The sequence below is a fragment of the Streptomyces racemochromogenes genome, from assembly GCF_044129415.1.
Classification (GTDB): Bacteria; Actinomycetota; Actinomycetes; order Streptomycetales; family Streptomycetaceae; genus Streptomyces; species Streptomyces racemochromogenes_A.
Genome location: NZ_JBBDHD010000045.1, coordinates 1 through 52,680 on the forward strand (window position 1 = coordinate 1; position 52,680 = coordinate 52,680).

General features: G+C 73.0%; 44 protein-coding genes, 1 tRNA gene and 1 pseudogene. 30 read left to right on the top strand and 16 right to left on the bottom strand.

From position 1 onward, the window contains the following. The 5 genes from metK to WDV06_RS18605 form a co-directional block, all read right to left on the bottom strand. On the bottom strand, positions 1-788 hold a 788-nt coding region (metK, locus tag WDV06_RS18585), incomplete at its 3' end, for a methionine adenosyltransferase (protein WP_395510878.1). 74 nt (positions 789-862) lie between these two features. Continuing rightward, positions 863-2,083, bottom strand: coding sequence for an ATP-grasp domain-containing protein (locus WDV06_RS18590; RefSeq protein WP_395510879.1), 1,221 nt, complete (start codon positions 2,081-2,083; stop codon positions 863-865). Between the two features lie 45 nt (positions 2,084-2,128). Then, positions 2,129-3,481, bottom strand: a complete 1,353-nt coding sequence (locus WDV06_RS18595; RefSeq protein ID WP_395510880.1) for an ATP-grasp domain-containing protein — start codon at positions 3,479-3,481, stop codon at positions 2,129-2,131. Beyond that, entirely contained in the window at positions 3,468-5,384 is a 1,917-nt protein-coding gene (locus WDV06_RS18600) for a hypothetical protein (RefSeq protein ID WP_395510881.1), read from the bottom strand. Before WDV06_RS18600 ends, WDV06_RS18595 begins: the two co-directional genes overlap by 14 nt. After that, positions 5,381-9,103: a phosphopantetheine-binding protein gene (locus WDV06_RS18605; RefSeq protein WP_395510882.1), complete on the bottom strand. Its 3,723-nt coding sequence runs from the start codon at positions 9,101-9,103 to the stop codon at positions 5,381-5,383. The genes WDV06_RS18600 and WDV06_RS18605 overlap by 4 nt, the downstream gene beginning before the upstream one ends. Before the next feature lie 338 nt (positions 9,104-9,441). Here WDV06_RS18605 and WDV06_RS18610 point away from each other — a divergent pair, with 338 nt between their 5' ends. From WDV06_RS18610 to WDV06_RS18655, 10 genes are all read left to right on the top strand, one after another. Then, complete coding sequence (locus WDV06_RS18610) at positions 9,442-9,660, top strand: MbtH family protein (RefSeq protein ID WP_395510883.1); 219 nt, start codon at positions 9,442-9,444, stop codon at positions 9,658-9,660. Continuing rightward, a complete protein-coding gene (locus tag WDV06_RS18615) occupies positions 9,657-14,126 on the top strand; it encodes an amino acid adenylation domain-containing protein (protein WP_395510884.1) in 4,470 nt (1,489 codons plus the stop codon). The genes WDV06_RS18610 and WDV06_RS18615 overlap by 4 nt, the downstream gene beginning before the upstream one ends. Further along, complete coding sequence (locus WDV06_RS18620; protein ID WP_395510885.1) at positions 14,123-14,467, top strand: hypothetical protein; 345 nt, start codon at positions 14,123-14,125, stop codon at positions 14,465-14,467. Before WDV06_RS18615 ends, WDV06_RS18620 begins: the two co-directional genes overlap by 4 nt. Positions 14,468-14,573: 106 nt before the next feature. Beyond that, complete coding sequence (locus WDV06_RS18625) at positions 14,574-15,743, top strand: M20/M25/M40 family metallo-hydrolase (RefSeq protein ID WP_395510886.1); 1,170 nt, start codon at positions 14,574-14,576, stop codon at positions 15,741-15,743. A 119-nt stretch (positions 15,744-15,862) separates the two neighbouring features. After that, complete coding sequence (gene yczE, locus WDV06_RS18630) at positions 15,863-16,447, top strand: membrane protein YczE (protein ID WP_463668222.1); 585 nt, start codon at positions 15,863-15,865, stop codon at positions 16,445-16,447. Between the two features lie 120 nt (positions 16,448-16,567). Further along, entirely contained in the window at positions 16,568-16,750 is a 183-nt protein-coding gene (locus WDV06_RS18635; protein WP_395510888.1) for a hypothetical protein, read from the top strand. A 173-nt stretch (positions 16,751-16,923) separates the two neighbouring features. Then, positions 16,924-17,919: a hypothetical protein gene (locus WDV06_RS18640; RefSeq protein ID WP_395510889.1), complete on the top strand. Its 996-nt coding sequence runs from the start codon at positions 16,924-16,926 to the stop codon at positions 17,917-17,919. Positions 17,920-18,087: 168 nt separating this feature from the next. Further along, positions 18,088-19,155, top strand: a complete 1,068-nt coding sequence (locus tag WDV06_RS18645) for an ABC transporter ATP-binding protein (RefSeq protein WP_395510890.1) — start codon at positions 18,088-18,090, stop codon at positions 19,153-19,155. Continuing rightward, positions 19,152-19,988, top strand: a complete 837-nt coding sequence (locus tag WDV06_RS18650) for an ABC transporter permease (RefSeq protein ID WP_395510891.1) — start codon at positions 19,152-19,154, stop codon at positions 19,986-19,988. The genes WDV06_RS18645 and WDV06_RS18650 overlap by 4 nt, the downstream gene beginning before the upstream one ends. Before the next feature lie 28 nt (positions 19,989-20,016). Next, a complete protein-coding gene (locus tag WDV06_RS18655) occupies positions 20,017-20,808 on the top strand; it encodes an ABC transporter permease (protein WP_395510892.1) in 792 nt (263 codons plus the stop codon). A gap of 55 nt (positions 20,809-20,863) precedes the next feature. Here WDV06_RS18655 and WDV06_RS18660 read toward each other — a convergent pair. Beyond that, positions 20,864-20,946 (bottom strand) — tRNA-Leu (locus tag WDV06_RS18660). Positions 20,947-21,238: 292 nt separating this feature from the next. Between WDV06_RS18660 and WDV06_RS18665 the strand changes: the two genes are divergently transcribed. The 6 genes from WDV06_RS18665 (at position 21,239) to pknB (ending at position 29,264) form a co-directional block, all read left to right on the top strand. Further along, the gene (locus WDV06_RS18665) at positions 21,239-22,033 is read left to right on the top strand and encodes an FhaA domain-containing protein (RefSeq protein WP_395510893.1); all 795 of its coding nucleotides are present in this window, start codon (positions 21,239-21,241) and stop codon (positions 22,031-22,033) included. A 10-nt stretch (positions 22,034-22,043) separates the two neighbouring features. Continuing rightward, entirely contained in the window at positions 22,044-22,544 is a 501-nt protein-coding gene (locus tag WDV06_RS18670) for an FHA domain-containing protein FhaB/FipA (protein ID WP_344160193.1), read from the top strand. 144 nt (positions 22,545-22,688) lie between these two features. Then, a complete protein-coding gene (locus tag WDV06_RS18675; protein WP_395510894.1) occupies positions 22,689-24,149 on the top strand; it encodes a PP2C family protein-serine/threonine phosphatase in 1,461 nt (486 codons plus the stop codon). 31 nt (positions 24,150-24,180) lie between these two features. Continuing rightward, a complete protein-coding gene (locus tag WDV06_RS18680; RefSeq protein ID WP_395510895.1) occupies positions 24,181-25,605 on the top strand; it encodes an FtsW/RodA/SpoVE family cell cycle protein in 1,425 nt (474 codons plus the stop codon). Beyond that, positions 25,602-27,065 (top strand): peptidoglycan D,D-transpeptidase FtsI family protein, encoded by a 1,464-nt coding sequence (locus WDV06_RS18685; RefSeq protein ID WP_395510896.1) that lies wholly within the window; start codon positions 25,602-25,604, stop codon positions 27,063-27,065. Before WDV06_RS18680 ends, WDV06_RS18685 begins: the two co-directional genes overlap by 4 nt. 156 nt (positions 27,066-27,221) lie before the next feature. Further along, positions 27,222-29,264: a Stk1 family PASTA domain-containing Ser/Thr kinase gene (pknB, locus tag WDV06_RS18690; RefSeq protein WP_395510897.1), complete on the top strand. Its 2,043-nt coding sequence runs from the start codon at positions 27,222-27,224 to the stop codon at positions 29,262-29,264. Between the two features lie 65 nt (positions 29,265-29,329). Here pknB and WDV06_RS18695 read toward each other — a convergent pair whose 3' ends face one another. The 6 genes and pseudogenes from WDV06_RS18695 to WDV06_RS18720 form a co-directional block, all read right to left on the bottom strand. Further along, positions 29,330-30,061: a class E sortase gene (locus WDV06_RS18695; protein ID WP_395510898.1), complete on the bottom strand. Its 732-nt coding sequence runs from the start codon at positions 30,059-30,061 to the stop codon at positions 29,330-29,332. A 25-nt stretch (positions 30,062-30,086) separates the two neighbouring features. Further along, positions 30,087-30,767 (bottom strand): annotated as a pseudogene (locus tag WDV06_RS18700) (class E sortase); the annotation flags it as partial. 143 nt (positions 30,768-30,910) lie between these two features. Then, positions 30,911-31,549 (bottom strand): aminodeoxychorismate/anthranilate synthase component II, encoded by a 639-nt coding sequence (locus tag WDV06_RS18705; RefSeq protein WP_362060050.1) that lies wholly within the window; start codon positions 31,547-31,549, stop codon positions 30,911-30,913. Further along, complete coding sequence (locus WDV06_RS18710) at positions 31,546-31,722, bottom strand: hypothetical protein (RefSeq protein WP_030011120.1); 177 nt, start codon at positions 31,720-31,722, stop codon at positions 31,546-31,548. The genes WDV06_RS18705 and WDV06_RS18710 overlap by 4 nt, the downstream gene beginning before the upstream one ends. Positions 31,723-31,813: 91 nt before the next feature. Next, positions 31,814-32,545 carry a class E sortase gene (locus tag WDV06_RS18715; RefSeq protein ID WP_395510899.1) on the bottom strand — a complete coding sequence of 244 codons (732 nt, stop codon included), beginning with the start codon at positions 32,543-32,545 and terminating at the stop codon, positions 31,814-31,816. Further along, positions 32,514-33,290, bottom strand: a complete 777-nt coding sequence (locus WDV06_RS18720) for a DUF881 domain-containing protein (RefSeq protein WP_395510900.1) — start codon at positions 33,288-33,290, stop codon at positions 32,514-32,516. The genes WDV06_RS18715 and WDV06_RS18720 overlap by 32 nt, the downstream gene beginning before the upstream one ends. A gap of 92 nt (positions 33,291-33,382) precedes the next feature. On the opposite strand from WDV06_RS18720, the gene crgA reads away from it, so the two are divergent. Then, positions 33,383-33,637: a cell division protein CrgA gene (crgA, locus tag WDV06_RS18725; protein ID WP_045945361.1), complete on the top strand. Its 255-nt coding sequence runs from the start codon at positions 33,383-33,385 to the stop codon at positions 33,635-33,637. 116 nt (positions 33,638-33,753) lie between these two features. Here crgA and WDV06_RS18730 read toward each other — a convergent pair whose 3' ends face one another. Together WDV06_RS18730 and WDV06_RS18735 are read right to left on the bottom strand one after the other, a co-directional pair. Next, positions 33,754-34,629 carry a rhomboid family intramembrane serine protease gene (locus WDV06_RS18730; RefSeq protein WP_395510901.1) on the bottom strand — a complete coding sequence of 292 codons (876 nt, stop codon included), beginning with the start codon at positions 34,627-34,629 and terminating at the stop codon, positions 33,754-33,756. Positions 34,630-34,733: 104 nt separating this feature from the next. Next, positions 34,734-35,270: a peptidylprolyl isomerase gene (locus tag WDV06_RS18735; protein ID WP_395510917.1), complete on the bottom strand. Its 537-nt coding sequence runs from the start codon at positions 35,268-35,270 to the stop codon at positions 34,734-34,736. Between the two features lie 149 nt (positions 35,271-35,419). On the opposite strand from WDV06_RS18735, the gene WDV06_RS18740 reads away from it, so the two are divergent. Next, positions 35,420-36,127, top strand: coding sequence for a DUF5324 family protein (locus WDV06_RS18740; protein ID WP_395510902.1), 708 nt, complete (start codon positions 35,420-35,422; stop codon positions 36,125-36,127). A gap of 10 nt (positions 36,128-36,137) precedes the next feature. Here WDV06_RS18740 and WDV06_RS18745 read toward each other — a convergent pair whose 3' ends face one another. Next, a complete protein-coding gene (locus WDV06_RS18745; protein WP_395510903.1) occupies positions 36,138-36,635 on the bottom strand; it encodes a LysM peptidoglycan-binding domain-containing protein in 498 nt (165 codons plus the stop codon). A 158-nt stretch (positions 36,636-36,793) separates the two neighbouring features. After that, positions 36,794-37,660, bottom strand: coding sequence for a dimethylargininase (gene ddaH, locus WDV06_RS18750; RefSeq protein ID WP_395510904.1), 867 nt, complete (start codon positions 37,658-37,660; stop codon positions 36,794-36,796). Positions 37,661-37,922: 262 nt separating this feature from the next. Between ddaH (WDV06_RS18750) and WDV06_RS18755 the strand changes: the two genes are divergently transcribed. From WDV06_RS18755 to pepN, 12 genes are all read left to right on the top strand, one after another. Then, the gene (locus WDV06_RS18755) at positions 37,923-39,239 is read left to right on the top strand and encodes a SidA/IucD/PvdA family monooxygenase (RefSeq protein WP_395510905.1); all 1,317 of its coding nucleotides are present in this window, start codon (positions 37,923-37,925) and stop codon (positions 39,237-39,239) included. 52 nt (positions 39,240-39,291) lie between these two features. Continuing rightward, positions 39,292-39,660 (top strand): cupin domain-containing protein, encoded by a 369-nt coding sequence (locus WDV06_RS18760; RefSeq protein ID WP_395510906.1) that lies wholly within the window; start codon positions 39,292-39,294, stop codon positions 39,658-39,660. Beyond that, on the top strand, positions 39,657-41,276 hold the full coding sequence (locus WDV06_RS18765; protein ID WP_395510907.1) for a class I tRNA ligase family protein: 1,620 nt from the start codon (positions 39,657-39,659) through the stop codon (positions 41,274-41,276). Before WDV06_RS18760 ends, WDV06_RS18765 begins: the two co-directional genes overlap by 4 nt. A gap of 19 nt (positions 41,277-41,295) precedes the next feature. Beyond that, on the top strand, positions 41,296-42,609 hold the full coding sequence (locus WDV06_RS18770) for an MFS transporter (RefSeq protein ID WP_395510908.1): 1,314 nt from the start codon (positions 41,296-41,298) through the stop codon (positions 42,607-42,609). 13 nt (positions 42,610-42,622) lie between these two features. Then, positions 42,623-43,876 (top strand): ATP-grasp domain-containing protein, encoded by a 1,254-nt coding sequence (locus WDV06_RS18775; RefSeq protein ID WP_395510909.1) that lies wholly within the window; start codon positions 42,623-42,625, stop codon positions 43,874-43,876. Next, complete coding sequence (gene ddaH, locus WDV06_RS18780) at positions 43,869-44,675, top strand: dimethylargininase (protein WP_395510910.1); 807 nt, start codon at positions 43,869-43,871, stop codon at positions 44,673-44,675. Before WDV06_RS18775 ends, ddaH (WDV06_RS18780) begins: the two co-directional genes overlap by 8 nt. Continuing rightward, positions 44,672-45,010, top strand: coding sequence for a hypothetical protein (locus WDV06_RS18785; protein ID WP_395510911.1), 339 nt, complete (start codon positions 44,672-44,674; stop codon positions 45,008-45,010). Before ddaH (WDV06_RS18780) ends, WDV06_RS18785 begins: the two co-directional genes overlap by 4 nt. Next, entirely contained in the window at positions 45,007-46,788 is a 1,782-nt protein-coding gene (locus tag WDV06_RS18790; RefSeq protein ID WP_395510912.1) for an ABC transporter substrate-binding protein, read from the top strand. Before WDV06_RS18785 ends, WDV06_RS18790 begins: the two co-directional genes overlap by 4 nt. Next, the gene (locus WDV06_RS18795; RefSeq protein WP_395510913.1) at positions 46,788-47,294 is read left to right on the top strand and encodes a YbaK/EbsC family protein; all 507 of its coding nucleotides are present in this window, start codon (positions 46,788-46,790) and stop codon (positions 47,292-47,294) included. The genes WDV06_RS18790 and WDV06_RS18795 overlap by 1 nt, the downstream gene beginning before the upstream one ends. Before the next feature lie 71 nt (positions 47,295-47,365). Further along, positions 47,366-48,610, top strand: a complete 1,245-nt coding sequence (locus tag WDV06_RS18800) for an ATP-grasp domain-containing protein (RefSeq protein WP_395510914.1) — start codon at positions 47,366-47,368, stop codon at positions 48,608-48,610. Positions 48,611-48,672: 62 nt separating this feature from the next. Beyond that, complete coding sequence (locus WDV06_RS18805; RefSeq protein WP_395510915.1) at positions 48,673-49,806, top strand: NAD(P)/FAD-dependent oxidoreductase; 1,134 nt, start codon at positions 48,673-48,675, stop codon at positions 49,804-49,806. 41 nt (positions 49,807-49,847) lie between these two features. Further along, positions 49,848-52,436, top strand: coding sequence for an aminopeptidase N (gene pepN / locus WDV06_RS18810; protein WP_395510916.1), 2,589 nt, complete (start codon positions 49,848-49,850; stop codon positions 52,434-52,436). Positions 52,437-52,680 lie beyond the last annotated feature (244 nt).

The window sequence follows — 52,680 nt, forward strand, 5'->3', positions numbered from 1 at the left end:
TTGCGGCCGGTCAGACCGGCGTCACCCATCGGGCCGCCGATCTCGAAACGCCCCGTCGGGTTGACCAGCAGCCGGTAGCCCTCGGTGTCCAGCTTGATGCCGTCCTCCGCCAGCCGGGCGAGCACGTACTCCACCACGTGCCGCCGCACGTCGGGGATCAGCAGCCCGTCCAGGCTGACGTCGGCCGCGTGCTGCGAGGACACCACCACAGTGTCGAGGCGGACCGCGTTGCCTCCGTCGTACTCGATGGTGACCTGGGTCTTGCCGTCCGGGCGCAGGTAGGGGACGGTCCCGTCCTTGCGGACCTGGGTCAGGCGGCGGGAGAGCCGGTGCGCGAGGTGGATCGGCAGCGGCATCAGCTCCGGCGTCTCGTCGCACGCGTAGCCGAACATCAGACCCTGGTCGCCCGCACCCTGCTTGTCGAGCTCGTCCTCGTCGCCCTCGACCCGGGACTCATAGGCCGTGTCGACGCCCTGCGCGATGTCCGGGGACTGCGCGCCGATGGACACCGAGACCCCGCAGGAGGCGCCGTCGAAGCCCTTCTTCGAGGAGTCGTAGCCGATCTCCAGGATCTTGTCGCGGACGAGCTGGGCGATCGGGGCGTACGCCTTCGTCGTCACCTCGCCCGCGATGTGCACCAGACCGGTGGTGATGAGCGTCTCCACGGCCACGCGCGAGGCCGGGTCCTCGGCCAGGAGGGCGTCGAGGATCGTGTCGCTGATCTGGTCAGCGATCTTGTCGGGGTGACCCTCGGTCACGGACTCCGAGGTGAACAGACGACGGGACATGCCGAGGGCTCCTTGGGTGGGGTGCGGTGAAGCGGCGGGGAGGAAGGACGGCGGCGATGTTTCACGTGAAACGCTCACGCGTCGGCGCCGGACGGGGTGAGGACGGCGGGTTCGAGCTCGCACCGGTACTGGTCGATGGCGGATCGGATGGCGGCTTCGACGGCCTGGGGTGAGGCGGCGCGGAAACGGAACCGGCCGAGGATCTCGTCGTATCCCCCGTCTCCGGTGAACACCCGGCCGGGCTCGGGCAGGATCTCCGCGTAGAGGCCGGCCACCGTGCCGCGCAGCTCGGGCCGCGCCAGCAGCCGCATGCCGACCGGCTCCGGAACCATCAGGAATCCCCCGCATTCGCTCCCGGCGGCGGGCACGGTGAGCGGCGCCTCGCCGAGCTCCAGCCGGATCCAGTCCCCGACCAGATCCACGCCGTAGACGTCACGGCAGACGAACGGGATCTCGCCGCCGCCGACACGGGCACCGACTTCGAGGAAGACGGGGCCGTCGCGGTGCTCGATGACCTCCAGGTGGAAGGCGCCCGTGCGCAGGCCGAGCGCGCGCAGGCTGTCCAGGGCGAAGTCGCTGATCCGGTCGGCCAGGGGGCCCTGCTGGACGGCGGAGCCCAGCGGGGAGCCGTTGCCGAACTCGAAGCAGGTGTTCAGGTAGCGGGAGGCGAGGGCGAACAGCGGCTCGCCCTCCCGGAGCAGGCCGTCCACGTGCCAGATCGGTCCCTGGACGAACTCCTCCGCCTCGTAGCCGCTCAGGTCCAGGCCCTCCAGCCGGGCGAGGACGGCGCGCTCGCCGAGGCCCTCCTCCAGCAGGACGCAGCCCGCGGAGGCGGCGCCGGTACGGGGCTTGAGCATGACGGGGCCGGGGTGCGCGGCGGCGAAGGCGGCGGCCTCGGCCGGAGTGGTGACGGTCCGGAACCGGGGGATGCGCAGGCCCGCTTCGGCGATGGCCGCCTTCATGACGGTCTTGTCCCGGAAGCGCAGGGCGGTGTCGGTGCCGGGGCCGGGGACCCCGAGCTCCTCCCGGACGCGGGCGGCCGTCAGCAGGTCGAACTCGGAGAGCGCCAGCACCACGTCGGTGCCGCCGAGGGCGAGGTGGCAGCGCAGGGCGGCGGCGGTGACCGCGTCGGCGTCCGACGGGTCGGCGACGACCTCGGCGTGGGCGGTGCCGCCGGGGAGCAACGGCCGGTGACCCGCGACGGTGACGTACGCGACCTGGTGGGCGGTGTGGTCGACGTAGCTGCCGTAGTCGGCGAAGTCGTCGCTCCACCGGTTGATGATGAGCACCCGCATGGGTTCAGTCCTTTCGATCCGGGGTTGTCTGCTCGGTACTCACGGTCAGGCCGCGACGGCCGCTGCCGCCGGGACGCGGTCCAGCGCCCGGTACAAGGCGGCGTTCACCTCGTCGAGGACGGCGGTGAGGGCCGACCGGTCGGCGGCCACGAGCACGGCGTGCCCGAACCGCTGCCGGAAGTCGGTGGCGGGGGTGACGAGGTCGCCGGGTGCGCAGTCGACGGTCAGCTCCCAGCACTGGGCGCCGGCGTCGATCACCCGGGCCAGGTCCGCGTACAGGGCCTCGGGGTCGTGGATCCGGCCGGGGGCGGGCGCGGTGAAGTAGACGGAAGCGGCGGCCCGTCCGGAGGGGGCGTCGGCGACCGCGGCGTGCGGCAGGCCGGCCAGGACGCGGATGGCGGCCTCCGGCAGGCTCCGGCCGTGTACGGCGGAGACGAGGCGGTGGATGCGGTCGCCACCGAGCCGGGCGGCGATCTCCAGGACCACGGGGCCGCGCGGGGAGAGCCGGGCCTCCAGGTGGAAGACGCCCGCCGTCAGACCGAGCGCGCGGACCGCCCGTTCGGCGGTCCGGGCCAGCGCCTCCCGGTCCGCCTGCGGGAGGTCGGCGTCGACGATGTGTCCGACCTCGACGAAGTGCGGTTCGGGTCCCAGGAGCTTCTGGGTCACCGCGGCGACGGTCACCTCGCCGGTGGCGGTGACCCAGCCCTCGACGCTGAACTCGGGCCCGGTCACGTACGACTCCAGCAGCAGGCGTCCGCCGACCGGCTGGCCCATGTCGTCGAGGACCCCCTCCTCGGCGGCCCGCTCCAGGTGCCCGCGCAGCTCGGCCATGCTGTCGATCCGCCGCACGCCCAGGCTGCCCGAGCCGTCCACCGGCTTGACGACGGCGGGGAAGCCGACGACCGCGGCGGCCTGGAGCAGCGTGTCCTCGGGGACGTCCCCGACGGTGAGCGGCACGCCCCGGGCGACGGCGACCCCGCCCCGGGCCAGCTGGTCCTTCATCAGCCCCTTGTCCCGCAGCCGGGCGGCGACGGCCGGCCGCGGGCCGGGCAGCCCGAGCCGCTCCGCGGCGGCAGCAGCCACGGGGACCGCGTACTCGAAGCCGGGGACGACGGCGACGACCGTCGTGCGGGAGGCCAGCTGCTCGGCGGCCGCGGCGACCAGCTCGGTGCAGCGGGTCTCGACGACGGTGTAGCCGGCCCTGCCCCGGCCCACGAGCTCGCGGACGGCGGCGGGGGCCAGTTCCAGCGGGCGGCGGTCGAGGACGTGGACCCGCAGTCCCAGCCGCGTGGCGGCGGGCAGGAGGTCGACGCCCGAGGACTCCGGTTCCACGACGAGGAGGGTGTCGCGCGGATCGGCGGGGGCTGCTGCGGCGCTGAACGGGTCAACCTGCGACAAGGTGCACCTCTTCGTCACGGACGGGCTGGGTCTCGGGGGAGGACGGCGGCGCCGGGAACTCGTCCCCGGGGACGGCGCCGAAGTGGAAGCGCAGGACCGTCAGGCCCAGGGCCTGCACGGCGTACGCCTGGTGGTAGTAGGCCTGCGGCTCCGCGTCGGGGGCGATGTGGAGGTCGAACGTGGTCCGCTTCGGCTCGCCCGCGGTGACCTTGAGGCGCCGGACCGGCGGCCGGATCTCCGACTTGACGTAGGTGGGCACGATCAGGCCGACGTTGACGATGCCGCTCTGCGGGGCGGTGACCTCGACCGTGACCGGCAGCCGGCCGCCGAGCGCGACCAGGTCCGGGGACTCCACGCTCAGCACCGGTGCCCCGTCGAAGCTGTTCTCGACGTCGCCGCAGCGCAGGCAGGTGGACTGGTGGGTGACGGGGACGACCGGCAGGCGGCCGGTCCGGCGGTAGCGCCACACGGGCCGTCCGCAGCCGCAGGGCCGGGCTCCGGGCTGGGGAGCGGCGGCCTCGCTGCGTTCCCCGAAGTGGATCGGGAAGTCCATCAGGGCGTCGTCGGGGTGCTTGGCGATCTGCTGGGCGAGGGCCAGGTCGAGGGCGCCGACCTGGGCGGCCAGGCCCTGCCGGGCCGCGAGCCGGTCCGCCTCGTCGCGGGCGGCGGTGCGCCGGGTGCCGCGCAGCAGCACCGTGTGCAGCTGCGCCAGCCGGCCGCCCAGGGGGTGGTCCTCGGGCAGCAGCCCGCTGTGGAGCAGTGCGGCGACCCGGTCGCCGAGGTGCCGCCAGGGCTCGGGGGCCGACTCCGCCGCCGGTGCGGCTGCCGGCTCGGGGCCGGTGTCCGCCGCGGTGGCGCCGGAGCCCACCCCGACCTGGAGGAACACCGGGTAGGGGTTGATGTCGGACGCGCTCCGGTCGAGGGTGCGCGCCACACCGGTGTCCGGCTCGGCGCGTCTCAGCCAGGCCAGGTTCTCGGGGCGGTCGCCGTTGTTGGTGGTGAGGGCGGCGACCACGGTCTGGGCGGGCCCGTCGAGGGCGTTGAGGAGGATCTGGAACGCCGGGTCGTACAGGGCGAGGTCCGAGAGCGGCCCGCTCAGGCAGGTGTTGAGGACGATCTCCGCGGCCGGGATCCGGTGCGCGGGGATCAGCTTGTCCTCCGGCTTGTAGCAGCCGAGTCCGTACGCGCACTGCGGGCCGAGGGCGCCCGGCCGGCGCTCGGCGGCGGGGCTGCGGCCGCACAGGGTGAACTGGCCCAGGTTCAGGTTGTCGTCGCGTCCGTGGCCGTTGAACAGCAGCCGTCCCCAGCGGCCCGTCAGGACCAGGTCCCGGATGTCGAGCTGGGCGATGTCGCCGGGGCCGAACCAGCGGCCGCCGGGGATGCCCGGACGGCCGTCGTTGTCGGTGAAGACCCCGGCCGGCGCGTCGGAGGGGGCCTGGGCGTACTGCTTGGCGACCGTCCAGGCCAGCGAGTGGACGTCACGGCCGGTCAGCACGCTCACGTCCCGGCCGTCGCGGTGCGCTGCGGCGAGCACGCCGGAGATCGCCTCGGAGGTCAGGGCCTCATAGGTGCCGACGAGCAGGACAGAGCCGGGAGCCCCCGCCGGGGGCCAGGCGGCCGCGGCGCCCCGGGCGGGCCAGTGGCCGGCCAGCGGCGCGGCCAGCAGCCGTACGGCTTCGGGGACTTCGCCGAGCAGGTGGCCGGTGGTGCTGCGCGGCGGGGTGCGCAGGCCCTCGTAGACCTCCTCGGCCAGGTCGAGGGCGCCGTTCAGGTCGGTGCGGGGGCCCGTCCACACCGGGACGGGGCCGCGGCCGGGCGCCCGCAGGAAGGCGGTGACGGCGGCGGCGAACTCCGCCTCGCCGTCGACCGGGGTGAAGGTGCGGGGCGGCGAACCGTTGCTCATCGGGAACTCCTCGTCGCGGGAACCGGCTCGGTGGCGGACGGCTCCACCGGTGCCGTCAGGGGCATGGTCAGGGACCGTGCGAGTTCTTCGAGGGCGCCGTCCCGCACGTCCTCGGGTCCGGCCGCGGCCCATCCGGCGGGGACGGGGACCTCGGCGGGCCACAGGCTGCGCCGGCCGTCCGGGCCGTCCAGGACCAGGTAGAGCGCGCCCGTGTCCTCGAACGGGTCGTGCACGGCGGCGGCTTCGACCGCGTCGGGTGTCTGCGGCCCGGCGGCCCGCACGGCGATGCCGGTACGCAGCATCAGCGCGCCCGGAGCGCCGTACGGGTCGGCGACCCACCGCGCGGCGTCCCCGGCCCGCTCCGGGCGCGTCCCGCCCAGCGCGGACCCGGCCAGGTACAGCGTTCCCACCAGGCCCGGGGGCACCGGGCGCAGGGCGGGGTCGAGGACTCGTACGGCCTGGTTCCACAGCGGGGCGGCCCCGGCGGCGGTACGGACGGTGGTCAGCCGGACCCCGTGCGTCCAGCGGTGCTCCAGGACGACCGGCGGGCCGGCGGGGCCGGACCCCTCCCGGTCCGGGTCGTGGGCCCACGGGCTCTCCCCGGTGCCGGAGGTGTCGTGCCCGGGGTGGGATCCGGACGGGTGCCAGCCGGAGTCGGAGCGGGTCACCGCGAGCACCGACGGCGCGGCCAGGGCGGCTCCGGCGTCCCGTGCGGCGCGGGCCGTCCGCGCGACGGCGCGGGCGGGGCCGGACAGTTCGGCCGCTCCGGTACCGGCCGGCCACCGGGCCGGCTCCCCCGGGGTGTCCGCGCCGGGGCCGGCCAGGTGCACGGTGGCACCGCAGGCGAGGGCGTCGGCGATGTCGAGGAAGCCGAAGTCGGTGTCCGGGTCGGGGATCACGGCCCGCGGCGCGCCGGCCTCGGCCGGCATCGTCGCGAACCGCCAGGCTCCCAGGGCGCGCAGCGGTCCGGCGTCGAGCAGGACCAGGCCCCCGGGCGTGGCGGTGGCGAGGACCGGGTCGCCGGCGCGGGCGACGGGCAGGGGCGCGACGGCGGGCTCCGCCCCGTCGGGGCCGGCGGGCACCGCGGGGATCCCGGGCCACGGGGTGACGGCGTCGGACGTGACCACGGCGACGGGCGGCACGCCGACCGGCGGGACGGCCCGGCCGGGGGGCAGCGGGAGGCAGGCGGCACCGGACTTGGCGACGGCCGCGTAGGCCACCACCAGGTCCTGGCCGGCCGGCAGCCGGACGGCCACGAGCCGCCCGGGCCCGGCACCGAGGGCCAGCAGCCGGCGGGCGAGGAGCCCGGCCCGCTCCTCCAGCCCGGCGTGCGTGAGGCAGGAGTCCGGAGTGACGACGGCCGGGGCGTGCGGGGTCAGCAGGGCCTGCATGCCGAGCATGGCGGGCAGCGGGGTCTGCGGCACGGTGTGCTCCGCCCCGGAGCCCGGGTGGTCACCGGCCTCGCCGGGCAGGTCCAGGCCGAGCGTGTCGATCCGGTGGCCGGGGTCGGCCACCACGGCGTCGAGGAGCCGCTCCAGCCGCGCCCCGAAGAGCTCGGCCACCGCACCGCCCCCGGAACCGTCCCGCGCACCACCCGCGGCGGGTATCCGCACGCGGCCCTCCACTCCGGCGGGGGCTCCGGTCTGCGACCAGCGCTCGGTCAGCTCCAGGACGGGGCCGTCGGCTGCGGCCGCCACCGCGGCCCCACGGCCGCCGTCGGCGGGATCCAGCACCAGCGTGGCGGACGGCCCCTCCGCCGCGCGGTCCCCGGCCGCCCAGGCCGCCACGGAAGCGGCGCGCACACGCTCCAGCAGCGTCGTGAAGCCGGGGCGGCCGTCCACGGCCGCGGTGACCGTCACGGCGGGGAGCCCACCGCTCGCCAGCGCCACCGGGACGGCGTCCGCCCCGGACATCCGGGCCAGCAGCGCGGTGACGGCCGCGTGCAGCGCCATCCCGGACGTGGCCCCGTGCTCCCGGGCCAGCGCGGTCAGCCCGCGGTGCGCGGCCGCGCCGATGGCCAGGGGTGCCTCGGACCACCCGTCCGCTCCCGCGCACCCGAGGTCCGGCCGCACCGTCGCGGCGGCCCGCCCGGCCGGCGGGCGGGGGCTCTGCCGGCGCACCAGCGCGGCCAGGGCCGCCACGGTCCGGGCCTCGTAGACGCTGCGCATGCCCAGGGCCACGCCGAGCACGGCACGGATCCTGCCGACGAGCCGGGCCGAGGCCAGGGAGTGGCCGCCGATCGCGAAGAAGTCCTGGTCGCAGCCGACGGTGTGCCGGGGGACCGCGAGCACCTCCGCGAACAGCGCGCGCACGGTGTCCTCGTACGGGTCCCGGGGCGCGGCCGGCTCTCCCGTCGCACCCGCGGCCGGCCGGACCGGGGCGGCGGGGGCGGCGGCGCCCGCTTCGAGCGCGGCCGGGGAGTTGGCGTAGCGGCCGGGGTCGTCGAAGGAGGGTGCGGCGCCCGACGCGGCGGTCTCCCGGTCCAGGTAGACGCCGGTGACGGCGGGTTCCCCCGGGTCTCCTGCGGCGGGCCACAGCACCAGGTCGAAGCGGGTGTGGTCGGCGCCGCAGAGGGTGATCGCGGCCCGGTGTCCGGCCTGTTCGGCGAGCTCGCGCAGGGCGTCCGGCTCGACAGCGGCCGGGAAGGCGGCGGTCAGGGCGGCCCGTACCTCCTCGGCCGGGCGGTCCTCGGCCAGCGCCGTGCGGCAGGCATCCTCCCCGGCGAGGCGGACGTTGGGCACTCCGGCGATCCGCAGCGGTCCCGTCGCCCCCGCCAGCCGGGTGCGCAGGGCGGCGGGGTCGAGGCCCTCGGCGCTCCAGTCCAGGCGCGGCGCATCCGCGAGGTCCAGTCCGGGGGCGGCGGTGCGCAGCACCACGTCGTAGCGGTGGCGGGTCAGCTCGTTGTGGAAGGGGCTCGCCTTGAGCCGTACGTCCACGCCCTCCAGTTCGGGCAGCAGCTCGGGCAGGGCCGCGAAGTAGGAGGGTGCGAGGGCCAGTTCCTTCTCCCCGGCGGCGGTCCGCGCGACCGCCTCCCGCAGCGCCGCGGTGTCGCGGGCGGCGCCGGCGTCGCGGCCGAGGGCGACGGCCGTGTGGAAGCGGGGCAGCAGCTCCAGGTCACGGACGTCACCGACGAACACGGACCCGCCCGGGGCCAGGAGCAGGACGGCCTTCGTCAGCACCTCCGTGAGGTAGTCGACGTGCGGGAAGTACTGGATCACCGAGTTGATGACGACGGTGTCGAAGTGCCCGGCGGGCAGCTCGTCCAACAGGTGTGCCGGAGCCGCCTGGAGCCGTACCTTCCGTGCTGTCGCGGCGGGCCGGGCGGCCAGTTGGGCGCGCAGCGCCCCGATGACGGCCTCGGACATGTCCGCGCCCCAGTACTCCTCGCAGTCGTCGAGGAGCTGCGACATCAGCAGACCCGAGCCGACACCGATCTCCAGGACGCGGCGGGGGCGCAGCGCGCGGATGCTGCGGACGGTGTCGTCACGCCAGTGCCGCATCTGCTCCAGGGGGATGGGCGCACCGTCGTAGCTGCTCTCCCAGCCGGCGAAGTTCTCGCCGAAATCGGCGGCGTCGGCGTCCCGGTACAGCTCCTGGTAGATCTCGTGCCAGCCGCTGACCTGACGGTCGCCGTCGGCGGCCGTGCCGGCCGCGGCGCGGGCCGCGGTTCCGGTGTACTCCGGCATCGTGCTGTCCTCCGTCGTGATGTGGCTCGTCATCCGTCGCTCGGAATCCCATGCTGCGGGCGCCGGAAGCCCGGGAACAGGTGAATGCGGTGGCACAAAAGGCTCTGGCACCTGTATGCCAATTCCGGCCGGAAACAGCCCGCTGACACAGTCCTGCCAGGGCTTTTTGTGCCAGTGGCGGGGTACTGACACCGCTGGTCGCAGGTGCGCAGAATGCGGGAGCCGGACAGCGCACGGCCCGTGGGAGAACGCCACGGACGGCGGCGGCGAGAGCGCCCGCGTGGGGCGCGGACATTCCTTTTCCGGACGCGCTCCGATATCCGGTGTGCGCATTTCCCGGATCTTTTGGACGCGAGGAAGAACGGACGAAGATGCACGAGCAGAGTGCCGTCTCGACGCACACGGTGGTCGTCAACCGTGCCGAGCAGTATTCGATCTGGCCGGCCGGCCGCAGACCCCCCGTGGGATGGCGCACGATCGGTCCGCCCGCGAGCCGGGAGACCTGCCTGGGCTTCATCGCCCGGACCTGGACGGACATGCGCCCCCTGGAACTGCGCCGCACCACCGAGAGCCCGAGGACCCGCCCGTGAACCCGCCCCTGAACGCGTCGGCGGCCGCCGACTCCCGGCCGCTGTCCGCCTCCCGCTCGCGGGCCGCCTTCGAGGCGCTCGCGGGCGAAGGCCGCCCGCACGTCAACGTCTCCGCCGTCCGGGTCCGCGACGTGAAGACCTTCGGCTGGCCCTTCCTGGAGCCGGCGGTGACCGAACTGGTCGCCCGCACCCCCCGGTTGCGCACGCACGTGGAGTTCACTGAGGGCGGCCGGACGCGGGAGGTCACGCAGGCCGGGGGCACGGCCGGCGAGGTGGCCGTGCGCACGCTCGGCGCCGGCGGGGACTTCCCCGACCTGGCCGCCTTCGCCCGCGCCGAGCGGGAGCGCGGCCTGGACTGGAGCGCTCCCTCCTGGCTTCGGGTCACGGCCCTGCGCGACCTCGCGGAGCCGGACACGTGGTGGCTGGCCACCACCTGGTCGGGGGTCCTCCTGAGCGGTGCCGAACACCGCCGCGTCACCGACGAGCTGGTCGCCCTCTGCACCGCCGCCGCGTCCGGCGACCCGCTCCCGGCCGTGGCCGGCCCCCCGGCCGCAACCGATGCCGACACCGTCGATGCCGACACCGTGGTGGCCGCCGACACCACGGCCGACACCACCGCCCGCCCGGACCGGGCCCCGGCGCTGCCGCCGGCCCTCTCACTGCCCGCCGCCTGGGGGCGCTGGGACGCCGACGCGGCCGACTGGCACACCACCGCACTCGACCTCGGCCACCTCGCCGACGGGCTCGGCGCCCTGGCCGAGCGGGCGGGGACCGGCCTCGGCAGCGTGCTGCACACCGTCCACCTGCGGGTCATGACGATGCTGACCCACGAGTCCTCCTTCACCACCGGAGTGGCCTCCGGCCCGGACTCCCCGGTGCGCGCCGCCGCCTTCGACGCGGACGCGCCCGTCACCGACTGGACCGCGCTGGTCCGTACGGTCGCCGGAGTCGAACGCTCCGCCACCGTCCCGGCCTGCCCCCCGGGTGCCGGCGACGCTTCGCGGACCCCCGTCGAGATCGCCTTCCGCCACGAGACCCGGGTGACCGCGCCACGGTTCCCGGTGGACGACTCCTTCGAGCTGGCTCCCGAGGGCTTCGGCCTCGGCGTCCGGGCGGTCAGCGGGCCCGGTTCCGTCGTCCTGCGCCTCACCGGCGCCGCCCGTGCCGCCACCCCGGGGGCCCTGGACCAGCTCGCCGCCCTCTACCGCGCGGTGGCGGCCGCCATGGCCGCCGACCCGGCCGGCGCCGCCGATGCCGACCTGCTGCCCGACGCCGAACGCGACCTGGTCGTCCGCGCGTGGAACGACACCGCCGCCGAGTACCGCCGGGACCTGTGCGTGCACGAGCTGTTCGAGCGGGCGGTGCGCCGCGACCCGGAGGCCGTCGCCGTCAACGCCGCCGACGGCACGACCGTCACGTACGGCGAACTCAACGCGCGCGCCAACCAGCTCGCCCACCACCTGCGCGACCTCGGCGTCGGCGCCGACACCTTCGTGGGGATCTGCGTCGAGCACTCCGTCGAGATGCTCGTCGGCCTCCTGGGGATCCTGAAGTCCGGTGGCGCGTACGTGCCCCTCGACCCCGAGCACCCGGCCGACCGGCTCGCCTGCATCGTCGAGGACACCAGCGCGCCGGTGGTGGTCACCGTGTCCGGCCTGACCGGCGCCCTGCCTCCGTCGGATGCGGTCACCGTCCTCCTGGACCGTGACGCCGGGCTGCTGGCCGGCCGGCCCGTCACGGACCCGGAGCCGCTCGCCCACCCGGACAACCTGATCTACGCCATGTTCACGTCCGGCTCCACCGGCCGCCCCAAGGGCGTCCTGGTGCACCACCGCGGTGTCGTGAACTACCTGGACTGGGCCGTGGAGGGATACGGCCTGCCCGTCGGCAGCCACGGCGCCCCCATGCTCGGCTCCATCGCCTTCGACCTGTCGGTCCCGAACTTCTTCCTCCCCCTCATCGGCGGCAAGGACGTCACCCTGCTGCCCACCGACCGCGCCCTGGACGAGCTGGCCGAACGGCTCGTGCGCCCAGGCGACTTCAGCCTGCTGAAGATCACCCCCGCCCATCTCGACGTGCTGCGCTCGCAGATCCCGGAGCCCGGATCGGTGACCTCCGTGCACACCTTCGTCGTCGGCGCCGACGAGGTGAAGCCGGAGACCGTCGCCGCCTGGCAGCGGATCGCGCCCGGCGCCCGCATCATCAACGAGTACGGCCCGACCGAGACGGTCGTCGGCTGCTCGGTCTACGAGGCGGGCCCGGACTTCGACCCGGCCGCGCCCGTGCCCATCGGCCGTCCGATCGCCAACATGCAGATGTACGTCCTGGACCGCTTCCTGAACCCGGTGCCCATCGGCGCCGTCGGAGAGCTGTTCATGGGTGGGGACGGCGTCACCCGCGGCTACCTCCACCGTCCGGAACTGACCGCCGAGAAGTTCCTGCCCGACCCCTTCCACCCGGTCCCGGGCTCGCGCATGTACCGCACCGGCGACCTGGCCCGATTCCGTCCCGACGGCGACATCGACTTCCTCGGCCGCATCGACCACCAGGTGAAGATCCGCGGCTACCGCATCGAGCTCGGCGAGATCGAGGCCCGGCTGCTGCTGCACCCGGGGGTCAGCGAGGCCGTGGTCGCGGCCCGCACCGACGCCCACGGCGACAAGTGCCTGGCCGCCTACGTCGTCGGCGTGGCGGGCCGCGCCCCCGACGCGGCCGAGCTGCGGTCCTTCCTCGCCGAGGCGCTGCCCGGCTACATGGTGCCCGCCGAGTTCGTCCACCTCCCCGCACTGCCCCTGAGCACCGCGGGGAAGGTGGACCGCCGGCTGCTGCCCGACCCCGTCCGGGACACCGTCGAGGAGCACCGGGACGCACCCGCGTCCCCCACCGAGCACCTGCTGGCCACCGCCTGGGCGGAGGCCCTCGGGGTGGACGCCGTACGAACCGGGGACGCGCTCGTCGCCCGGGCCGGCCTCGACGGCACCCTGCGAATGGTCGAACGGGCCCGCGCGGCCGGGCTCGACGTCCCCCGCGCGGCCGCGTTCCGGCACCCGGGCGTCACCGCGCTCGCGCGTGCGCTGGACGAGGCGCGCACCGCCGAGGCCGCCGGGGACGCGGCGCGCGAGGTCCCCTTCACCCCGGCCCAGCGGCACCTGATGGGCCGCCCCGGCGGCGCGGGCCACAGCTCGGTCCTGCTGCGGTTCCCGGCCGCGCTCCGCACCGACGCCGTACGGGAGGCGCTGCGCGGGCTGACCGGGCGGCACGAGGCCCTGCGCCTGCGCCGGGACGGCGAACGGCAGGTGCTCGGGCCGGCCGGCTCGGGCTGGTCCCTGGCCCAGGTCACCGCCCCCGCGGCGGACACCGAGTCGCTGCGGAAGGCGGCGGCCGCCGAGGCCGACACCGCCCTCCCGGCGGAGGGCCCCGCGCTGCGGGCCGTCCTCGTCAGCCCGGCCACCGAGCCCGGCCGGGCGTCCTGGCTGCTGCTGAGCGCCCCGCGCCAGGTGGTGGACACGGCCTCCTGGGCGGTCCTCGTGTCCGACCTCGCCTCCGCCCTGGGCGACCCGGACGCCGAGGCGCCGGAGCCTGCCGGGGCCGGCTTCGCCGACTGGTCCGACCTGCTGGTCCGGCGGGCCAACGGCGAGGAGATCACCGGCCAGCTGGCCACCTGGCTGACCCCCGGCCCCGCCGCCCGCTTCCCGGAGGAACCCCCGGCCGCGGACGCCGGCGGCGCACTGCCCCCGACCGGTGAGCCCGGCGGCGGACAACCCGGGAACACCCCCGGCGGCGACCCGCTCACCCCCGTCGCCGCCCGGACCCTGGTCTTCGACCCCGCCCTCACCCGGGAGCTGCTGTCGGGCGGCGGCGATGACGCCGACGCCGTCCTGCTGACCGCCCTGGCCCGCACCCTCGCAGACTGGGACACCGCGTCCGGCCACGGCCTCACGGTCGAACTGGCCACGCCCGGCCGTGCGACCGTCCTCGACGGGCTCGACCCGGCCCGGACCGTCGGCTGCCTCACCGCCCGCTTCCCGCTCACCCTGCCCACCGCAGGTGCCGCCGGGGCCACGCCTGCGGCCGTGCGGGCGGCCCTCGACGCGGTCCCGGACGCGGGCCTCGGCCACGGGCTGCTGCGCCACCTGCGTACGGACCGGGTCGCGGCGGTCCTCGCCGCCACGCCGTCGCCGGCCGTCGCCTACGACGCCTGCGCCCCGCTCGACGCCCGGACCCAGGGCCCGGCGGAGCCGGGCGGCGTGCTCCGGTACGACCTGCCCGACGCTCCCGCGGAGAGCCGCCCGCTCGGGCACGCCGTCGCCGTCACCCGGCGCCTGCGCGCCGACCGCCTGGAGGTCCTCTGGCAGCTCGACGCCACCCGCTGGAGCGCCGGCACCCTGGACCGGCTCACCGCCCGCTTCGAGAGCGAACTGCGCACGCTCACCGCTCCCGGCACGTCCGCGGTCGCGTCCGGGTGAGACTCGTCGCCGTCGCCCTCAACCGACCGCCCGGCTCCGGCGGCACCGCCGCCGAGGCGCCGGACCGGCTCGTCGAAGCCCTCCTGGGCTCGGAAGCGGGCGCCCGAGGGCTGGAGCACGCCCGTCTCCAGCCCTCCCGGGCCGGGGCGGTGGGGGTCCTCTTCCTCTCCTCCCGGATCCCGGGGGGCGCGCCCGCCGCGCTCGCCCAGGCCCGGGAGATCTGCGAACGGGCCTGCCACTCCACCCCGCCGCTGCGGGGCTGGAGCGTCGACTGGTGCCGCGAGGTCCACCCGGTCCTCGATCCGTGCGCGGCCGGCCCGGCGGCCCCTCCGCAGCCCTGACCGGACCACCCCGCACCCCCTGACGCCCCCTCACACCTCAGCACCACCGCGCTGTTTCACGTGAAACAGCGGCCGCCACCCCCATCCACCGAAGGGAACACGCCGCATGTCACCGACCATCAGGGCGGAGCGCCTGCTCGCCGATCTCACCCACCTCGCCCAGATCGGCGCCGGCAGCGACGGCGGGATCCACCGCGTCGCCGGCTCGGCCGCGGACTTCGCGGCCCGCGACTGGCTGGACAAGACGCTGCGCTGCGCGGGCCTGCACAGCTACCGGGACCAGGTGGGGAACGTCTTCGGCCGGACCCAGCGGGGCAACGGCCCCTGGCTGCTCATCGGATCCCACTCCGACACCGTCCCCGGCGGCGGCCACCTCGACGGCGCCTACGGCGTGATCGCCGCCATCGAGGTGCTCCGCACCCTGCACGAGGCCGGCCACCCCGCCGCCGACCACATCGAGGTCGTCGCCTTCTGGGACGAGGAGGGGGTGGGCGCCGGGTCCATGGGCGGCCTCGTCGGCTCCTCCGCGCTGTGCCGCCACCCGCACGCCGAGGAACTCTCCGGCTACCTCGAACTGCACATCGAGCAGGGCCCCCGGATGGACGACCAGGGCCTCGAACTCGCCGCCGTCACCGGCATCGTGGGCGTGCGCCGCTACCGGATCTCCGTCCAGGGCGTGGAGAACCACGCCGGCACCACCCCGTTCAGCGCGCGCTCCGACGCCGGGCGCGTGGTCACCCGTACCGCGGCCGCCGTGCAGGACATCTGCCAGGAGGTCAACGGCTCCGTCGTCGGCAACGTCGGCGCGGTCGGCTTCGGCCCCGGCACACCCAACGTGGTCCCCGGCACCGCCTGGCTGGAGGTGGAGGTCCGCGCCGCCTCCGACGCCATCCTGGACCTGGTCGAACAGCAGCTGCGGCTCGTCCTGGACCGCATCGCCGCCGAGGAGGGCTGCTCCGGCACCTTCACGGCGACCTCCGCGAAGCCGGCCGCCCACTTCGACACCGCCTTCGTCGACACGGTGGACGGGGTCTGCCACACCCTCAGCGACCGCACCGAGCGCCTCGTCAGCTACGCGGGCCACGACGCCAGCGTCCTGTCCACCCGGGTACCCACCGCGATGATCTTCGTGCCGAGCACCGGGGGCTTCAGCCACTCCAGCCGCGAGAGCACCCCGGACCACCTGCTCGTCCTCGGCGCCCAGGCTCTGCTCGACAGCGTCCTCGCCGTCACCGCCCCGCTCACCCGGCGCACCCTGCAGGGAGCCTCCGCGTGAGCGCTCCCCCGAGCCCTCCCCGGACCCCCCGGAGCGGCGGCGCCCCCGGCCGCACCCCGCAGCACCCGCCCCGGCGCTCCCTGCGCCAGGTCCTGTGCCCGGCCCCGTTCGGCCGGCGCATGGTCCAGCTCAACGTGGGACTCGTGCTGTACGGGGTGAGCACCGCGCTGCTGCTCCGGGCCGGCCTGGGCGTCGACCCCTGGACCGTGCTCCACCAGGGCCTCGCCGAGGTCAGCGGGCTGACCGTCGGCGTCGTCTCGGTCCTGGCCGGCCTCCTGGTCCTCGCCCTGTGGTGGCCGCTGCGCCAGCGCCCCGGCATCGGTACCGTCCTCGACGCCGTGGTGGTCGGCCTGGTCACCGACGCCGCCCTCACCGTGTGCCCGCGGCCGGGCACCCTGGGGGCGCAGGTGGCACTGCTCGCCGGAGCCGTGGTGCTCAACGCAGCCGCCACGGCCTGCTACCTCGGTGCCGGGCTGGGGCCCGGCCCGCGGGACGGGCTGATGACCGGCCTCGCCGCCCGCGGCCGCTCCCTGCGCGTGACGCGGACGCTCATCGAGCTCACCGCCCTGGGCTCGGGATGGCTGCTCGGCGGGCCGGTCGGCATCGGCACGGTGGTCTACGCCCTGTCCATCGGGCCGCTGGCCCAGCTGTTCATCCCCTGGCTGGAACTGCGTCCAGCCGGAGTCGAGCGGGACCCCAGCTGACACAGTTGATCCTGGTCAGTTTGTGCCAGCCCGGTTCCCTGGCCCGGCGGTCCGGCCGACGGCACGATGGGACCAACGCCGGAAACGGCCTGAACCCAGCACCGACCGAGGAGAACCACCGTGTCCGCCAAGACCGTCACGTCCGTGTTGACCACCGCCCTGCTCGCCCTCGCCCTCGCCGCCACCGCCGTCACCGGCACCGGGTCCGCCCACGAGGGGCAGAGCGCCGACACGGTCACCGCGAGCGGCCGGAGCGCCTCGGACACCCCCGCCACCGCACTGTCCGACCTCGGCTGGAGCTGACCCGGACGGGGCCGCCGCACCGCCCCGACAGGTCGGACGAACCTACGGACGGCACCACGCAAATCCCCCGGCAGTCGATGCCATTCGCCAACTGACCCGCTTCCGGACCCCCGCCTACTATGGGGCCCAGGGCCCGTCCGCCCCCGTACCGCACCGTCGCAGGGGGGATCGACATGCTGCACGTACTGGGCCTGGACACGGAGGCCGAGGACGTCTACCGACTGCTGCTCGGCAAGCCCGAGCTGGGGGTCGAAGGGGTCGCCGGCACACTCGGCCTCCCACCGCGGCGGATCCGCGAGATCCTCGACCGCCTCGCCGACCTGGCGCTCCTCGCACCCTCCTGGAACGCCGCCGAAGGCATCCGCCCCGTCAGCCCCGAAGTCGCCCTCAACGCCCTGCTCGCCCGGCGCAACGCCGAAGTCCTGCGGGCCCAGCGCGACATCGAGGGCGCCAAGTCCGCCATCGACGACCTCCTCAGCAGCTACCGCGCGCCCGAGGAGGCGGACCCGCTGGCCCCCGAACGCCTCCTGGGCCTGGAGGCGACCCGGCTGCGCCTGGAGCAGCTCGCGGCCGAGATCACCACCGAGGCACTGGCCTTCGCCCCCGGCGGCCCGCAGCCCCCGGACAACCGCAACGCCAGCCGGCCCCTGGTGGAGGCCGCCCTCGAACGCGGCGTCAGCGTCCGCACCGTCTACCTGGACAGCGTCTGCAACGACGTCGAGAGCCGGGCCCACGCCGAACGGCTGGTCGCCCTCGGCGGCCAGGTGCGCACGGTGCCGGCCCTCCCGATGCGCATGCAGATCCTGGACCGGCGCTTCGCCCTGGTCCCCATCGACCCGGAGGACTCCCCGAAAGGGGCGGTCCTCCTCAAGGAGCCCGGTGCCGTCACCGGGCTCCTTGAGCTGTTCGAGCGGATCTGGGAGCAGGCGGTGCCCCTCGGCGACACCCCCGCCGCCCCCGCCCCGCTGGACGCCACCCCGCAGGAACGGGCCCTGCTCGGCCTGCTCTCCGACGGGCTCACCGACGAGGCGGCCGCCCGCAAGCTGGGCGTCTCCCTGCGCACCGAGCGCCGCATGATCACCGATCTGATGAAGCGCCTCGACGCCACCAGCCGCTTCCAGCTGGGCCAGCAGGCCGCCAAGCACGGCCTGCTCCCGCCGCCGCGCTGACCTCTTCCCCCGCTCTCCCGGGCCCGTGCTGACAGCAATGTGTCAGCACGCTTTGTGCCATGCCCGGACGCTGTCGGCGGCCCGCGCGGGCGGACAGGATGGACGAACAGGAGCGGCCCCCACCGGCGGCCGCCCGCCATCCCGCCCCCTTCCCGCGCGAGGTCTGCCATGCCCGCACAACCGCGTCCGTCCGGCGCCGAGTACGCCATCGAAGCCGAGGACCTGCACCGCACGTACTCCCTGCGCACCGGCTGGCTGCGCCCCCGCCGGACCGAGGTCACCGCCGTCCGCGGCATCAGCTTCCAGGTCCGCCCCGGCGAACTGTTCGGCCTCCTCGGCCCCAACGGCGCGGGCAAGAGCACCACCATCAAGATGCTCAACACCCTGCTGCTGCCCACCTCCGGCACCGCCCGCATCCACGGCCACGACGTCGCCCGCGACACGAGCGAGGTGCGCCGCCGCATCGGCTACGTCTTCGGCGGCGACCGCGGCCTGTACGAACGCCTCTCCGCCCTCGACAACCTCCGCTACTTCGCCGAGCTGTACGGGGTGGAGCCGCGCGTCCAGCGCGCCCGCATCGCCGAACTCCTGGAGCGGGTCAGCCTGAACGGCCGGGAGAACGAGCGCGTCGAGGGCTACTCGCGCGGCATGCGCCAGCGCCTGCACATCGCCCGCGGCCTGCTCCACGACCCGGACGTCCTCTTCCTCGACGAACCGTCCATCGGCGTCGACCCCGTCGCCGCCCGCGACCTGCGCGAGACCGTCGCCGACCTGCGCGCCACGGGCACCACCGTGCTGCTCACCACGCACTACATGGCCGAGGCGGACGAACTGTGCGACCGCATCGCGGTCATCGCCAAGGGCACCCTCCAGGCCATCGGCACCCCCGAGGAGCTCAAGTCACGGGTACGCACCCGCGACGTCCTCGACATCGAGGTGTTCGGCCTCGACGAGGCCCGCCTCGCCCCCCTCCGGGCCCTGCCCGGCGTGCTCAGCGCCACCCTGGAGGAGGGCGCCGGCCGCCAGACCCTCACCGTCCAGTCCGCACGCGGCACCGACCTGCACCAGCGGGTGCTGAACGCCCTGTCCGGTGTGCGCGTGGGACGCGTCGTCAGCCGGGAACCCTCCCTGGAGGACGCGTACGTCGCCATCGTCGAGGAGGCCGGCGACCGGTCCGCGGGCGACGGCCCCGCCGCCGGCGAGGCCCCCGGAGCCCGTACGGCGGTGGCCGCGTGAGCGCCGCCCAGGCGGCCCCCGGCCGCACCCCCGCCCGCCCCCTGGGCCCGCACCGCGTCCTGCGCCTCATCGGCGTCGGCGTCCGCACCCACGTCGGCTACATGTCCCGCTCGCCGCTGGAGATCACGTTCGCCGTCCTGGTGCCCCTCGTCTACGCCACCCTCGCGGTCTACCTCTTCCGCGCCGGCGGCGACCCGGAGCGGATGCTCCAGGCGTCCGTGGGGGCCGGCCTGATGGGCATGTGGGCCTCCGTCCTGTTCGGATCCGGCGGCGCCGTGCAGAACCAGCGCTGGCTGGGCACCCTGGAGACCCTCGTCGCCGCACCGACCCCGCTCTCCCTCACCCTGCTGCCCATCACCCTCGCCACCGCCGTGGTCGGCACGTACGCGATGGGCGCGACCCTGCTCTGGGGCGCGCTGCTCTTCGGCACCCCGCTCGACTTCGCGCACCCCGCGCTGTTCCTGGTCGCCGTACCGGTCTGCGTCCTCGCGCTCGGCATGACGGGCCTCCTGCTGGCCGCCACCTTCGTGCTGATGCGCAACGCGAACGCCCTGGCCAACACCCTCGACCACCCGATCTGGATGCTCTCGGGCATGCTCGTGCCGATCACGGCCCTGCCGGTGTGGACGCACCCGCTCTCCTGGGCGCTGCCCACCACCTGGGGCGCCCGCGCCGTCCAGGCCGCCGCCCTGCCCGGACACCCCGCCTCCGAGGTCGTGCGCCACCTCGCGCTCGCCGTCGGCACCGGACTGGGCCACCTGCTGCTCGCCGTCGCCGCGCTGACCTGGGTCGAACGCCGCGCCCGCCGGGCCGCCACGCTCGCCCTCACCTGACCCGCCCCACCCGATCCAGGAGCACCCCGTGACCACCCCACCCGCACTCCGCCTGACGGTCCTCGGCGGGATCATGTCCTACCGCGCCCTGTTCAACTGGGCGACCCCCGCCATGTTCGTCGGCACCCTCTTCGGCGCCCCGCTCGTCCAGATGCTGTTCTTCGTCTACCTCGGCCGCCAGCTCCAGCTGGGGGACGACCGCTTCTACGTCATCGGCAACGCCCTGCTCGCCGCCAGCGTCGCCTGCGTCTACGGCGGAACGATGGCCATCGCGAACGAGCGACGGTACGGCACCCTGGGCGCGGTCCTGCTCAGCCCCCGCAGCCGCACCCTGCTGTGGGCCGGCCGCGCCCTGCCGTACATCGCCAACGGCATCCTGGTCACCGTGGTCAACCTGACCGCCGGAAACCTGCTCCTGGGCCTCGGGCTCACCGCCGGGGACCAGGCCGCGCTGGCCCCGCTGATCCTCACGGCCGCCGTCAGCTGCTCCGGCTTCGGACTGCTGCTCGGAGCGATCGGCCTGCGACTGCGCGACGTGTTCCTGATCGCGAACGTCGTCTTCGTCCTGCTGCTGCTCCTGTCGGGTGCCAACGTGAGCCGCTCCGTGCTGCCGGAGTGGATGCGGCTGGCCGGCGATGCGCTCCCCCTGACCCACGCCATCACCGGCGCCCGCTCGGCGCTGACCGGCGCCGGGACGGAGCTGCTGCCCTCGCTAGCCGCCGAGGCGGGCATCGGCCTCTGCTACCTGCTGGCGGCCGTCTTCCTGCTGCACCACTTCGAGCGGAGCAGCCGCCGCCGCGCCACCCTCGACACGATGTGAGGCCCGGACATGCGAGAAGCCCCGATCCGGAGTCCGGATCGGGGCTTCCCCGATGTGGGCGAGGGGGGATTTGAACCCCCACGTCCCGAAGGACACTGGCACCTGAAGCCAGCGCGTCTGCCGTTCCGCCACTCGCCCGAGCAGCTCCCCAGTGGATCTTGCCTTTCGGCCCGTTCCCCTGGCGACGTCGAAACAGTAGCACGTCAGACGGGGTGGATTGAAATCGCTTTCCCGCCGCCCCCGGTGGACCTCCCGACGGCCCCTCCCGCAGCGCCCTCCGGGTGCGGGACACTGTCCCTGGGGCACCCCTACGATCCCTTGTGAGCACCAACACTCCTGCGGGCAGGAGCGAAGGGGAACCACCCGAATCCGCCACGCGTGGATACGATCAGTAAGCAGTACAGGGCGACAGCGACGGAGGAGGTGCCCGATGGGAGTCCTGAAGCGGTTCGAGCAGCGTCTCGAAGGTCTGGTGAACGGCACCTTCGCCAAGGTGTTCAAGTCCGAGGTCCAGCCGGTCGAGATCGCCGGCGCCCTCCAGCGGGAGTGCGACAACAACGCCACCATCTGGAACCGCGAGCGGACCGTCGTCCCCAACGACTTCATCGTGGAGCTGAGCGCGGGCGACTACGAGCGCCTGAGCCCCTACTCCGGGCAGCTCGGCGACGAGCTCGCGGGCCTCGTCCGCGACTACGCCAAGCAGCAGCGCTACAGCTTCATGGGCCCCATCAAGGTCCACCTGGAGAAGGCGGAGGACCTGGACACGGGCCTCTACCGGGTCCGCAGCCGCACCCTGGCCTCCAGCACCTCCCAGGACCCCGCCCAGGGCCAGCAGGGCGGTTACGGCTACCCGCCGGTCGCCGCCCCTCCCATGCCCGCGGGTCCGCCCCCGGGCGCTCCGGGCGGCCGCCCCGGCGGCCCCCCGCCGTCCGGCGCCCCGGGCACCACGCGCCGCTGGATCGAGATCAACGGCACCCGCCACCAGATCTCGCGCCCCACGCTCGTACTCGGCCGCAGCACCGAGGCCGATGTGCGGATCGACGACCCCGGCGTATCCCGCCGGCACTGTGAGATCCGGACCGGAACACCCCCGACGATCCAGGATCTCGGGTCCACCAACGGCATCGTGGTGGACGGGCAGCACACCACCCGCGCTACGCTCCGCGACGGCTCGCGGATCGTCGTGGGCAGCACCACCATCATTTACCGGCAAGCCGAAGGGTGAAGCGGGGGCAATGTCAGAGCTGACCCTGACGGTCATGCGGTTGGGTTTCCTGGCCGTTCTGTGGCTGTTCGTCATCGTGGCCGTACAGGTCATCCGCAGCGACCTCTTCGGTACGCGCGTCACGCAGCGCGGCTCGCGCCGGGGCGGCGGCGCGGCCGCCGCACCGCAGCAGACGGGGCGCCAGGCCGCCCCTCCGCAGCAGCGCCAGCGGCGGGGCGCGCCGACCAAGCTCGTCGTCTCCGAGGGGACCCTCACGGGCACCACCGTGACCCTCGCCGGCCAGACGATCACGCTGGGCCGCGCCCACGACTCCACGATCGTGCTGGACGACGACTACGCCTCCAGCCGCCATGCCAGGATCTACCCCGACCGTGACGGCCAGTGGATCGTCGAGGATCTCGGGTCCACCAACGGCACGTATCTCGACCGGACCCGTCTCACCACCCCGACGCCCATTCCGCCGGGCGCCCCGATCCGCATCGGCAAGACCGTCATCGAGCTGCGGAAGTAGTACGAGAATGAGCGAGCGGAGCGAGCGAGCCGCAGCGGCCCGTCCCACCCGGGACACGGGCCCGAGCGCGCTCCCGACCGGAGGGTGGGCAGTGTGGCTCGTCGAGACCGGTTGTACCCCGAGGCGTCGACAGGGCAGGTGCGCATGAGTCTGTCCCTGCGTTTCGCCGCCGGATCGCACAAGGGGATGATCCGCGAGGGCAACGAGGACTCCGGCTACGCCGGTCCCCGGCTCCTCGCCGTCGCCGACGGCATGGGCGGCCAGGCCGCCGGTGAGGTCGCCAGCTCCGAGGTCATCTCCTCGCTCGTCCAGCTCGACGACGACATCCCGGGCTCCGACATCCTCACCGCCCTCGGCATCGCCGTGCAGCGGGCCAACGACCAGCTGCGCGTGATGGTCGAGGAGGACTCCCAGCTGGAGGGCATGGGCACCACGCTCACCGCCCTCCTGTGGACCGGCCAGCGGCTCGGCCTCGTGCACGTCGGCGACTCGCGCGCCTACCTGCTGCGCGACGGCGTCCTCACCCAGATCACCCAGGACCACACCTGGGTCCAGCGGCTCGTCGACGAGGGCCGGATCACCGAGGAGGAGGCCACCACCCACCCGCAGCGCTCCCTCCTGATGCGGGCCCTCGGCAGCGGCGACGTCGTGGAACCCGACCTCTCCATCCGTGAGGTCCGGGCCGGCGACCGCTACCTGATCTGCTCCGACGGCCTGTCCGGCGTGGTCTCCCACCAGACCCTGGAGGAGACCCTCGCCGACTACCACGGCCCGCACGAGACGGTGCAGTCCCTGATCCAGCTCGCCCTGCGCGGCGGCGGACCGGACAACATCACCTGCATCGTCGCGGACGTCCTCGACACCGACAGCGGCGACACCATGGCCGCCCAGCCGAACGACACCCCGGTGGTCGTCGGCGCCGTCGCCGAGAACCCGCACCAGCTCTTCGACGGCAACGCCATGCAGACCCCGGCCGGCCGGGCCTCCGGCCTCGGCCGCCAGACCCCGCCGCCCCCGGGCGCCTTCGGGCCCCCCGGCAGCGGCGACGCCGCCGGCTACGGATACCCCGACCAGAGCCAGGGCGGCGCCCCGTACGGAACCTTCGGCGAACCCGAGGCGTACGACGCGGACGGCCAGTACGACGACTCGTACGACCACCCGCGCAGGCGGCGCGGCAAAGGGCGCAAGTGGACCACCCGCACCCTGATCCTGCTCCTCGTCGCCGGTGTCGTCGGCGGGGGCCTGTACGCCGCGCACCGCTGGACGCAGACCCAGTACTACGTGGGCGTCAAGGGTGACCACGTCGCGCTGTACCGCGGCATCAGCCAGAACCTGGCCTGGATCCACCTCTCGCAGGTCGAGACGGATCATCCCGAGATCGAACTGAAGTACCTGCCGTCCTTCAAGCGGAAGCAGGTCGAGGCCACCATCAGCGAAGACAGCCTCGACGGGGCGCGCAAGAAGATCGACGAGCTCGGCACCCAGGTCTCCGCCTGCAAGCAGGAAGAGGCCCGCCGCGCCGCCGAAGCGCAGGGCAATCAGACGCCCGGCCCCAGCCTGACTCCCGCGGAGCAGGCTGTCGTCGGCCAGTGCGAGAAGCAGTAGACATACGCGGGCACAGGGGGCCCGCCACACCATGAGCGTTGTCACCAACACGACCACCATCGGCGCCATCGAGGCGCCGAGCCGGCGGAACACCGAGCTCCTGCTGCTCGCCTTCGCCGTGGTCATCCCGATCTTCGCCTACGCCAACGTGGGCCTGTCGATCCACGGCGAGCTGCCCCCGGGCATGCTGGTCTACGGGCTCGGCTTCGCCGTGCTCTCCGGCATCGCGCACCTCGTCGTACGCCGCTACGCCAAGTACGCCGACCCGCTGCTGCTGCCGATCGCGACCCTGCTCAACGGGCTCGGCGTCGTCCTGATCTGGCGGCTCGACCAGTCCGAGCGGCTGCGGAACCTCGCCAAGCGCAGCTTCGGCAACTTCTCGGAGTCCGCGCCGCGGCAGATGATGTACACGGGGCTCGCCATCGCCCTGTTCGCCGTCGTCCTGCTGGTCCTCAAGGACCACCGCGTGCTCCAGCGGTTCACGTACATCTCGATGGCCGGCGCCCTCGTCCTGCTGATCCTGCCCGTCGTCCCGGGTCTGGGCGCGGACGTCTTCGGCGCCAAGATCTGGATCAGCGTCGGCGGCTTCTCCATCCAGCCCGGCGAGTTCGCCAAGATCGTCATCGCGATCTTCTTCGCCGGCTACCTGATGGTGAAGCGCGACGCCCTGGCCCTGGCCAGCCGCCGCTTCATGGGCCTCTACCTGCCGCGCGGCCGCGACCTCGGCCCGATCCTGATGATCTGGGCGATGAGCCTGCTCGTCCTCGTCTTCGAGAACGACCTCGGCACCTCGCTGCTCTTCTTCGGCATGTTCGTGATCATGCTGTACGTGGCCACCGAGCGGACCAGCTGGATCGTCATCGGCCTGCTGATGTCGGTCGGCGGCGCCACCGTCGTCGGCATGACCGCCAGCCACGTCAAGGTCCGCGTCAACGCCTGGCTCGACCCCTTCGCCTGCTACACCACCTCGGGCGCCTGCGAGCAGGTCGGCCAGTCGATCATGAGCTTCGGCTCGGGCGGCGTCCTGGGCACCGGCTGGGGCCAGGGCAACTCGGACCTCATCGGCTTCGCCGCCAACTCCGACTTCATCTTCTCCACCGTCGGCGAGGAGCTCGGCCTGACCGGCGTCATGGCCTTCCTCCTGCTCTACGGCCTGATCATCGAGCGGGGCGTGCGCACCGCCCTCGCCGCCCGCGACCCCTTCGGCAAGCTCTTCGCCATCGGGCTCTCCGGCGCCTTCGCCCTCCAGATCTTCGTCGTCGCCGGCGGGGTCATGGGCCTCATCCCCCTCACCGGCATGACCATGCCCTTCCTCGCCTCCGGCGGCTCCTCCGTCCTCGCGAACTGGGTGCTCATCGCCATCCTCATCCGGATCAGCGACACCGCACGCCGCCCCGCCCCGGCCCCCGCCCCGTCCCCCGACTCCGAGATGACCCAGGTGGTCCGCCCGTCATGAACAAGCCCCTGCGCCGCATCTCGCTGTTCTGCGGGCTCCTCGTCCTCGCCCTGCTGATCCGGACCAACTGGCTCCAGTACGTGCAGGCCGAGGACCTCAGCACGCGCAAGGAGAACCGCCGGGTCCAGATCGCCCAGTACGCCACCGAGCGCGGCAACATCATCGTCGGCGGTCAGCCGGTCACGGGGTCCGCGGTCACCGACGGCAGCGACTTCAAGTTCAAGCGGACCTACATCGACGGCCCCCTGTGGGCTCCGGTCACCGGCTACGCCTCGCAGGCCTTCGGCTCCACCCAGCTGGAGAAGATCGACGACGGCATCCTGACCGGCAACGACGACCGGCTGTTCTTCGACCGGACGATCGGCATGTTCACCGGTGAGAAGAAGCAGGGCGGCAACGTCATCACCACCCTGAACGCCAACGCCCAGAAGGCCGCCTTCACGGCCCTCGGCAACAAGAAGGGCGCGGTCGCCGCGATCGACCCGCGCACCGGCGCCATCCTGGCCCTGGCCAGCACCCCGTCGTACGACCCGTCGACCTTCGCGGGCAACTCCAAGAACGACGAGAAGGCCTGGCGCGAGCTGAACGACAGCGCCGACAAGAACCTGGTCAACCGCGCCCTGCGCGAGACCTACCCGCCGGGCTCCACCTTCAAGGTGGTCACCACGGCCGCCGCGCTGGAGCACGGCGTGATCACCGACATCAACACCCCGACCGACACGCCCGAGCCGTACATCCTGCCCGGCACGAAGACCCCGATGGTCAACCACGCCACCGGCTGCGAGAAGGCGACGCTGAACTACGCGCTCCAGGTCTCCTGCAACTCGGTCTTCGCGAACGTCGGTGACAAGGTCGGCCGCGACGGCATGGTCGAGACCGCCCAGAAGTTCGGCTTCAACAGCACCATCGACACCCCGGTCCGCGCCTTCGCCAGCGTCTACGACAAGACGATGGGCAAGGACGGCAACGCGCTGAGCTCGATCGGCCAGTTCAACACGGCGGCCACCCCGCTCCAGATGGCCATGGTCACCGCCGCCATCGCCAACGACGGCAAGCTGATGAAGCCGTACATGGTCGAGCAGCTCACCGCGCCCAACCTCGACACCATCGAGAAGCACGAGCCGCAGGAGATGAGCCGGCCCCTCAGCGCGGCGAACGCGCAGAAGGTCCAGCAGATGATGGTGAACGTCGTCGAGCACGGCACGGGCACCACAGCCAAGATCAACGGCGTGACGGTCGGCGGCAAGACGGGTACGGCCCAGCACGGCGAGAAGAACGCCAAGCGCCCCTACGCCTGGTTCATCTCCTACGCGGAGCTGCCCGACCGGACCTCCCCCGTCGCCGTCGCCGTGGTCATCGAGGACAGCGCCGTCCAGGACCGCGAGGACATCACCGGCGGCGGCCTGGCCGCGCCGGTCGCGAAGGCCGTCATGGAAGCCGTCCTGAAGAACAAGGGATGAGACCCGAAGACAGGATCCGAGCGCTCGGTACCGGTCCGATATCAGCCTGTGGTCACGAACCGATCACCGACGATCGGCCGGTAGCCTTGCCGCGAACAGCACACCGCCGGACCACACACGGGTGCGGTCGGGACTGACGGAGAGGGCTGGAACGTTATGGAAGAGCCGCGTCGCCTCGGCGGCCGGTACGAGCTGAGCCACGTGCTCGGTCGCGGTGGCATGGCCGAGGTCTACCTCGGGCACGACACCCGGCTCGGCCGTACCGTAGCCGTCAAGACCCTGCGTGCCGACCTCGCCCGTGACCCGTCCTTCCAGGCCCGGTTCCGCCGCGAGGCCCAGTCGGCCGCCTCGCTCAACCATCCGGCGATCGTCGCGGTCTACGACACCGGCGAGGACTACGTCGACAACATCTCCATCCCGTACATCGTGATGGAGTACGTCGACGGCTCCACCCTGCGCGAGCTGCTGCACTCCGGCCGCAAGCTGCTTCCCGAGCGGACCCTGGAGATGTGCATCGGCATCCTCCAGGCGCTGGAGTACTCCCACCGCGCGGGCATCGTGCACCGTGACATCAAGCCCGCCAACGTCATGCTCACCCGCACCGGCCAGGTCAAGGTCATGGACTTCGGCATCGCCCGTGCCATGGGCGACTCCGGCATGACCATGACGCAGACGGCCGCCGTGATCGGCACCGCCCAGTACCTCTCCCCGGAGCAGGCCAAGGGCGAGCAGGTCGACGCGCGCTCCGACCTGTACTCCGCCGGCTGCCTGCTCTACGAGCTGCTGTGCGTGCGGCCCCCGTTCGTCGGCGACTCCCCCGTGGCGGTCGCCTACCAGCACGTACGGGAAGAGCCGCAGCCGCCGTCGAACTTCGATCCCGAGATCACGCCCGTGATGGACGCCATCGTCCTCAAGGCGCTGGTCAAGGACCCCGACTACCGCTACCAGTCCGCCGACGAGATGCGGGCCGACATCGAGGCCTGTCTGGAGGGCCAGCCCGTCGCCGCGACCGCCACCATGGGCGGCGCCGGCTACGGCTACCCCGACCAGGGCGGCTACGCGCACCAGGGCTACGACCAGCCCACCACCGCGCTGCGCTCCCCGGACGCGAACCAGACCTCGATGATGCCGCCGATGCCCCCGGGGGGCGACGGCGGATACGGGTACCAGGACCAGGGCCAGGGCGGCTACGACCAGGGTCACGGCCGCCGCCCGCAGAAGAAGAGCCGGGCCTCGACGATCCTGCTGGTCGTGGCGGCGGTGCTCGTCCTGGTCGGCGCGATCCTGATCGGCAAGTCCCTCACCAGCACCGCGGACAACCGGCCCGCCGTGCCCAAGCTCGTCGGCCAGACCTTCGAGGCGGCCCAGAGCAGCGGCACGAACGTGGGCCTGACCGTGGTCAAGGAGGCCGAGGAGCCCTGCGCGGACCAGCCCAAGGGCAACGTCTGCTCGCAGGACCCGGCGGCCGACACCAAGGTCGACAAGGGCTCGACGGTCAAGGTCAAGGTGTCCTCCGGCGCCCCCAAGTCGGCGGTCCCCGATGTCGCCCGGCTGAAGTTCGAGGACGCCGAGAGCCTGCTGAAGAAGAACAAGTTCCAGGTCGAGAAGAAGCTCGTCGAGTCCGACGGCGCCAACCCCGGCACGGTGACCGACCAGAACCCCAAGGCCGGCACCCAGGCCGAACAGGGCTCGGTGATCACGCTCACCGTCGCCAAGGAGGTCGCGAAGGGCGTCGTCCCGAACCTCGGCGGCATGACCAAGGAGCAGGCGGTCAAGGCGCTGCAGGACGCCAAGCTCAAGCTGGGCAGCACCACGGAGGTCGACCAGCCCGGGGCCGCGCCGAAGACGATCGTGGCGCAGCAGTACGAGCCGGGTCAGCAGCTCCCCAAGGACACCACCGTCAACGTCAGCATCGCCAAGGGCAACGCGCAGCCGGCCGCCGTGCCGGTGCTGACGGGGCAGACCGTGTCCCAGGCCAAGAGCATCCTCAAGCAGGCCAACCTGAACTTCGGGTCGGTCCTGGGCGGCCCGACCGACGACAACGCCATCGTGGTGAGCTCCGACCCGCCCGCCGGGACCCCGGCGCCGGCCGGCACGGTCGTCAACGTCCGCACCATGGCGAACCCGAGCCAGCCCCAGGACGGGGGCCAGCAGGGCGGCGGAGGCTTCTTCGGCGGTCTGACCGGCGGCCGCCGCTAGGCACCCGGAACCGCGCGCGGAACAGGCCCGGCCCCCGATGGGGGCCGGGCCTGTTTCACGTGAAACTAGCGCAGCTCCGCCGGCGGGGTGCGGTTCGCGTCCACCTTCTCGGTGCGCACCAGCTCGCCCCAGACGATGTACCGGTACTTCGAGGTGTAGACCGGGGTGCAGGTCGTCAGGGTGATGTACCGGCCGGGCGCGGTCTTGCCCGACTCCTTGGGGACCGGGTTGATCACATCCGTGTTGTACTTCGAGGTCTGGGCGAGCTCGGCGAACACCTTGTACACGTACCAGGTGTCCTTGGTCTCGAAGACGACGGCGTCGCCCTTCTTCACCTTGTCGATGTTGTGGAACTTGGCCCCGTGCCCGTCGCGGTGCGCGGCCAGCGTGAAGTTGCCCTTGTCGTCCCAGGGCAGGGCCGATTTCACCGGGTCCGTGTAGTAGCCGGCCACGCCGTCGTTGAGGACGTCCGGGGAGGTGCCGGGCTTGACCAGGACCTCGCCGTCGTCCATCGACGGCACGTGCAGGAAACCGATCCCGTCCTGGGTGTCGAGGGCGCCCGGCTGCCCGGCCGCGCCCGCGGTCGCGGGGGTCTGCTGCCACTGCCTGCGGACCTGGTCGCCCCGGGCCGAGGCTTGCCGGTCGGCGAGGACGTTGGTCCACCACAGCGAGTACGCCACGAACAGGCCGAGGACCAGCCCCACCGTGATCAGGAGCTCGCCGAGCAGGCTCAGGGCCCCGGCGATCACGCTGCGGTCGGCGGGCGGCGGTGCGGAGCGGCGGCGGGCACGAGACACTGCGGGATTCGTCCTTACGGGCTGTTCAGCGGCTGTTCAGCGCGGGCGGAGCACCCTGGCTGCGCGGGCGTTCGTCGACCATCCTGCCCCATACGATCATCCGGTAGGTGCTCGTGAACTCCGGAGTGCAGGTCGTCAGCGTGATGTACCGGCCGGGTCCGGTGAAGCCGGAGCCCTCCGGCACCGGCTTGATCACGGACACGTTCGCCGGTGAGGTCTGCGGCAGCGTCGAGGTCGTGCTGTACGTGTAGTACGCGTCCCGCGTCTCGACGACGATCGGGTCGCCCGGCGCCAGCTGGTTGATGTACCGGAACGGTTCGCCGTGGGTGTTGCGGTGGCCGGCGAGCGCGAAGTTGCCCTCCTTGTCGGCCGGCATGGCCGTCTTCAGCGCGCCCTCGCCGTAGTGGCCGACCATCCCCTTGTCGAGGACCTTCGCCTTGCTGACGCCTTCCGCCACGGGCACCTTCAGGTCCAGCTTGGGGATGTGGAGGATGGCGAAGCCCTGTCCCGGCTCGAAGGCGGCCACGGGCGGCGCGGCGGCCGCCGGGGGGTGCTCCCAGGTCTGGCGGAGGGTTCCGGCCGCCCCGTTCGCCGTCCGCTCCGCCAGCAGGTTCGTGTACCAGAGCTGGTAGGCGACGAACAGCAGCATGACCACGCCGACGGTGATGAAGAGCTCGCCGACGGCCCGGCTGAGCACCACCACCGGCCCGCCGGAACGCGGGGCGCGAGCGCGCCGGCGGCCCCGCCCGCCCCGTTTGCGGGCCCGCGCGTGCGAGCGCTTCGCGGCCTCCTGCGCTGCCCTGCGCCGCGCGGCCCGGCCCTCGCTGGGCGCGGACGGCGCGACCGTCGTCACGCGACGGCCTTGCCCACCACCGGGGCCAGGCCTTCCGACCGGGCGACGGCGCCGGCGTCACCGCAGCGCACGAGCCAGTTGGCCAGCATCCGGTGGCCCCACTCGGTCAGCACCGACTCGGGGTGGAACTGGACGCCCTCCACGTCGTGCTCCCGGTGCCGCAGCCCCATGATGATCCCGTCCTCGGTGCGGGCGGTGACCTCCAGCACGTCGGGCAGGGTCTGCGGCTCGGCGGCCAGGGAGTGGTAGCGGGTCGCCGTGAACGGGGAGGGCAGTCCGGCGAAGACGCCGAGCCCCTCGTGGACGACGGGCGAGGTCTTGCCGTGCAGCAGCTCGGGGGCCCGGTCCACCACGCCCCCGTAGGCGACGGCCATGGACTGCATGCCGAGGCAGACGCCGAAGACCGGGACGCCGGTGTCGGCGCAGTGCCGGACCATGTCGACGCACACGCCGGCCTCCTCGGGCGTGCCCGGGCCGGGGGAGAGGAGGACCCCGTCGAAGCCGTCCTGGGCGTGGGCGAGCTCGACCTCGTCGTTGCGCAGCACCTCGCATTCGGCGCCGAGCTGGTAGAGGTACTGGACCAGATTGAAGACAAAGCTGTCGTAGTTGTCGACAACCAGAATGCGCGCGCTCACGGAGTGGCTCCCGATCCCTCGTCCACCGTCACATCGTTGAAGGGAAGGAGCGGCTCGGCCCACGGGAAGACGTACTGGAACAGCACGAACACCACCGCGAGGACCAGTACGAGAGAGATCAGCGCCCGCACCCACGCGTTGCCCGGCAGATGCCGCCAGATCCAGCCGTACATTCCGTCTGTTTCCTTCGCCGTCCACGATTCACTCATGCACCGCGGGGGCGGTACCGCACCAGACTACGGGCCGGGGCCCCCGCGGCGGGGGTCACCCGGGCAATCCCCCGGGATCGGCGGGCCGGGTGCCGGTGAGTTCCGCCCAGACGATCAGGCGGTGGCTGTGGCCCCACTCGGGGTCGCAGGTGGTGAGGGTGAGGTACCGGCCCGGACCGGCGAAGGGGGAGCGGCGCGGGACGGGGTCGACCACGCCGGTCTCGGTGGGCAGGACGCGCAGTGGAGCGGCGCGGACGGTGTAGGTGTAGCGGTTCGCGGCGTCACGGACGATCACGGTGTCGCCGGGGCGCAGCTCGTCGAGGTCCTTGAGGGGGTCTCCGTAGGTGCGCCGGTGGCCGGCGACGGCGAAGTTGCCCTCCCCTCCGGGGCGGGCGGTGCCGGTGTAGTGGCCGAGGCCCTTCTTGAGCAGGTCGGTGCCCGTGCCCTCCAGGACCGGCTTGCTCCAGTCCGCGCCGAAGCGGGGGACGTACATCTCGGCGAAGGCCCGGCCGGCGGGGTAGGGCTGCGGGGCGGTGTCCGCGGAGGGGGCCGAGGGGGAGGAGGGCGGTGCGGGGGCGGGGGCCGCCGCGGGGGCCGCCGCCCAGCGGTCGCGCAGCCCGGCCCGCTCCCCGTCCATGGCCCGGTCGGCCCGGACCCCGGTCCACAGCAGGACGTACGCGACGAAGAGCACGATCAGCGTCCCGGCGGTCAGGCACAGCTCGCTGAACACCCGTACCAGCGAGCGCAGTACGGCGTCAGGGCGAGGCGGACTCCAGCGGCTTCGCATAGTGGAGGTCCACTGTGCCGGAGTAGCCGGGAAGTGTCAGCCTCTTGTCCTCCTCCACTTTCCAGCCGAGCCCGTACGCGTTGACGTACAGCTGGTAGTTCTGGATGGCGGGGGAGTTGTTCAGGGCCTTGCGCAGGGCGGCGGGGTCGCCGACCGCCGACACCTTGTACGGGGGTGAGTAGACCCGTCCCTGGAGGATCAGTGTGTTGCCGACGCAGCGCACGGCGCTGGTGGCGATCAGCCGCTGGCCCATGACCTCGATGCCCTCGGCTCCGCCCAGCCACAGCGCGTTCACCACCGCCTGGAGGTCCTGCTGGTGGATCACGAGGTCGTTGGGCTGCGGCTCGGGGACGCCCGGGACGCGGGCCGTGGCGTTCGGCGGGGCGTCGTTGAGGGTGACGCTGAGGCCCTTGCCGGTCAGCTCCTCGGTGCCGGACGCCTTGCGCAGGGCGGCGAGCTTGGCGTCCTCCGCCTTGGTGCTGCCGTTGTCGCGGTCGGCGAGGGCGTCGACCTGGGCGCGGACGGCCGCGGCGCCCTTCTCCAGTTCGGCGTTGTTGGCGCTGCGCTCGTGGATCAGGTCGGAGAGCTTGAGGAGGGACGCGTCCGTGCGGATGTTCGTACCCTTGGACGTGTTGAAGCTGGTGACGAAGATGAGGCCCGCCAGGGCGAAGACGGCGGCCGTGAGCAGCCGCACCGGACGGTGGCGGCGGCGGGGACCCGCGGAGGAGTCGTCGGAATTGGTCAACGTACCCTTCTCCTTCAACGCCACAGGTCCACTACGCTAACGGACGCCCGGGGCAGGCAAAGTCCCCCAGCGCATCGACAGGAGAGCCCCTCGTGCCGAAGTCACGTATCCGCAAGAAGGACGACTACACGCCGCCGCCGACCAAGCAGGCGCAGCAGATCAGGCTGGGCAGCCGCGGCTGGGTGGCCCCGGTCATGCTGGCCTTCTTCCTGATCGGCCTCGCGTGGATCGTCGTCTTCTACGTGACCGACACCCAGCTGCCGATCGAGGCACTGGGCAATTGGAACATCGTGGTCGGTTTCGGATTCATCGCTGCCGGATTCGGCGTTTCCACGCAGTGGAAGTAGTACACGGATAGCCTAGCGCGCAACCTCTCCCCATGAGTTATCCACAGCGTCATCCACACCTGAGGAAAAGACAGAAGATCTGTGGATAACTCTGTGGAGAGTTGACGCCGGTGTGATCAGGTGAGCGCGGCCGTCCGCACCATCACCAGGGCCGCCGCCAGCAGGAAGACCGCCACACAGGTGCCCGCCTGGACGAGCGTGCGCTTCCTGCCCGGGGCGGGCGCGAGCAGCCCGAGGGCGAGGAGCGCGCCCGTCACCAGTCCGCCGATGTGCGCCTGCCAGGAGACCGACCAGCCGCCCCCGAGCGGGACGAAGGTCACCAGCAGCATCAGCCCGAGGGTGATCAGCACCGGGCGCATCTCGTACCGCAGGCGGCGGGCGAGGACGACCGTGGCGCCGAGCAGTCCGCAGATGGCGCCGGACGCGCCGAGCGTCGGGGTGTTCGGCGCGGTCAGCAGGTAGACGAGGGCGCTGCCGCCCAGGCCCGACAGCAGGTAGAGGGCCAGGTAGCGGGAGCGGCCCAGGGCCGCCTCCAGCGGGCCGCCGATCACCCACAGGGCGACCATGTTGCCGAAGATGTGCCACCACTCGACATGCAGGAACACCGAGGTCAGCAGCCGGTGGTACTGCCCGGTGGAGATCCCCTCCACCGGCGCCCCGTAGTACTCCACGTACCGGCCGAGCAGCTCCAGCTGGACGGCCAGGCCCGGCACGGCGTACGCGGCGAGGAACACCGCCGCATTGATCCCGATCAGGACCTTGGTGACGAGCTGGGGATCGGCCGCGACCAGCCCGCCCGCGAGCGTGCGCGGTGCGTTGGCCGCCGGGGCGTGACCGGTGCCGGAGCCGCCCCGCACGCACTCGGGGCACTGGTAGCCGACCGAGGCACTGATCATGCACTCGGGGCAGATGGGCCGGTCGCAGCGGGCGCAGCTGATCCCCGTGTCGCGGCCCGGGTGGCGGTAGCAGCCCGGCAGACGCTCGGTGTCCATCGGTCCCCTCGGTCAGCGGCGGGGCAGGGGCCGCGCCCCTGCCGGTCCGTACACGTCCAGTCCGTACACCTCCACTACGGACGGGCGGCCCCCGTTGGTTCCCGTCAGCGCGCCTCGCGCCGCTCCACGGAGACGGACTGGATGATCACGTCGTCCAGCGGCCGCTCGGTGCGCGGGTTGGTGGGACCGGAGGCGATGGCGTCGACGACCTTCCGGCTGGCCGCGTCGGTGACCTCGCCGAAGATGGTGTGCTTGCGGGTCAGCCAGGCGGTGGGCGCCACGGTGATGAAGAACTGCGAGCCGTTGGTGCCCGGACCGGCGTTCGCCATGGCGAGCAGGTAGGGCTTGGTGAAGGCCAGGTCGGGGTGGAACTCGTCGGCGAACCGGTAGCCGGGGCCACCGGTGCCGTTCCCCAGCGGGTCACCGCCCTGGATCATGAAGCCGCTGATGACGCGGTGGAAGACGGTGCCGTCGTAGAGCGGCGCCGTGGTCTTCTGGCCGTCCGTGGGGCGGGTCCACTCGCGGGCGCCCGTGGCGAGCTCCACGAAATTGCGGACGGTCTTCGGCGCGAAGTTCTCCAGCAGCTCGATCTCGATGTCGCCGTGGTTGGTCTTCAGGGTGGCGTAGAGCTTCTCGGCCACGGATCTGCCTTCCATAGTCATCACTGTCGGTCCCGATCCTCCCACGGAGGGCTGCACGCGACGGAAATTCCTCCACCCGGATGCCCTGTCACGCATGCCCCGCGCCGATATGGCAGGCATGATCCGACAAAGGGTGGATAGGTGGAACCGTGTCCGCCACCGAGGAGGAGGATCCCGTGACCCGCAAGGACAGCGTGAGCCTGGCCGCCGAGAACGCCAGGGACGCCATGAGGCACGCGGCGGAAGTGGTGGCACCCTACGCGGGGACCGCCAAGGACGCGGCCGTCCACTACGCCCACGAGGCGAACGCCCGACTGGCCCCGAAGGTTTCCCAGGCCGCCGGCCAGGCCTCCCAACAGGCCCGCGCCGTCTACGACACCCATCTCCAGCCCCGGATGCACGCGGCGCGCACCCACGTGCCCCCGAACGTGGACCGGGCCGCCGTCAAGGCCGTCCACCAGACGCGGCAGGCGTGCCGGCACGCCGTCGACTACACGGCGCCACGGCTGGAGAGCGCCCTGGCCGCGGCCCAGCCGATGGCCGAGGAGGCCTCGAACCGCTCGATGGCGGCCCTGGCCGCCCTGCGCGGGCAGGTCTCCGCCAAGGACGTGCAGCGGCTGGTGCGGCGCAGCGAGCGGCGCGCCAAGTGCGGCCGGGCGGTCAAGGGGATCGCCCTGGCCGCCGTGATCGCCGGCGCGGCGTTCGCGGCGTGGAAGTGGTGGGACCGGCAGTCGAACCCGGACTGGCTCGTGGAACCCCCGGCCGCCACCGAGCTGTCGGCGCAGGACGCCGCGCCGGCGAGCTTCGACGACGAGCTTGCGGAGAAGGAGAAGGAGAAGGAGGACGGGTCGCAGTGAGCGCACCCGCTCAGGTGGGCAGCGTCAGCACCTGTCCGGGGTGGATGAGGTCGGGGTCGGCGCCGATCACGCCCCGGTTCATGGCGTACAGCTCCCGCCAGCGGGCCTCGTTGCCGAGCTCGCGGCGGGCGATCGCGGCGAGCGAGTCCCCCGCCTTGACGGTGTACGTGCGCTTCTGGGCACCCGGCGCGGGCTTCGGCGGCACCGGCACGGCCTTGTGGGCCGCCGACAGGTCGCTGGGCTGGGCCGGCCCCGGATGCGCCCGGGACGGCCCCGGCCCCGCCGCCGGCGGCATGGCGGCCTTCGGCGCGGGCGGCGCCTTGGGAGGCGCCGGGGCCGCCATCCGCTCGGCCGCCGCCTTGCCTCCCGCCGACGCGTCGGTGTACTTCGACCCCATGTCGGAGTGCGGCGGCGAGGCGGCGGCGCCCGTGCCCGGAGCGGCCGCCTGCTGCTCCGTCTGCTCCTCCTGCTTCTTCTTGTCGTGCTTCAGGAAATCGAAGAGTCCCATCTGCGTGCGCCTCCGGCGTGGTGTGGGCTGCCCCCTGGGTGCGTGCCACCACCCACTGTCGGCCACGGGGCGCGGCGCGGCCCTGTGACAGGGCCGTCCGGGGGACCCCACAGACCCCCGGGGTGCCCCGTCACAGGGCCGGATCGGGTGCCGGGACCTCAGCGGTCCCGGAGCTCCAGCGTGCAGCACTTCACGCTGCCGCCGGCCTTGAGGAGCTCGGAGAGCTCGACGCCGACCGGCTCGAAGCCGCGGGCCCTCAGCTGGGCGTGCAGGCCGGTGGCCGCGGCCGGCAGGAGGACGTGGCGGCCGTCGGAGAAGGCGTTGAGGCCGAAGACGGCCGCGTCCTCGGCGCTCGCCAGGATCGCGCTCGGGAACATGGCCCGCAGGACGGCCTGGCTGCCCGGGGAGAAGGCCGCCGGGTAGTACATGACCTCGTCGTCCGAGAGCACCGCCAGCGCCGTGTCCAGGTGGTAGTAGTCCGGGTTCACCAGCGTCAGCGAGGTGACCGGCAGGCCGAGGAACTCCTGGGCCTCCAGGTGGGAGCGCGGGTCGGTGCGGAAGCCGGTGCCCGCCAGGATGCGCCGGCCGACGGTGAGGAAGTCGCCCTCGCCCTCGTTCACGTACTCGGGCCACAGGACGTCCTTGTAGCCGCGGCCCTCCAGCCAGCGCAGGTACGCGGGCCCCTCCGCGGTGCGCTCCGCGTGCCGGAAGCGGGCGCCGTAGACCCGGCCGTCGACGACGGTCGCGCCGTTGGCGGCGAACACCATGTCGGGCAGGCCGTCGAGGGGGTCGATCTCCTCCACCACGTGGCCGAGGTCCAGGTAGAGGTCGCGCAGCCCCTCCCACTGGCGGACCGCGAGTGCGTTGTCGGTGGCCAGCTGCGGGTTCATCCACGGGTTGATCGAGTACGTCACGTCGTAGTGCCGGGGTCGGCACATGAGCAGGCGGCGGCGGGTGGCCACCCGGGCCGGAGCGGCCGGCCGGTAGTACGTGCCGGCGGGCGTGATGGTGTCGGTGATCGGCACGAGCACTCCTTGTCATGGGTGTGGGGGCCCATCGAAATCGCGCCGCAGGTTGACCGGAAGCGCCCTGGAGGGCCGGTCAATCAACGCTCCGGCCCCCGTCTCGGCGGAGTTGATTGTCCGTGCCGTCCACGGCTTCCGGGCAATCGCCCCGCGGCGTGGAATCCCGTTATCGCTCCCCTTCTCGGAGGTGCCAGTCGCCTGGTGAAACGTCTCGGCCGACCGTCCGCACCTGTCTCACCCGTCCCACACGGAGGTAACTTCCATGGCACATCGCAAGGTCGAACTGCTCGCAGTCGGCGCAGGCCCGGCGAACCTGGCCCTGGCCGTGGCGATCGAGGAGCTCGCCCCTGAGCTGGCCGGCGACACCCTGCTGATCGAACGCGACCAGGACATCGTCTGGCAGCGCGGCATGCTGCTGCCCGACGCGCTCAGCCAGGTGTCCTTCCTCAAGGACCTGGTGACCCTGCGCAACCCGCAGAGCCGCTTCTCCTTCGTCAACTTCCTGCACGCCAACGACCGCCTCGACGCCTTCGTCAACCTGGGCAGCTGGGTCCCGTACCGCAGCGAGATCTCGGAGTACCTCCAGTGGGTCGCGGACGAACTCACCACCGTGCGCATCGAGTACGGCCGGGAGTGCGTCTCCGTCACCGCGCAGACCGCGCAGGACGGCGAGATCACCGGCTGGGTGGTCGCCCTGGCCAACGGCGACACCATCGAGTGCCGCTACCTGGTGATCGGCGCGGGCCGCGACGCCCACGTGCCCGAGGTGTTCGCCGGCCTGCCGGCCGAGCGGGTCATCCACAGCACCCAGTACACGCAGCGCATCCGCGAGGTGAACGCCGAACTCCCGCACCGGGTGGCCGTCATCGGCGGTGCGCAGAGCGCCGCCGAGCTCTTCGGCCAGGCCCTGCGCGACCTGCCCGAGTGCCGCCCGACGCTGATCATGCGCTCCATCGGCCTCAACGGCTACGAGAGCAGCAAGTTCACCAACGAGCTGTACTACTCGTCCTTCATCGACGAGTTCTACGACTCGGCCCCCGAGGCCCGCCGGCAGCTGCTGAACGAGATGTACCGCTCCAACTACGGCGGTCTGGCCCCGGCCACCCTGGACGCCCTCTACCGGCAGTTCTACCAGGACCGCCGCAGCGGTGAGGGCCGCCTGGGCATGCAGGCCATGACGGACGTGCGCGGCGCCCGCATGGACGGCGACGAAGTCGTCCTGACCCTCGCCGACCGCAAGACGGGCGCCGAGCGGGAGATGCGCACCGACCTGGTCCTCCTCGGCACCGGCTTCGTCCGGGACATGCCGCGCTCGGTCCGGGAGCTGGGCGAGTCGATCGGCCTGGAGCGGATCGAGGTGAGCCGCCACTACCGGCTCGACCTGGGCCGCCCGGCGAGCGCCGCCGTCTACCTGCAGGGCGTCAACGAGGCCACCCACGGCATCGCCGACTCGCTGCTCAGCGTCCTCGCGGGCCGTTCCGCCGAGATCACGCTCGACATCCTCGCGCACCGCTCGACCGCCCCCGTGGCCATCCCGGCCCAGGCCCGCGAGCTGGCCCTCGCCGGCGCCGCCGTCTGACGGCCGCACGGCCCCGTACGCACTCCGCCACCCCACGAGAGAGACCCACCCGATGCTCATCAAGCACCTGGACCGCCCCGGTCTGGTCCACGAGAACGGACTGGACGCCCAGCGGCTGCTGCCCTGGCCCGAACTGAACGCCCCCTTCGAGGGCTCGTGGTGCGTGATCGCGCCCGGCACCGCCTCGACGCCGCACGCGCACCACGAGTACGAGATCTTCATCGCCGTCTCCGGCTCCGCGTTCCTGGAGTCCGAGGGGGAGCGCGTGCCCTTCGAGACGGGGGACATCGTCCACTTCACCCCGGGTACCGGGCACCGGGTGGTCAACGAGTCCGACACGGACTTCGAGATGTACAGCGTCTGGTGGGACCTGGAGATGACCGAGCGCTTCTCGGCCCGCCACCCGGAGGGCGCCAAGTGACGCGCCGTACGGTCATCATCGCGCCCCCGCCGACCCCCAACGGGGACCTGCACACCGGGCACCTGGCGGGTCCGTTCCTGGCCGGCGACGTGTACGCGCGCTACCTGCGCGCCTCGGGCCGCCCGGTGACGTACACCAGCGGCACCGACGACAGCCAGACCTACGTCGTCGCCAGCGCCCTCCGGGCCGGTCTGGAGCCGCAGGAGCTCGCCGACCGCTCCGCCGCGCAGATCACCGCCACCCTGGAGGCGGCGGGGGTCGCCGTGGACGGCTTCGCCCCCTTCGACCAGGGGTACAGGACCACCGTCCTGGACTTCGTCACGGACCTGCACGCCGCGGGGGCGTTCCGGCTGAAGACGGTCCGCTTCCCGTACGTGGAGGCCACCGGCGAGTACCTCGTGGAGGGTCTGGTCGCGGGCGACTGCCCGGTCTGCCTCCTGGAGAGCCGCGGCGGGCTGTGCGAGTCCTGCGGCCACCCGAACAACTTCGACGAGCTGCTGAACCCGCGCTCCACCACCGACCCGGACGCGGTGGTCACCCACCGCGAGGCGCAGATCCTGGTGCTCCCGATGGAGGAGTACCGCAACCGGCTGATCGCCTACTACGCCTCGCACCGGGACGTGCTGCGCCCGCACACCGAGCAGCTGGTGCGGGAGGCGCTGGCCCGTCCGCTGCCCGACTTCCCGATCACCTACCCGGTCTCCTGGGGCATCCCGGCGCCGTTCGCCGAGACCCCGGGGCAGGTCCTCAACGCGTGGGCCGAGGGCATGGCCGCGTCGATGTACTGCACCTGGTGGGCGGCCGCCCAGCAGGGCGACCGCACCGACGGGTTCGACGAGCACTGGCTCGCCGAGAACGACATCGAGCTCGTCTACTTCCTCGGATTCGACAACGTCTACTTCTGGGGAATGACGCACCTGGCGCTGCTGATGGCGCACGGCGGCCGGTACGTCGAACCGCACGCGATCGTCTCCAACGAGTTCTACGAGCTGGAGAACCAGAAGTTCTCCACCAGCAAGGGACACGTGGTCTGGGCCGCCGACCTGGTGGCCGAGGTCCCCCGCGACCTGGTCCGGTTCTACCTGGCCCTGACCGCGCCCGAGCACTCCCGGACGAACTTCAGCCGCGCGGCCCTGGACTCCCTGGCCTCCTCCCGGCTGGTCGAGCCGTGGAACCGGCTGGCCGGCCGGGTGGCGGAGCTGCTCGACGGGGTGGCCGAGGGCACGCGGCTGCCGGTGTCCGACACGGGCGCCGAGCGGGCGGGGATCATCGTCGACCGCTTCCGCGCCCACTACGAGCTGTCGAGCTTCAGCCTGCACCGGGCCTCCGACCTGGTCGTCGTCTACCTCGACCGGCTCCTCAAGCAGGCCGGGCGCACCACGGCGGGCGACCTGCCGGCCACCGGCGACCTGCTGCTGTCCGTGCGCGCGCTGCTCGCCTGCGCCGCTCCGCTCCTCGTCGACCTGGCCGAACGCGCCGAGGCGGCCGGCATGGACCTGAGCCTCCCGGGCCGCTTCACCGCGGCCACCCCCGTCCCCGCACTGCGACTGCCCACCCTGTCCACCGCCGTGGGGGCCTTCGCCGCCCCCGCCGAGCCGGTCGACGCCCGCGTCTGACCCCCCCGAGGAGACCCCTGTGTCCACGACCGCCCCGCCGAAGGCCAACAAGGCCGAACGGCTGCTCGTCCCCGCGACGTTCATCACCAACCTCGGCAACGGCATCCAGCTGACGGCCGCCTCCTACCTGGTCTTCACCGCCCAGAACACCATGCTCGCGGTCAGCTGGCTGATGATCGCCGTGACCATCCCGCAGGTCGCGCTGTCGGTGTACTTCGGCAAGCTCGTCGACCGCTTCGACCGCCGCACGCTCGCGGTCACCTCCGACCTGGTCAGCGGTGTGGCGGCGATCGGTCTGCCGCTGTGGCTGGCGCTGGGCGGCGAGCCCTCCACGGTCAGCTACGTCGCCAGCTTCGTCCTGTCGATCTCGGCGGCCCTGTTCTTCCCGGCCAGCAACGCCCTGATCAAGGAACGCATCCCGGAGGCCCGCCTCGCCAAGTTCAACGGCAACTCCGAGGTCGCCATCCAGGCCGGCTCGCTCGCCTCGGCCGCCCTCGGCGGCTGGGTGATCGTCTGGACCGGCGTCGACGCCCTCTTCTACTTCAACTCCGCGACGTTCTTCGTCTCCGCCCTGATGCTGTTCGCGATCGGCCGCCGCCCGGCGGGCTCCACGAGCGCCGCCGCCGCGGCCGCCACGGCCGCCAAGGCCACCGCCGCCGCCAAGGCCTCCGGGCCCCGCCCGCCGCTGGCCCGCCTCGCCCTGCTCTACGCCATCGGCAACATCGTCATCATCACCGGCAACAGCATCATGCTGGTCCTGGTCATCGACGCCTTCCACAGCAACACCGGCTACCTGGGCATCGTCGACGCCCTGTTCGGCATCGGCGCCCTGGCCGCGCCGTGGACCTTCGGCAAGCTCAGCGCCAAGTCCGGGCTCGTGAAGACGGCCCTCATCGGGTACCTCGTCTGGGCCGTCATCCTGGTCACCGAGTCCCTCCACCTGTACGCGATGATGGCGGCCATCCCGTTCGCCGGCATCACCTTCTGCGTGGCCCGCATCGCGGCCCGCACCGCCCTGATGAAGGCCGCCCCCGAGGAGCGCACCGGCTTCGTCTTCGGCGCCACCAACGCCTTCGGCCTCGCGGCCGGCACCGCCGCCGTGACGGGCATCTCGCTGCTGGTCGACGCCACCAAGGTGCAGTACGGCTTCTACGCCCTGTCCGCCCTGGTCGTGGTCGTCGCGACGGCGACCGTCCTGGCCCTGCCGAAGTCCTTCCTCGCGGCGTCCGCCGCCGGCGACGAGCCCGCCGCCGCCCCGGCTCCGGCTCCGGCCGCCGACTCCGCATCCGACGCCGACGCCGAGGTCCTCGTGGCCGCCGCGGCCAAGTCCTGAGAGGGCGAACGAGATGAAGCTGCTCGCCGTAGAGGCCAGCCAGAACGCCACGTACTACGTGTCGCGCTACCAGCAGGTCGAGGCGCTCGGGGCCGAGCTGTACGTGCTCAACGGTCTGGGCACCGAGGACTTCTGGGAGGCCTCCCGCTACCGGATCGCCGGGTCCCAGCAGATCGAGGACATCATCACGGCGGCCAAGCAGTGGCACGCCGAGGAGGAGTTCGAGGGGGTCCTGACCTTCTCTGAGTCGGGCGTGGTCGCCGTCGCGGCCGTCGCCGAGGCCCTGGGCCTGCCGGGCATCGGGGTCGAGGCCGCCCGCACCAGCCGCAACAAGTACCTGATGCGCCAGGCGCACGAGCGCGGCGGCGCCGCGCACCCCGCCTTCCGCTTCGCCGCGGACGTGGAGACGGCCCTGGCCGCCGGCGCCGAGCTCGGCTACCCGCTCATCCTCAAGCCCACCCTGGGCGCGGCGAGCAACTTCGTCTTCAAGGTCGACGACCACGAGGAGATGCGGGTCCGCTTCGCCGACGTGATGACCGGCATCGAGACCATGACCTGGGCGCTGATGGAGGCCGAGGGCCTCGACCTGGGCCCGAACGGGGTCATCATCGAGGGCTACCTCGACGGCCACGAGCACCTCATCGAGGCGGTGGCCTGGGACGACGAGGTCTACCTGGGCTCCATCGTCGACCGGATCACCGTCGAGAGCGGCACCTTCGACGACGACGTGCACCACGCGCCGACCTCCCTGACGCCCGAACAGGTCGCCGAAGTGCACCAGGTGGTGCGGACCGCCGCCCACGCCCAGGGGCTGCGCCGGGCCGTGCTCCACGCCGAGATCCGCTTCCACCAGGGCCGGCCGTTCGTCCTGGAGATCGCCGTCCGCCCCGGCGGCGGCGGCCTGGACCACATGGCGCGGATCAGCGCCGGCCACGACCCGATCCGGTGCGTGGCGGACGTCTCGCGGGGAGCCCGCCCGGACGTCTCCGCGTACTCCCCGACGGAGGTGCACACCGCCGCGATGTGCCTGATCAGCGGATCGGGGACGGTGGCTTCGATCGAGGTGCCGGAGGGGGCGGCCGAGGACCCCTCGGTCTTCTTCCTCAAGATCACGGCCACCCCCGGCACGGTCATCAAGCGGCCGCCCGCGGGCAACAACATCCTCGGCTTCCTCGGTGCCCGCGGTTCCTCGCTGGAGGAGGCCCTGAGCACGGCCCACGTGATGGCCAGCCGCATCCGCACCGAGATGAGGCCGGAGCATGCGTGAGGCGACCAAGCGGCACTACCTGATGTGCCCGCCCGCCCACTTCGAGGTCAGCTACGCCATCAACCCGTGGATGCGTCCCGACAAGCCGGTGGACGCCGAGCTGGCGATGGCCCAGTGGGAGCGGCTGCGGGAGCTGTACCTGGAACTGGGCCACGAGGTCGACCTGATCGACCCGGTGGAGGGCCTGCCGGACATGGTGTTCGCCGCCAACGGGGCCACCGTCGTCGACGGGAAGGTGCTGGTGGCCCGCTTCCGCCACGAGGAGCGGGCCGCGGAGGCCGACGCGTACCGGAGCTGGTTCGCCGAGCGCGGCTACGCCGAGGTCCACGTCCCGGAGTACGTCAACGAGGGCGAGGGGGACTTCGCCCCGGCGGGCCGGCGCATCCTGGCCGGCACCGGTTTCCGCAGCGACGCGGCGGCGCACGAGGGGCTGAAGGCCTTCTTCGGACTGCACGTGGTCGTCCTGACCCTGGTCGACCCGCGCTTCTACCACCTGGACACCGCCCTGTGCGTCCTGGACGACGAGACGGTCATGTACTACCCGGCGGCGTTCTCGGTCGAGAGCCTGGCGGTCCTGCGGGCCCTGTACCCGGAGGCGGTCATCGCCTCCCGCGAGGACGCGGAGGCCTTCGGGCTCAACGCGGTCAGCGACGGGCTCAACGTGGTCCTGCCGGAGACCGCCACCGGGCTGATCTCCGAGCTGCGCGAGCGCGGGTTCGTCCCGCACGCGGTGGACACCTCGGAGCTGCTGAAGGCCGGCGGATCGGTGAAGTGCTGCACGCTGGAGATCCGCCGGTGAGCATCGACTACGACGGCAGGCGCTTCCGCAACACCGGCTACGCGCCCGGGGAGAGCGCCCCCATCGGCCACTACCGCCACGAGGGCGACCTGCTGTGGGCCCACTTCGACGGCGGGCCGGTCCGCCGGGGCTCCCTCACCGGCCGCGTCGCGGCCGACGGGAAGCTCGAATTCACCTACACGATGGTGCTCGACGACGGCGAAGTGGTGGCCGGGCGGTGCTGGAGCACCCCCGAGTTCCTCGCCGACGGGCGCATCCGGCTGAACGAGCGCTGGGAGCGCTACGGCGCCGGCGCGAGCAGCGGCGAGTCCGCCCTGGAAGAGGTACTGACATGAGCACGACCACCCTGACCCCGCGCCGCGGCGGAAGCGTCACCTGGGCCTGCACCAGCGGGTTCAGCCCGGTGTTCGTCTTCCCGTTCACCCCCGGCGACTACTACGGCGTCGCCAACCTGCACGAGTTCCAGACGCTGATGTACCGGCCGCTGTACTGGTACGGCAGCGGCGGCCAGCCGACGGTCGACTACGAGCGCAGCCTCGCCGAGCCCCCCGTGTGGGACGCCGACGGGCGGACGGCGACGATCACCATCAAGCCGTACAAGTGGTCGAACGGCGAGACGGTCGACGCCGACGGCGTGATGCTGTGGATGCACCTGCTGGAGGCGGAGAAGGAGCGTTTCGGCGGCTACACCCCGGGCTTCTTCCCCGACAACCTGGTCTCCTACGGGAAGGTCGCCGAGGACAAGGTCAGCTTCACCTTCGACGACGCGTACTCGCACAACTGGGTGCTGATGAACCAGTTCAGCACCATCACGCCGCTGCCGAAGGCCTGGGACCGCACCGCCGACGACGCGCCGGCCGACGCCACCCACGACCCGGCGCAGGCCTCCGCCGTCTACGCCTACCTGCGGGCCTGCAACGACGACCGCGCGGGCTGGGACACCAGCCCCGTGTGGAGCGTGGTCAACGGCCCCTGGAAGATGGACCGCTACACCATCGACGGCGTCTCCGGCGAGTGCGTGCTCGTTCCGAACGAGAGCTACTCGGGCCCGAACAAGCCCTGGCTGGACGAGTTCCGGCTGATCCCGACCGACTCGGACGGCGACCAGTACGAGCGCCTCCTCAAGGGACCCGACACCCCGGACGGCGTCCAGATCGGCTTCCTGCCGTTCGACGAGATCACCGAGCCGGCCGAGGACCCGATGGCCGGCGGCCCCAACCCGCTGGGCGAGCACTACGACCTGCTTCCCCAACTCACCTACAAAATCCACTACTTCCCGATCAACTTCAACAACCCGACCGTCAAGGGACGGATCTTCAAGGAGCTCTACTTCCGCCAGGCCCTCCAGTCCTGCCTCGACTCGAACGGCGCCATCCGCGACGTCTACAAGGGCTACGGCTACCCGACCACCGGGCCCGTCCCGGCCCTCCCGGACAGCCCCCTGCTCTCCCCCGCCCGCCGCCACGACCCGTACCCCTTCGACGTCGACCGGGCCCGCGCCCTGCTGGAGGCCAACGGCTGGGACACCTCCACCACCCCCGCCCTCTGCGTCCGCCCGGGCACCGGCCCCGGCGAGGCCGGCGAGGGCATCCCGGCCGGCACCCCGCTGCGGTTCTCGATGCGCTACGCCCAGGGCCACGAGACCCTCACGGAGGTGATGCGGAAGTTCGCCGCCGACGCGGCCCGGGCGGGCATCGAGATCGAGCTGACCGAGGTCGAGGCGAGCGTCCTGGTCCTGGAGGACACCACCTGCACCCCGGGCCCCGACAGCCCCTGCCTGTGGGAGTTCAGCGACTGGAACGGCGGCTGGGGCTACGGCCCGGGCTTCTACCCGACGGGCGAGGCCCTGTACTCCACCGGCTCCTCCGTCAACTTCGGCAGCTACAGCGACCCGGAGGCCGACGCCCTGATCGCCCGGACGGTCAAGAGCGACGACCTGGCCGACCTGCACGCCTACCAGGACTACATCGCCGAGCAGGTCCCGGTGATCTGGATGCCGAACTTCCCCTTCCGGCTGCTGGAGGTCGCCAAGGGCCTCCACGGCGTCGCACCCGTCAACCCCTTCGGGCTCATCAACCCCGAGGACTGGTACTACGTGGAACAGGAGCTGTGATGTACGGGAAGCTGATCGACCTCCTCGACTCCCACCAGGCCCGCTACCGGCTGGTCGACCACCCGGCCGAGGGACGCACGGACCTCGCGAGCCTGCTGCGCGGCCACCCGCTCGAACAGGCCGCCAAGTGCATGATCGTCCGGGTCGGCCTCACCAAGCGCTCCGGCATGTACGTGCTGGCCGTGGTGCCCGGCGACCGCCAGGTCGACATGGACGCCCTGGCGGACCTGGTCGGCGGCTGCGGCCGCACCGCCTTCGCCACGCGGGAGATCGCGGAACGCCTCGCCGGCAGCGTCAGCGGCACGGTGATGCCGTTCGGCTTCCACCCGGACCTCCACCTGGTCGTCGACGAGCGGCTGCTCGACCACGACGAGATCTGGTTCAACGCCGCCCGCCTGGACCGCTCCGTGGCCCTGGACACCGCCGACTACCTCCGCATCGCCGCGCCGCGCGTCGCGGCGATATCGACCGCCGGCGACCGGGTCCTGGCCACCGCGGCCGGCTGACGCGCGGGAACGGCACACCGATGGACGAGCACACGACCGACGCACGACCAACGACGAACGAGGTGAAGGACATGACGGACGACGCAGTGGTGATCCTGGTCGGCAGCGGGGGCCGCCCCTACCGCGAGTACCTGCTCGCGGGCGCGGCCCGCCGCCACCCGGTCTGGATCCTGGACGCGGTGGACCCCACCTGGCAGGAACCCTACGTACGGGGGTCCACCACGGTCCCCCTGCTGGACTCCGAACGCCTGGTCCCCGACCAGGAGGCGCTGGTCGCGGCCGCCGAGGAGGTGGCCCGCACCCACCGCGTGGCGGGCGTGTTCAGCTACGACGAGACCCTCGTGGTGGCCACCGCCCACATCGCCGAGCGGCTCGGCCTGCCCGGCCTGACCGTCGCCGGCGTGGAGAACTGCCGCAACAAGCACAACACCCGGCGGGTGCTCACCGCCGCCGGACTGCCCCAGCCCCGGTTCGCCTACGTCACCGAGGCCGACGAGGCCCTCGTGACCGCCGACTCCTTCGGCTACCCGGTCGTCCTCAAGCCCCGCGGCATGGGCGCCAGCATCGGCGTCATCCGCGTCGACGGCCCGGACGAGGTGCTCAGCGCCTTCGACGTCGCGGACTCCGCGAGCCGCGGCGGCTCCCTGTCCTACGAGGGCGGGGTGCTGGTCGAGGAGTGCGTGACCGGCCCCGAGATCAGCATCGACGGCGTCAACTTCGACGGCACGTACACCCCGCTGTTCCTCGCCCACAAGGAGCTGGGCCCCGCCCCGTACTTCGAGGAGACCGGCCACACCCTCAGCGCCACCGACCCGCTGCTGGAGGACCCGGAGCTGCTGCACGTCCTGCGGACGGCCCACCGCGAGCTGGGGATCGCGTACGGCATCACCCACACCGAGGTGAAGCTGACCTCCCGCGGCCCGGTGATCATCGAGGTGAACGCCCGGCTCGGCGGCGACCTCATCCCCTACCTCGGCAAGCTCGCCACCGGCGTCGACCCGGCCGCGCTGGCCGTGGACGCGGCCACCGGCGTCCGCCCCGAGTGGACCCCGGCCCACCGGCGCACCGTCGGCATCCGCTTCCTCTACCCGCACGCCAACGGCACCGTCCGCTCGGTCGACGTACCCGTCCCCGCCGACAGCCCCGGCCTGCTGGAAGCCGTCCCGATGGTGGAGCCCGGCACCACCCTGCTGCTCCCGCCGGAGGGCTACCTCGCCCGCTACGCGTACGTGATCTGCGCCGGCGAGGACCCCGACGGCGTCGAGGAGGCCCTCGACAAGGCGGCCGCCCTCACCACGCTCGTGCTCGACAGCTGAACCACCGGTCCCGCCGGCAGACGCCGGCAAGACCTTCGCCGACAAGGAAAGCGAGGTGTGCGATGAGGGTGACAGTGGTGGGCGGAGGCGTGATCGCCCTGCTCACGGCAGTCGAGTGCGTACTCGGCGGGCACAAGGTCACGATCGTGGACCAGGGCCCCATCCCCTTCAACCGGGCCACCTCTTTCGACCAGCACCGGATCCTGCGGGCCCTGCACCCCACCGATCCGCCGGCCACCGCGGCCGCGCTGCGGGCGCACCACCGCTGGCTGGAACTGCAAGAGCTCCTCTCGACCCGCTTCTACGAGCAGGTCGGCGCCCTGACCGTGCTGCCCCCCGCTGCCGCCGCCGCCGGAGCGCTGCTCGTCGCCGGCGCCGGGGGAAGGGCCCGGGAGCTGACCGCGGGCGGTCTCGCCGACCGCTACCCGCACCTGTACCTGGACGGCGCGCTGGGCGCCGTACTGGAGGACGAGGCGGGCGTCCTGCTCGCCGACCGCGTCCTGAACGCCTGTGTCGCCTGGCTCAAGTGGCAGCCCGGCATCGAACTGATCGAGCACCGGGCGGCGACCGAGGTCGACGGCGACGGCGGCAGCGTCCGGCTGACCGACGGGCGGGTACTGCGCGGTGACGCCGTCCTGGTCGCGGTGGGCCCCTGGTCGCGCGGGCTGCTGCCGCCGGGGATCGCCGAACGGCTGGTCCTGTTCCGCCAGTCCCTGCTGTACTGCCGGGTCCCCCGGGGGCAGGCGGCCGCCTGGGCGGCCACCCCGGCCGTCCCGTCGCTCGGCACCCGGCGCGGCGCCTGGCTGATCCCGCCGGTGGCCGGCACCGCCCTCAAGATCACCTCGGCGTCCGTCTGCCGCGAGGTCGACGAGATCACCGACTACGGAACCGAGGACGTCTTCCGCCGGCAGCTGGAGGCGGAGTTCGCCGACCTGATCCCCGGCATCGGCCCCGCCTGGATCCTCGACGCCAAGGACGCCTACTACATGTCCTTCGCCGACACCGGCGGCCCGCTCCTGGTGGCGCTCGGCGGCACCGGGTACGCCTACGCGGCCTGTGGCGGCACCTCCTTCAAGTTCGCCCCGCTCATCGCCCGGTCCCTGGCCGAGCGGCTGACCGGCGGCGACCCCGCGCCGATCGGGGTCGCCGCCCTCGACCACCCCCTGGACCCCAGCCGGCTCGTCCCCGCCGCGTAACCCCCGCCCCCTTCACCACCACACAGACGAGGAGCACCACCATGAGCGGCCCGAACCTGACCTACGAAGAAGCGGCCGCCCGGAGTGCCCTGCTCTCGGTCACCTCCTACGAGATCGGCCTCGACCTCACCCGGGGCCCCGACACCTTCCGCTCGACCACGCTCGTCCGCTTCACCGCGGACCCCGCCGGACCCGCGTCCACCTTCGCGGAGCTGCTGGCCGAGCGGGTCCACGGGATCACCCTCAACGGGCGCGCCCTCGACCCGGACACCGTCCACCGCGGCGGGCGCATCCACCTGGACGGGCTCGCCGCGGACAACGAGCTCCTCGTCGTCGCGGACTGCGCGTACTCCAATACCGGCGCGGGACTGCACCGCTCGGTGGACCCGGTGGACGGGAAGGTGTACCTGTTCACCCACTTCGAGGTACAGGAGGCCCGCCGGGTCTTCACCACCTTCGAACAGCCCGACCTGAAGGCCCCGTTCACCTTCACCGTGACCGCCCCCGCCGCCTGGACGGTCCTGTCCGCCTCGCCCACCCCCGAGCCCGAGCCGGGCCCGGACGGCGCCGCCGTCTGGCGGTTCGCGCCCACGCCGCCGCTGCCCACCTACCTGACCTCGATCGTCGCGGGCGAGTACCACCTGGTCGCCGACCACTACACCGCCAAGTCCGGGCAGGAGGTCCCGCTGCGCCTCGCCAGCCGCGCCTCGGTCGCCGGGCACCTGGACGCCGAGGAACTCTTCGAGACCACCAAGCGCGGCCTCGACTTCTACCTGGAGGCCTTCGACACCGACTTCCCCTTCGCCAAGTACGACCAGGTCTTCGTCCCCGAGTACAACCTCAGCGGCATGGAGAACGCGGCCACCGTCATCCTCCGCGAGAACTTCGTCTTCCGTTCCAAGGTCACCGACGCGGTCCGCCACCGGCGCGCCGCGACGGTCCTCCACGAACTGGCCCACATGTGGTTCGGCGACCTGGTCACCATGCGCTGGTGGGACGACATCTGGCTGAAGGAGACCTTCGCGACCTACATGTCGGTGCGCGCCCAGGTCGCCACGACCCGCTGGCACGACTCCTGGACCGGCTTCGCCAACGCCGACAAGGCCAACGCCTACCGGCAGGACCAGCTCCCCTCCACCCACCCCGTCGCCAGCCCGGCCGCCGACATCGAGCAGGCCCTGGAGAACTTCGACCAGATCACCTACTACAAGGGCGCCTCGGCCATCAAACAGCTGGTCACCCTGGTCGGCGACGAGGCGTTCCTGGCCGGCATGCGCACGTACTTCGCCCGCCACGCCTGGGGCAACAGCACCCTCGCCGACCTGCTCGGCGCGCTGGAGGAGGCCTCCGGGCGGGACCTGGGCGCGTGGGCGCAGGAATGGCTGGGCCGGGCCGGCGTGAACACCCTGCGCCCCGACCACACGGTGGACGAGGAGGGCCGCTTCACCTCCTTCGCCGTCCTCCAGGAGGCCCCGGCCGAGCACCCGTACCTGCGCTCGCACCGGCTGGCGGTGGGGCTCTACTCCCGGAGGGAGGACGGGCTGCGCCGGGTCGGCCAGGTGCACGTCGACGTCCGCGGCGCCCGGACCGAGGTGCCCGCCCTCGTGGGGACCACCCGGCCCGACGTGGTCCTCCTCAACGACGATGACCTCACCTACGCCCTGATCCGGCTCGACCCGCACTCCCTGAGCGGCCTCCTCGACAGCCCCGACGGCGTCGGCGCCTTCACCGACGGCCTGCCGCGCGCCCTCACCTGGGCCGCCGCCTGGGACATGGTCCGCTCCGGCGAACTGGCCGCCGGGGACTACGTCCACCTCGTCCTGGCCGGCGTGGACAGCGAGAGCGACACCGAAGTCGTCCAGACCCTGCACACCACCCTGCTGACCAGCCTCGACCAGTACACGGCCCCGCAGGCCCGCCGGCAGCTGCGGGCCACCGTGGCCGAGGCCGCCCGCAAACGGCTGACCTCCTCCGAGCCCGGCAGCGACATCCAGCTCGCCTGGGCGCTGCTGCTGGCCCGGGTGGCGGAAACCACCGCCGACCTGCGGCTGGTGGCCGGCCTGCGGGACGGCACAGTGGAGATCGAAGGCCTCGTCGTCGACGTCGAGCTCCGCTGGGCCTTGCTCGCCGCCCTCGTCCGGGGCGACCAGGCCGGTGCCGCCGAGATCGAGGCGGAACGGCTGCGCGACGGCACCACCGCCGGGGCCGAATACGCCGCCGGCGCCCTGGCGGCCCGGCCCGACGCGGCCGCCAAGGCCGAGGCCTGGGAGGCGGCCGTACGGGGCGACATCGGCAACGGGACCCGCCGCGCGCTGGTCGGCGGGATCCACAGCCCCATCGGCCTCGGCATCGCCCAGGGCTGCCAGCGCGAGCTGCTGCGCCCGTACGCCGACCGGTACTTCGCGGAGATCGGCGAGGTGTGGGCGGGACGTTCCGCCGAGGTGGCCCGGACCCTGGTGACCGGGCTGTACCCGCGGCTGCTCGTCGAACAGGAGACGGTGGACCGCACCGACGCCTACCTGGCCGAGGCCGCGCCCCCGCCCGCCCTGCGGCGCCTGCTGACCGAGGCCCGCGACGAAGTGAGCCGCGCGCTGCGCGCCCAGGGGGTGGACGCGGCAGCGCGCGGCTGAGACCCCCGGGGGAAGGGGGCCGGCTGGAGGAGCCCGTCCACAGGGGTCGCGCCCCTGTGGACGGGCCTGCCCGGCGAAGGGGCCGGCCGGGCGTCGGCGGGCGGTACCGGAGGGGGGCCGGTGCCGCCCGGCTGTGACCCGTACCGGCGGTGGGGGCCGGTACGGGGGCGGGGGCCGGGCCGTCGCGTGCCAGCAGGCGCCGCGGTGGCGGGGAGCGTCTACGGGGGGTGAGCCATCCCAGAGC

What these genes read in the sequence shown, in the direction of transcription:
- WDV06_RS18670 (WP_344160193.1), top strand. Translation starts at nt 22,044, where the DNA reads ATGTCAGAGCTGACCCTGACGGTCATGCGGTTGGGTTTCCTGGCCGTT.
- WDV06_RS18665 (WP_395510893.1), top strand. Translation starts at nt 21,239, where the DNA reads ATGGGAGTCCTGAAGCGGTTCGAGCAGCGTCTCGAAGGTCTGGTGAAC.
- pepN (WP_395510916.1), top strand. Translation starts at nt 49,848, where the DNA reads ATGAGCGGCCCGAACCTGACCTACGAAGAAGCGGCCGCCCGGAGTGCC.
- pknB (WP_395510897.1), top strand. Translation starts at nt 27,222, where the DNA reads ATGGAAGAGCCGCGTCGCCTCGGCGGCCGGTACGAGCTGAGCCACGTG.
- WDV06_RS18755 (WP_395510905.1), top strand. Translation starts at nt 37,923, where the DNA reads ATGGCACATCGCAAGGTCGAACTGCTCGCAGTCGGCGCAGGCCCGGCG.
- WDV06_RS18775 (WP_395510909.1), top strand. Translation starts at nt 42,623, where the DNA reads ATGAAGCTGCTCGCCGTAGAGGCCAGCCAGAACGCCACGTACTACGTG.
- WDV06_RS18680 (WP_395510895.1), top strand. Translation starts at nt 24,181, where the DNA reads ATGAGCGTTGTCACCAACACGACCACCATCGGCGCCATCGAGGCGCCG.
- WDV06_RS18640 (WP_395510889.1), top strand. Translation starts at nt 16,924, where the DNA reads ATGCTGCACGTACTGGGCCTGGACACGGAGGCCGAGGACGTCTACCGA.
- WDV06_RS18800 (WP_395510914.1), top strand. Translation starts at nt 47,366, where the DNA reads ATGACGGACGACGCAGTGGTGATCCTGGTCGGCAGCGGGGGCCGCCCC.
- WDV06_RS18685 (WP_395510896.1), top strand. Translation starts at nt 25,602, where the DNA reads ATGAACAAGCCCCTGCGCCGCATCTCGCTGTTCTGCGGGCTCCTCGTC.
- WDV06_RS18760 (WP_395510906.1), top strand. Translation starts at nt 39,292, where the DNA reads ATGCTCATCAAGCACCTGGACCGCCCCGGTCTGGTCCACGAGAACGGA.
- WDV06_RS18605 (WP_395510882.1), bottom strand. Translation starts at nt 9,103, where the DNA reads ATGACGAGCCACATCACGACGGAGGACAGCACGATGCCGGAGTACACC.
- yczE (WP_463668222.1), top strand. Translation starts at nt 15,863, where the DNA reads ATGGTCCAGCTCAACGTGGGACTCGTGCTGTACGGGGTGAGCACCGCG.
- WDV06_RS18600 (WP_395510881.1), bottom strand. Translation starts at nt 5,384, where the DNA reads ATGAGCAACGGTTCGCCGCCCCGCACCTTCACCCCGGTCGACGGCGAG.
- WDV06_RS18675 (WP_395510894.1), top strand. Translation starts at nt 22,689, where the DNA reads ATGAGTCTGTCCCTGCGTTTCGCCGCCGGATCGCACAAGGGGATGATC.
- WDV06_RS18715 (WP_395510899.1), bottom strand. Translation starts at nt 32,545, where the DNA reads ATGCGAAGCCGCTGGAGTCCGCCTCGCCCTGACGCCGTACTGCGCTCG.
- WDV06_RS18645 (WP_395510890.1), top strand. Translation starts at nt 18,088, where the DNA reads ATGCCCGCACAACCGCGTCCGTCCGGCGCCGAGTACGCCATCGAAGCC.
- WDV06_RS18625 (WP_395510886.1), top strand. Translation starts at nt 14,574, where the DNA reads ATGTCACCGACCATCAGGGCGGAGCGCCTGCTCGCCGATCTCACCCAC.
- WDV06_RS18805 (WP_395510915.1), top strand. Translation starts at nt 48,673, where the DNA reads ATGAGGGTGACAGTGGTGGGCGGAGGCGTGATCGCCCTGCTCACGGCA.
- WDV06_RS18590 (WP_395510879.1), bottom strand. Translation starts at nt 2,083, where the DNA reads ATGCGGGTGCTCATCATCAACCGGTGGAGCGACGACTTCGCCGACTAC.
- WDV06_RS18730 (WP_395510901.1), bottom strand. Translation starts at nt 34,629, where the DNA reads ATGGACACCGAGCGTCTGCCGGGCTGCTACCGCCACCCGGGCCGCGAC.
- WDV06_RS18790 (WP_395510912.1), top strand. Translation starts at nt 45,007, where the DNA reads ATGAGCACGACCACCCTGACCCCGCGCCGCGGCGGAAGCGTCACCTGG.
- WDV06_RS18610 (WP_395510883.1), top strand. Translation starts at nt 9,442, where the DNA reads ATGCACGAGCAGAGTGCCGTCTCGACGCACACGGTGGTCGTCAACCGT.
- WDV06_RS18710 (WP_030011120.1), bottom strand. Translation starts at nt 31,722, where the DNA reads ATGTACGGCTGGATCTGGCGGCATCTGCCGGGCAACGCGTGGGTGCGG.
- WDV06_RS18745 (WP_395510903.1), bottom strand. Translation starts at nt 36,635, where the DNA reads ATGGGACTCTTCGATTTCCTGAAGCACGACAAGAAGAAGCAGGAGGAG.
- WDV06_RS18795 (WP_395510913.1), top strand. Translation starts at nt 46,788, where the DNA reads ATGTACGGGAAGCTGATCGACCTCCTCGACTCCCACCAGGCCCGCTAC.
- ddaH (WP_395510910.1), top strand. Translation starts at nt 43,869, where the DNA reads ATGCGTGAGGCGACCAAGCGGCACTACCTGATGTGCCCGCCCGCCCAC.